Source organism: Nitrobacter winogradskyi (assembly GCF_006539545.1).
In the GTDB taxonomy this organism is placed as follows: Bacteria; Pseudomonadota; Alphaproteobacteria; order Rhizobiales; family Xanthobacteraceae; genus Nitrobacter; species Nitrobacter winogradskyi_A.
Genome location: NZ_BJNF01000059.1, coordinates 1 through 56,611, shown reverse-complemented (window position 1 = coordinate 56,611; position 56,611 = coordinate 1). Strand labels below are relative to the sequence as shown.

The 56,611-nt window shown below is 63.6% G+C and carries 54 protein-coding genes, 1 pseudogene and 2 riboswitches; of the genes and pseudogenes, 34 read left to right on the top strand and 21 right to left on the bottom strand.

The window, feature by feature from the left end; translation table 11 throughout:
* The first annotated feature begins 17 nt into the window (after positions 1-17).
* The 14 genes from NWI01_RS11380 (at position 18) to NWI01_RS11315 (ending at position 13,946) form a co-directional block, all read left to right on the top strand.
* Positions 18-1,775 carry a relaxase/mobilization nuclease domain-containing protein gene (locus NWI01_RS11380; RefSeq protein ID WP_141383958.1) on the top strand — a complete coding sequence of 586 codons (1,758 nt, stop codon included), beginning with the start codon at positions 18-20 and terminating at the stop codon, positions 1,773-1,775.
* Between the two features lie 17 nt (positions 1,776-1,792).
* Complete coding sequence (locus tag NWI01_RS11375) at positions 1,793-3,766, top strand: conjugal transfer protein TraG (protein ID WP_141383957.1); 1,974 nt, start codon at positions 1,793-1,795, stop codon at positions 3,764-3,766.
* 9 nt (positions 3,767-3,775) lie between these two features.
* Entirely contained in the window at positions 3,776-4,201 is a 426-nt protein-coding gene (locus NWI01_RS11370) for a ribbon-helix-helix domain-containing protein (RefSeq protein WP_141383956.1), read from the top strand.
* Between the two features lie 218 nt (positions 4,202-4,419).
* The gene (gene trbB / locus NWI01_RS11365; RefSeq protein WP_210242966.1) at positions 4,420-5,358 is read left to right on the top strand and encodes a P-type conjugative transfer ATPase TrbB; all 939 of its coding nucleotides are present in this window, start codon (positions 4,420-4,422) and stop codon (positions 5,356-5,358) included.
* Positions 5,355-5,687 (top strand): TrbC/VirB2 family protein, encoded by a 333-nt coding sequence (locus NWI01_RS11360; RefSeq protein ID WP_141383954.1) that lies wholly within the window; start codon positions 5,355-5,357, stop codon positions 5,685-5,687. Before trbB ends, NWI01_RS11360 begins: the two co-directional genes overlap by 4 nt.
* The gene (locus tag NWI01_RS11355) at positions 5,687-5,959 is read left to right on the top strand and encodes a VirB3 family type IV secretion system protein (RefSeq protein ID WP_141383953.1); all 273 of its coding nucleotides are present in this window, start codon (positions 5,687-5,689) and stop codon (positions 5,957-5,959) included. The genes NWI01_RS11360 and NWI01_RS11355 overlap by 1 nt, the downstream gene beginning before the upstream one ends.
* Positions 5,956-8,445 carry a conjugal transfer protein TrbE gene (gene trbE, locus NWI01_RS11350; RefSeq protein ID WP_141383952.1) on the top strand — a complete coding sequence of 830 codons (2,490 nt, stop codon included), beginning with the start codon at positions 5,956-5,958 and terminating at the stop codon, positions 8,443-8,445. The genes NWI01_RS11355 and trbE overlap by 4 nt, the downstream gene beginning before the upstream one ends.
* Positions 8,442-9,200: a P-type conjugative transfer protein TrbJ gene (gene trbJ, locus NWI01_RS11345; RefSeq protein WP_141383951.1), complete on the top strand. Its 759-nt coding sequence runs from the start codon at positions 8,442-8,444 to the stop codon at positions 9,198-9,200. The genes trbE and trbJ overlap by 4 nt, the downstream gene beginning before the upstream one ends.
* A gap of 5 nt (positions 9,201-9,205) precedes the next feature.
* A complete protein-coding gene (gene trbK-alt / locus NWI01_RS11340) occupies positions 9,206-9,508 on the top strand; it encodes a putative entry exclusion protein TrbK-alt (RefSeq protein WP_141383950.1) in 303 nt (100 codons plus the stop codon).
* Position 9,509: 1 nt separating this feature from the next.
* The gene (gene trbL / locus NWI01_RS11335; protein WP_141383949.1) at positions 9,510-10,820 is read left to right on the top strand and encodes a P-type conjugative transfer protein TrbL; all 1,311 of its coding nucleotides are present in this window, start codon (positions 9,510-9,512) and stop codon (positions 10,818-10,820) included.
* 3 nt (positions 10,821-10,823) lie between these two features.
* Positions 10,824-11,507: a conjugal transfer protein TrbF gene (gene trbF, locus NWI01_RS11330; RefSeq protein WP_141383948.1), complete on the top strand. Its 684-nt coding sequence runs from the start codon at positions 10,824-10,826 to the stop codon at positions 11,505-11,507.
* A complete protein-coding gene (gene trbG, locus NWI01_RS11325; RefSeq protein ID WP_141383947.1) occupies positions 11,504-12,511 on the top strand; it encodes a P-type conjugative transfer protein TrbG in 1,008 nt (335 codons plus the stop codon). Before trbF ends, trbG begins: the two co-directional genes overlap by 4 nt.
* A complete protein-coding gene (locus NWI01_RS11320) occupies positions 12,508-13,725 on the top strand; it encodes a TrbI/VirB10 family protein (protein WP_141383946.1) in 1,218 nt (405 codons plus the stop codon). Before trbG ends, NWI01_RS11320 begins: the two co-directional genes overlap by 4 nt.
* Positions 13,722-13,946 carry a DUF2274 domain-containing protein gene (locus NWI01_RS11315; protein ID WP_141383945.1) on the top strand — a complete coding sequence of 75 codons (225 nt, stop codon included), beginning with the start codon at positions 13,722-13,724 and terminating at the stop codon, positions 13,944-13,946. Before NWI01_RS11320 ends, NWI01_RS11315 begins: the two co-directional genes overlap by 4 nt.
* 14 nt (positions 13,947-13,960) lie before the next feature.
* Here NWI01_RS11315 and NWI01_RS11310 read toward each other — a convergent pair whose 3' ends face one another.
* The 5 genes from NWI01_RS11310 to NWI01_RS11290 all read right to left on the bottom strand — a co-directional run bounded on the left by NWI01_RS11310 (position 13,961) and on the right by NWI01_RS11290 (position 17,221).
* Positions 13,961-14,269 (bottom strand): hypothetical protein, encoded by a 309-nt coding sequence (locus NWI01_RS11310; RefSeq protein ID WP_141383944.1) that lies wholly within the window; start codon positions 14,267-14,269, stop codon positions 13,961-13,963.
* Positions 14,270-14,299: 30 nt separating this feature from the next.
* The gene (locus NWI01_RS11305; protein ID WP_141383943.1) at positions 14,300-15,226 is read right to left on the bottom strand and encodes a LysR substrate-binding domain-containing protein; all 927 of its coding nucleotides are present in this window, start codon (positions 15,224-15,226) and stop codon (positions 14,300-14,302) included.
* Entirely contained in the window at positions 15,213-15,719 is a 507-nt protein-coding gene (locus NWI01_RS11300) for a hypothetical protein (protein WP_141383974.1), read from the bottom strand. Before NWI01_RS11300 ends, NWI01_RS11305 begins: the two co-directional genes overlap by 14 nt.
* An 89-nt stretch (positions 15,720-15,808) precedes the next feature.
* Positions 15,809-16,567: a helix-turn-helix transcriptional regulator gene (locus NWI01_RS11295; RefSeq protein WP_141383942.1), complete on the bottom strand. Its 759-nt coding sequence runs from the start codon at positions 16,565-16,567 to the stop codon at positions 15,809-15,811.
* 78 nt (positions 16,568-16,645) lie between these two features.
* On the bottom strand, positions 16,646-17,221 hold the full coding sequence (locus NWI01_RS11290; RefSeq protein WP_283809247.1) for an RNA polymerase sigma factor: 576 nt from the start codon (positions 17,219-17,221) through the stop codon (positions 16,646-16,648).
* Positions 17,222-17,557: 336 nt separating this feature from the next.
* On the opposite strand from NWI01_RS11290, the gene NWI01_RS11285 reads away from it, so the two are divergent.
* On the top strand, positions 17,558-19,492 hold the full coding sequence (locus tag NWI01_RS11285) for a cytochrome c/FTR1 family iron permease (RefSeq protein WP_244613728.1): 1,935 nt from the start codon (positions 17,558-17,560) through the stop codon (positions 19,490-19,492).
* Here the strand turns inward: NWI01_RS11285 and NWI01_RS11280 are convergent.
* The 7 genes from NWI01_RS11280 to NWI01_RS11250 all read right to left on the bottom strand — a co-directional run bounded on the left by NWI01_RS11280 (position 19,478) and on the right by NWI01_RS11250 (position 26,737).
* Positions 19,478-20,020 carry an MAPEG family protein gene (locus NWI01_RS11280; RefSeq protein ID WP_141383939.1) on the bottom strand — a complete coding sequence of 181 codons (543 nt, stop codon included), beginning with the start codon at positions 20,018-20,020 and terminating at the stop codon, positions 19,478-19,480. The two genes, NWI01_RS11285 and NWI01_RS11280, sit on opposite strands and share 15 nt — an antisense overlap.
* Before the next feature lie 13 nt (positions 20,021-20,033).
* Positions 20,034-20,678 carry a class I SAM-dependent methyltransferase gene (locus NWI01_RS11275; RefSeq protein WP_141383938.1) on the bottom strand — a complete coding sequence of 215 codons (645 nt, stop codon included), beginning with the start codon at positions 20,676-20,678 and terminating at the stop codon, positions 20,034-20,036.
* Entirely contained in the window at positions 20,675-23,218 is a 2,544-nt protein-coding gene (locus tag NWI01_RS11270) for a TonB-dependent siderophore receptor (RefSeq protein WP_181410450.1), read from the bottom strand. Before NWI01_RS11270 ends, NWI01_RS11275 begins: the two co-directional genes overlap by 4 nt.
* 213 nt (positions 23,219-23,431) lie before the next feature.
* Positions 23,432-24,436 (bottom strand): FecR family protein, encoded by a 1,005-nt coding sequence (locus NWI01_RS11265; RefSeq protein WP_141383937.1) that lies wholly within the window; start codon positions 24,434-24,436, stop codon positions 23,432-23,434.
* A gap of 259 nt (positions 24,437-24,695) precedes the next feature.
* Entirely contained in the window at positions 24,696-25,214 is a 519-nt protein-coding gene (locus NWI01_RS11260) for an RNA polymerase sigma factor (RefSeq protein WP_141383936.1), read from the bottom strand.
* Between the two features lie 344 nt (positions 25,215-25,558).
* Positions 25,559-26,155, bottom strand: coding sequence for a hypothetical protein (locus NWI01_RS11255; RefSeq protein ID WP_141383935.1), 597 nt, complete (start codon positions 26,153-26,155; stop codon positions 25,559-25,561).
* 111 nt (positions 26,156-26,266) lie between these two features.
* Complete coding sequence (locus NWI01_RS11250) at positions 26,267-26,737, bottom strand: MarR family winged helix-turn-helix transcriptional regulator (RefSeq protein WP_141383934.1); 471 nt, start codon at positions 26,735-26,737, stop codon at positions 26,267-26,269.
* A gap of 115 nt (positions 26,738-26,852) precedes the next feature.
* Here NWI01_RS11250 and NWI01_RS11245 point away from each other — a divergent pair, with 115 nt between their 5' ends.
* Both NWI01_RS11245 and NWI01_RS11240 read left to right on the top strand, forming a co-directional pair.
* Positions 26,853-27,239: a VOC family protein gene (locus tag NWI01_RS11245; protein ID WP_141383933.1), complete on the top strand. Its 387-nt coding sequence runs from the start codon at positions 26,853-26,855 to the stop codon at positions 27,237-27,239.
* A gap of 34 nt (positions 27,240-27,273) precedes the next feature.
* Positions 27,274-27,720 (top strand): VOC family protein, encoded by a 447-nt coding sequence (locus NWI01_RS11240; RefSeq protein WP_141383932.1) that lies wholly within the window; start codon positions 27,274-27,276, stop codon positions 27,718-27,720.
* A 196-nt stretch (positions 27,721-27,916) separates the two neighbouring features.
* Here NWI01_RS11240 and NWI01_RS11235 read toward each other — a convergent pair whose 3' ends face one another.
* Together NWI01_RS11235 and NWI01_RS11230 are read right to left on the bottom strand one after the other, a co-directional pair.
* Positions 27,917-29,092: a ribonucleotide-diphosphate reductase subunit beta gene (locus NWI01_RS11235; protein WP_141383931.1), complete on the bottom strand. Its 1,176-nt coding sequence runs from the start codon at positions 29,090-29,092 to the stop codon at positions 27,917-27,919.
* A 156-nt stretch (positions 29,093-29,248) separates the two neighbouring features.
* Positions 29,249-32,155, bottom strand: a complete 2,907-nt coding sequence (locus tag NWI01_RS11230; protein ID WP_141383930.1) for a ribonucleoside-diphosphate reductase subunit alpha — start codon at positions 32,153-32,155, stop codon at positions 29,249-29,251.
* A 112-nt stretch (positions 32,156-32,267) separates the two neighbouring features.
* Positions 32,268-32,489: riboswitch (cobalamin riboswitch) on the bottom strand.
* Between the two features lie 201 nt (positions 32,490-32,690).
* Between NWI01_RS11230 and NWI01_RS11225 the strand changes: the two genes are divergently transcribed.
* From NWI01_RS11225 to NWI01_RS11205, 5 genes are all read left to right on the top strand, one after another.
* Entirely contained in the window at positions 32,691-33,359 is a 669-nt protein-coding gene (locus tag NWI01_RS11225; RefSeq protein ID WP_141383929.1) for an epoxyqueuosine reductase QueH, read from the top strand.
* A gap of 39 nt (positions 33,360-33,398) precedes the next feature.
* A riboswitch (cobalamin riboswitch) is annotated at positions 33,399-33,604 on the top strand.
* A 134-nt stretch (positions 33,605-33,738) separates the two neighbouring features.
* Positions 33,739-36,054, top strand: a complete 2,316-nt coding sequence (gene metE / locus NWI01_RS11220; protein ID WP_141383973.1) for a 5-methyltetrahydropteroyltriglutamate--homocysteine S-methyltransferase — start codon at positions 33,739-33,741, stop codon at positions 36,052-36,054.
* A 378-nt stretch (positions 36,055-36,432) separates the two neighbouring features.
* Positions 36,433-37,023: a L,D-transpeptidase gene (locus tag NWI01_RS11215; RefSeq protein ID WP_141383928.1), complete on the top strand. Its 591-nt coding sequence runs from the start codon at positions 36,433-36,435 to the stop codon at positions 37,021-37,023.
* A gap of 55 nt (positions 37,024-37,078) precedes the next feature.
* Positions 37,079-38,116 (top strand): amino acid ABC transporter substrate-binding protein, encoded by a 1,038-nt coding sequence (locus NWI01_RS11210; protein ID WP_141383927.1) that lies wholly within the window; start codon positions 37,079-37,081, stop codon positions 38,114-38,116.
* 132 nt (positions 38,117-38,248) lie between these two features.
* Positions 38,249-38,737 (top strand): VOC family protein, encoded by a 489-nt coding sequence (locus tag NWI01_RS11205; protein ID WP_141383926.1) that lies wholly within the window; start codon positions 38,249-38,251, stop codon positions 38,735-38,737.
* Positions 38,738-38,779: 42 nt separating this feature from the next.
* Here the strand turns inward: NWI01_RS11205 and NWI01_RS11200 are convergent, their stop codons facing one another.
* Positions 38,780-39,451, bottom strand: coding sequence for a DUF938 domain-containing protein (locus tag NWI01_RS11200; protein ID WP_141383925.1), 672 nt, complete (start codon positions 39,449-39,451; stop codon positions 38,780-38,782).
* Positions 39,452-39,820: 369 nt separating this feature from the next.
* Between NWI01_RS11200 and NWI01_RS11195 the strand changes: the two genes are divergently transcribed.
* On the top strand, positions 39,821-40,291 hold the full coding sequence (locus NWI01_RS11195) for a DsrE family protein (RefSeq protein ID WP_141383924.1): 471 nt from the start codon (positions 39,821-39,823) through the stop codon (positions 40,289-40,291).
* A gap of 292 nt (positions 40,292-40,583) precedes the next feature.
* A complete protein-coding gene (locus NWI01_RS11190; RefSeq protein WP_141383923.1) occupies positions 40,584-41,624 on the top strand; it encodes an MBL fold metallo-hydrolase in 1,041 nt (346 codons plus the stop codon).
* Between the two features lie 128 nt (positions 41,625-41,752).
* On the opposite strand, the gene NWI01_RS11185 is transcribed toward NWI01_RS11190, so the two are convergent.
* The 3 genes from NWI01_RS11185 to NWI01_RS11175 form a co-directional block, all read right to left on the bottom strand.
* Entirely contained in the window at positions 41,753-42,934 is a 1,182-nt protein-coding gene (locus NWI01_RS11185) for a GGDEF domain-containing protein (protein ID WP_141383922.1), read from the bottom strand.
* A 576-nt stretch (positions 42,935-43,510) separates the two neighbouring features.
* The gene (locus NWI01_RS11180) at positions 43,511-43,870 is read right to left on the bottom strand and encodes a PRC-barrel domain-containing protein (RefSeq protein ID WP_244613727.1); all 360 of its coding nucleotides are present in this window, start codon (positions 43,868-43,870) and stop codon (positions 43,511-43,513) included.
* A 240-nt stretch (positions 43,871-44,110) separates the two neighbouring features.
* Positions 44,111-44,524: a copper-binding protein gene (locus tag NWI01_RS11175; RefSeq protein ID WP_141383920.1), complete on the bottom strand. Its 414-nt coding sequence runs from the start codon at positions 44,522-44,524 to the stop codon at positions 44,111-44,113.
* Between the two features lie 196 nt (positions 44,525-44,720).
* Here NWI01_RS11175 and NWI01_RS11170 point away from each other — a divergent pair, with 196 nt between their 5' ends.
* From NWI01_RS11170 to NWI01_RS20310, 8 genes and pseudogenes are all read left to right on the top strand, one after another.
* Entirely contained in the window at positions 44,721-45,161 is a 441-nt protein-coding gene (locus tag NWI01_RS11170) for a four-helix bundle copper-binding protein (protein WP_141383919.1), read from the top strand.
* A gap of 413 nt (positions 45,162-45,574) precedes the next feature.
* Positions 45,575-45,943 (top strand): DUF2946 domain-containing protein, encoded by a 369-nt coding sequence (locus NWI01_RS11165; protein ID WP_141383918.1) that lies wholly within the window; start codon positions 45,575-45,577, stop codon positions 45,941-45,943.
* A 109-nt stretch (positions 45,944-46,052) separates the two neighbouring features.
* Positions 46,053-48,428: a TonB-dependent receptor family protein gene (locus tag NWI01_RS11160; RefSeq protein WP_141383917.1), complete on the top strand. Its 2,376-nt coding sequence runs from the start codon at positions 46,053-46,055 to the stop codon at positions 48,426-48,428.
* Positions 48,429-48,446: 18 nt separating this feature from the next.
* Positions 48,447-49,655 (top strand): sialidase family protein, encoded by a 1,209-nt coding sequence (locus tag NWI01_RS11155; RefSeq protein ID WP_141383916.1) that lies wholly within the window; start codon positions 48,447-48,449, stop codon positions 49,653-49,655.
* Positions 49,652-50,176: a TlpA family protein disulfide reductase gene (locus NWI01_RS11150; protein WP_141383915.1), complete on the top strand. Its 525-nt coding sequence runs from the start codon at positions 49,652-49,654 to the stop codon at positions 50,174-50,176. Before NWI01_RS11155 ends, NWI01_RS11150 begins: the two co-directional genes overlap by 4 nt.
* Positions 50,177-50,245: 69 nt before the next feature.
* The gene (locus NWI01_RS11145) at positions 50,246-50,620 is read left to right on the top strand and encodes a DUF2946 domain-containing protein (protein ID WP_141383972.1); all 375 of its coding nucleotides are present in this window, start codon (positions 50,246-50,248) and stop codon (positions 50,618-50,620) included.
* A 98-nt stretch (positions 50,621-50,718) separates the two neighbouring features.
* The gene (locus NWI01_RS11140; RefSeq protein ID WP_181410448.1) at positions 50,719-53,040 is read left to right on the top strand and encodes a TonB-dependent siderophore receptor; all 2,322 of its coding nucleotides are present in this window, start codon (positions 50,719-50,721) and stop codon (positions 53,038-53,040) included.
* Positions 53,040-53,219, top strand: a pseudogene (locus tag NWI01_RS20310) (hypothetical protein); the annotation flags it as partial. The gene NWI01_RS11140 and the pseudogene NWI01_RS20310, both read left to right, overlap by 1 nt.
* Here the strand turns inward: NWI01_RS20310 and NWI01_RS11135 are convergent.
* Together NWI01_RS11135 and NWI01_RS11130 are read right to left on the bottom strand one after the other, a co-directional pair.
* The gene (locus NWI01_RS11135) at positions 53,201-54,340 is read right to left on the bottom strand and encodes a nickel/cobalt transporter (RefSeq protein WP_141383913.1); all 1,140 of its coding nucleotides are present in this window, start codon (positions 54,338-54,340) and stop codon (positions 53,201-53,203) included. The pseudogene NWI01_RS20310 and the gene NWI01_RS11135 sit on opposite strands and share 19 nt — an antisense overlap.
* Positions 54,341-54,366: 26 nt before the next feature.
* Positions 54,367-55,011, bottom strand: a complete 645-nt coding sequence (locus NWI01_RS11130; RefSeq protein ID WP_141383912.1) for a DUF1007 family protein — start codon at positions 55,009-55,011, stop codon at positions 54,367-54,369.
* Positions 55,012-55,313: 302 nt separating this feature from the next.
* On the opposite strand from NWI01_RS11130, the gene NWI01_RS11125 reads away from it, so the two are divergent.
* Positions 55,314-55,613, top strand: a complete 300-nt coding sequence (locus NWI01_RS11125; RefSeq protein ID WP_141383911.1) for an ArsR/SmtB family transcription factor — start codon at positions 55,314-55,316, stop codon at positions 55,611-55,613.
* Between the two features lie 63 nt (positions 55,614-55,676).
* Here the strand turns inward: NWI01_RS11125 and NWI01_RS18890 are convergent, their stop codons facing one another.
* The gene (locus NWI01_RS18890) at positions 55,677-55,955 is read right to left on the bottom strand and encodes a hypothetical protein (RefSeq protein ID WP_181410447.1); all 279 of its coding nucleotides are present in this window, start codon (positions 55,953-55,955) and stop codon (positions 55,677-55,679) included.
* 200 nt (positions 55,956-56,155) lie between these two features.
* On the opposite strand from NWI01_RS18890, the gene NWI01_RS11115 reads away from it, so the two are divergent.
* Complete coding sequence (locus NWI01_RS11115) at positions 56,156-56,482, top strand: hypothetical protein (protein WP_244613726.1); 327 nt, start codon at positions 56,156-56,158, stop codon at positions 56,480-56,482.
* Positions 56,483-56,611: the final 129 nt, after the last annotated feature.

The window sequence follows — 56,611 nt, the reverse complement described above, 5'->3', positions numbered from 1 at the left end:
CCGAAAGCGGCCTGGCCGTGAGCAAGGACAGCGATTTCCGCGTCCGGCCCGGCAAGGCCAAGCGCAGCAAGGCGCAGGGCCGCAATGCGCGCGGCCTGGTGGCCGAGGTGCTACGGGTTGCCGCGATCCATAGCGGCGGGCGGCGCAGCGGCGGCGCGTCGCGCCGGGGTGGTCAGTCCAGTTTCGGCCGGGGGCGCACGGCGTTCGCGCGCAACCGCCTGTTCGGTTCTGGCCGGCGCGTCATCGTCAAGATGCTGCCCGTCGCCACCCGAGGCCGTGGCGGGCGACGTATGGCGCCGCTGTCCGCGCACATCGCCTATCTGAAGCGCGAAGGCGTCACTCGCGACGGCTCGTCCACGCGCATGTTCGATGAACATGGCGACCGTGCCGACGATCGCGGTTTCGCCGAGCGGTGCAAGGATGACCGGCATCACTTCCGGGTCATCGTGTCGCCCGAGGACGCAGCCGAGTTGACCGACCTTCGCGAATATACCCGCGACCTCGTTCGCCAGATGGAGTCGGACCTGGGGACGCGGCTGGATTGGGTCGCGGTCGATCATTGGAACACCGACAATCCGCACGTCCATCTGCTCGTGCGCGGCGTCAACGACCAGGGCGGCGACCTCGTCATCTCCCGCGATTACATCAGCCACAACCTGCGCTCGCGCGCCGAGGAGCTGGCGTTCGCCGAGCTGGGGCCGAAGCCGGAACATGAGGTGCAACGTGCGCTCGACCGCGAGGTGACGGCCGAGCGCTGGACGCGGCTCGACGGCGAGATCGGACGCGCCGCCGACGAGCTGGGCGTGATCGACCTGCGCGCCGAGCGGCCCGGCCCGGACGACCCGCGTCTTCGCCGGCTGATGGTCGGGCGGTTGCAGCATCTGGAAACGATGGGACTCGCGGCCGAAGGGGAGCCGGGACGATGGGCGGTCGCCGAAGGCGCGGCGGCGAAGCTGCGCGACCTGGGGACGCGCGGCGACATCATCCGCACGATCGGCGCGGCGCTTAAAGAGCGCGGGCAGGATCGACCGCTCGACAGCTATGCCGTCGTCAGTGGCGCTCCCGAGAAGCCGATCGCCGGCCGGCTCATCGACAAGGGATTGCACGACGAGCTGGCCGGCACCGCCTATGCCGTGATCGACGGCACGGATGGCCGCACCCACCATGTCCGCCTGCCCGGCATCGAGGCGCTCGAGCATAGCCCGAAGCTTGGTGGCATCGTCGAGCTTCGGGCGATCGGACGACCCGGCGAGGATAAGCCGACGCTGGTGCTCGCCACCCGCTCGGACCTCGACCTTGCCGCGCAGGTCAAGGCGCCTGGCGCGACCTGGCTGGACCATCGCTTGATCGAGCGCGGCGCCGGCGTGGTGGACGGCGGGTTCGGCGCCGAGGTGCGCCGCGCGATGGACGCGCGCACCGATCATCTCGTCAAGGAAGGGCTGGCGCGTCGCTATGGCGAACGCACCGTGTTCGAACGCGGGCTGCTCGACACGCTGCGCAAGCGCGAGCTGGATTCGGTCGGCGCGAAGATCGCCGGCGAGACCGGGCTTGCCTACCGCCCCGCCGCAGGCGGCGAGAAGATCATCGGCGTCGTCCGCCAGCGGCTTGCGCTCGCGTCCGGCCGTTTCGCCATGCTCGATGACGGCCTTGGTTTCCGGCTCGTGCCTTGGGCCAGCACCCTCGAACAGCAGCTCGGCCGGCAGGTATCCGGCGTCGTGCGCGCCGGTGGCGGCATCGACTGGACGCTGGGCCGCAAGCGCGACCTCGGCCTGTAACCCCGAAAGGAAAATCCATGTCCGCGACCAAGATATTGTGGGGTCAGGTCATCACCGTGTTCCTGATCGTCCTCGCCGCCGTGTGGGGTGCGACCCAATGGACGGCCGCCGCGCTCGCATACCAGCCGGAGCTTGGCCCGCCGTGGTTCATGGCCTTCGGCTACCGCATCTATCCGCCGCCCGCATTCTTCTGGTGGTGGTTCAGCTTCGATGCCTATGCGCCCGACATCTTCAAGACCGGCGCGTTCATCGCCGCCTCGGGCGGATTCGTGTCGATCGCCGTCGCCATTGGTATGTCGGTGTGGCGCGCGCGCGAACTGAAGAACGCCGAGACCTATGGCTCGGCGCGCTGGGCAACCGAGCGGGAGGTTCGCAGCGCTGGGCTGCTGGGGCCGAACGGCGTCGTTCTCGGCAAGCTCGCGCGCGACTATCTGCGCCATGATGGGCCTGAGCATGTGCTGTGCTTCGCCCCGACACGGAGCGGCAAGGGCGTCGGCTTGGTTGTGCCGTCGCTTTTGACCTGGCCCGCGTCGGCAATCGTCCACGACATCAAGGGCGAGAACTGGACGCTGACCGCGGGCTTTCGCGCCCGGCACGGCCGCGTGCTGCTGTTCGATCCGACCAACGCGGCGTCGGCCGCCTACAATCCGTTGCTCGAAGTGCGGCGCGGACAGTGGGAGGTGCGCGACGTGCAGAATGTCGCCGATGTGCTGGTCGATCCCGAAGGCTCGCTGGAGCGCCGAAACCATTGGGAGAAGACCTCCCATTCGCTGCTGGTCGGTGCGATCCTTCATGTCCTCTATGCCGAGCCGGATAAGACGCTGGCGGGCGTTGCGGGATTCCTGTCGGACCCATCGCGCACGATCGAGCAGACGCTGGCCGCGATGATGGCGACGCCGCACCTCGGCGAAGCCGGCGTCCATCCCGTTGTCGCCAGCGCCGCGCGCGAGCTGCTGAACAAGTCGGACAACGAACGATCCGGCGTGCTCAGCACCGCGATGTCGTTCCTCGGCCTCTATCGTGATCCCGTCGTGGCGCAGGTCACGCGCGCCTGTCAGTGGCGCATATCGGATCTGGTCGAGGGTGAACGGCCGGCGACGCTCTATCTGGTCGTGCCGCCCAGCGACATCTCGCGCACCAAACCGCTGATCCGGCTCATCCTCAACCAGATCGGGCGCCGGTTGACCGAGGAACTGACGCCGAACGGCAACCGCCATCGCGTGCTGCTGATGCTCGACGAGTTTCCCGCGCTCGGACGGCTGGACTTCTTCGAGTCCGCTTTGGCCTTCATGGCGGGTTACGGGTTGAAAGCGTTTTTGATCGCGCAGTCGCTCAATCAGATCGAAAAGGCTTACGGCCCGAACAACGCGATCCTCGACAATTGCCATGTGCGCGTAAGCTTCGCCACCAACGACGAGCGCACCGCCAAGCGCGTCTCCGATGCGCTCGGCACCGCGACCGAGATGCGGGCGATGAAGAACTACGCAGGCCACAGGCTTTCGCCTTGGCTCGGGCATCTGATGGTGTCGCGGTCAGAGACCGCTCGCCAACTCCTCACGCCGGGCGAGGTGATGCAGCTCCCGCCCGATGACGAGATCGTCATGGTGGCTGGCGTCCATCCGATCCGGGCGAAGAAAGCGCGCTACTACCGCGACGCACGGTTCGCCGAGCGGATCATGTCCGCGCCCACCCCGGACGCTGGCCAGGTGCGGCCCGATGACTGGACGGGCCGCGCCGTCGTCGCCGATCCCGCCGCCGTGGCGCGGATCGTCCGTTCGGCAGAGGACGCGGCCAACGGTGGATTGCGCCGCGAACCAGAACTGCCGGAGCATGTCGCCATCGCGTCGGAGACTCCGCCGCCGCCCGCGCAGGAGTTTGCTATCGTGGACGACGAACCCGAAGATGCTGCGCGGCAGGCGGCCGTGCGGCGCCGGATGCAGGGGCTCGCGCGGCAGGCGTCGCTCGACCCCGGCGACGGTATCGAGCTGTAGGCGGCGATCATGCGTGTCCGGCTCAATGTCTATTTTCCGCCCGCGCTCGCCAAGCAGGTCGACGAGCTGGCGATTCGACGTCGAATCTCACGCTCCGCAATCGTGGAGGCGGCGGTGTCGTCCTATCTATCGCCCGATGGCGCTGACCGCATGGAGGCGGCGTTCGCTCGCCGGCTCGACCGGCTGTCGCGCCAAGTGCAGCGGTTGGAGCGGAACACGGGGCTCTCGATCGAGGCGTTGGCGCTGTTCGTTCGCTTCTGGCTGTCCGTGACGCCGCCGCTGCCCGATGAGGATCAGGCCGCAGCGCAGGTGAAGGGACGCAAGCGCTACGAAGGGTTCATCGAAACGCTCGGCCGGCGCTATGCGAGCGGTAAGAGCCTGATGGACGAAATTCCCGAGGATATATGGCCGCAGAATCAAACTGATTCGGAATAGTTGGCTCCATGCACGGCGTGGTGACAATCGGCTGATCCGCCCCATGCAAGTATATACCGCCGCCTCTACTACGCCCTCAACTAACTGTTGCAGCGGCTGAATTTCTGGCTCTCTTGATGTGCTCCTGACACCGGGCGGCGGTTCGCCCGGTCCATTGCAGGGGCCATGTCTTGACCGTCCACCCGATCCGATCCGAGGCGAGATCACGCGGCGCGCGGATGCTGCGCACGGCGCTCGGGCCGTCAATCGCGGCCTGGCTCGACGATCCCGCCGTCATCGAAGTGATGCTGAACCCGGACGGCCGATTGTGGCTCGATCGGCTCGGCGAAGGAATCAGCGACACGGGTGAGCTGCTGAGCGCCGCCGATGGCGAGCGCATCGTCCGCCTGGTCGCACACCATGTCGGCGTCGAGGTTCATGCCCGTAGCCCGCGCGTGTCGGCCGAGCTGCCGGAAGGAGGCGAGCGGTTCGAGGGGCTCTTGCCCCCGGTAGTAGCCGCGCCTGCCTTCGCGATCCGCAAACCCGCCGTCGCGGTGTTCACGCTCGATGACTATTCGGTGGCCGGCATCATGTCGGCGGCCCAGGCATGGGCGCTGCGGCACGGTGTCGAAACTCGTGCTAACATCCTCGTCGCGGGCGGCACCGGGAGCGGCAAGACCACGCTGGTCAACGCGCTGTTGGCCGAAGTCGCCAAAACCGGCGACCGCATCGTCCTGATCGAAGACACGCGCGAGCTGCAATGCGCCGCGCCGAACCTCGTCGCCATGCGGACCAAGGATGGCGTCGTTTCGCTGTCCGATCTCGTCCGGTCCTCGCTGCGGCTGCGCCCCGATCGCATCCCCATCGGCGAGGTGCGCGGCGCCGAGGCGCTCGACCTCCTCAAAGCCTGGGGCACCGGACATCCCGGCGGGATCGGCACTATCCACGCCGGAACCGCGCTCGGCGCGCTGCGCCGCATGGAGCAGCTCATTCAGGAGGCCGTCGTGACGGTCCCCCGCGCGCTGCTGGCCGAGACCATCGACCTCATCGCCGTGCTGGTCCGCGACGGACACGGCCGCCGGCTCGCCGAACTGGCCCGTGTCGACGGGCTCGACCCTGCGACCGGCGACTACCGCCTCATCCCGCTTTCCCAATCCCAGCCAGGAGACCTGCCATGATCCATGCCTTCCGGCGTGGCGCACGCCGCGCCATGCTCGCCGCCACCGCCAGCGTCGTCGCGCTGACCTTCGCCGTCCCGGCCCATGCCGGCGGTTCGTCGATGCCGTGGGAAGCCCCGCTCCAGTCGATCCTCGAAAGCATCGAGGGGCCGGTGGCGAAGATCGTGGCGGTCATCATCATCATCGTGACCGGCCTAACGCTCGCGTTCGGCGACACGTCGGGCGGCTTCCGCCGGCTGATCCAGATCGTGTTCGGTCTGTCGATCGCCTTCGCCGCCAGCTCCTTCTTCCTGAGCTTCTTCAGCTTCGGCGGCGGGGCGCTGGTCTGATGCTGGACGCTGCCGAGCCGATCGCGGGCTTTTACGCCCCCGTCCACCGGGCGCTGACCGAGCCGATATTGCTCGGCGGCGCACCGCGCTCGCTCGCCATCGTCAACGGGACGCTGGCGGGCGCGATCGGCCTCGGCCTGCGCCTCTGGATCGCTGGCCTGGTCATCTGGGCGATCGGCCATGCGCTGTCCGTCTGGGCCGCTCGCCGCGACCCGCAATTCGTGGACGTGGCCCGGCGCCACCTCCGTTACCCAAGCTGGATGCGGCCATGATGAACTTGCGCGAATACCGTGGGCAAGCGGCACACCTTGCCGACTTCCTGCCCTGGGCCGCGCTGGTCGGTGAAGGCGTCGTGCTCAACAAGGACGGTTCGTTCCAGCGCACCGCCCGGTTCCGCGGCCCCGATCTTGACAGCGCGACGCCGGCCGAACTGGTGGCAACGACCTCGCGGCTCAACAATTCGCTTCGCCGGCTCGGTTCGGGCTGGGCGATCTTCGTCGAAGCGCAGCGGACGCCCGCGCTCGACTATCCTGAGGACGATTTCCCCGATCCCGTGTCGGCGCTGGTCGATATGGAACGGCGGGAACAGTTCCGCGAGGAAGGCGCGCATTTCGAGAGCGCCTATTATCTGACGCTGCTGTGGATGCCGCCCGCCGCGGAAGCCGCGCGGGCTGAAGGCTGGCTCTACGAGGGCCGCTCCACCACCGGCGTCGATCCGTGGGAGCTGCTCAAAGGCTTCACCGATCGCAGCGACCGCGTGCTGAACCTGGTCGAGGGCTTCATGCCCGAGGTCCGCTGGCTCGATGACGCCGAAACGCTGACCTACCTGCACAGCACGATTTCAACACGGCTCCAGCGCGTGCGCGTGCCGGAAACCCCGATGCACCTGGATGCCTTGCTGGCGGACGAGCCGCTCACCGGCGGGCTGGAGCCGCGCCTGGGCGACCATCATCTCCGCACGCTGACGATCATTGGATTTCCGAGCGTCACCTTTCCCGGCCTGCTCGACGAGCTGAACCGGCTCGCCTTCGAGTATCGCTGGTCCACCCGCGCGATCATGCTCGACAAGACCGACGCGACCAAGCTGCTCACGCGTATCCGCCGCCAATGGTTCGCGAAGCGCAAGTCGGTCGCGGCCATCTTGAAAGAAGTGATGACGAACGAGGCGAGCACGCTGCTCGACAGCGACGCCTCGAACAAGGCAGCCGACGCCGACACCGCCTTGCAGGAGCTGGGCGCCGACTATGCCGGCATGGCCTATGTCACCGCCAGCGTGACGGTGTGGGACCGCGATCCGGCCATCGCCGGCGAGAAGCTGCGGCTGGTCGAGAAGGTCATCCAGGGCCGCGACTTCACCGTCATTCCAGAGGGCATGAACGCGATCGAGGCATGGCTGGGGAGCCTGCCCGGCCACATCTACGCCAACGTCCGCCAGCCCCCGATTTCCACCATCAATCTCGCCCACCTGATCCCCCTGTCAGCGGTATGGGCGGGGCCGGAACGGGACGAGCATTTCGGCGCTCCCCCCTTGCTTTACGGCAAGACCGAAGGCTCGACCCCGTTCCGGTTTTCCCTTCACGTCGGCGATGTCGGCCACACGCTGATCGTCGGCCCGACCGGCGCCGGCAAATCGGTGTTGCTCGCGCTGATGGCGATGCAGTTCCGCCGCTACGAGAATGCGCAGGTTTTCGCCTTCGACTTCGGCGGCAGCATCCGCGCCGCCGCGATCGGCATGGGCGGCGACTGGCAGGATCTCGGCGGGATGCTCGCCGACGAGACCGGCGACGGCGTGCAGCTCCAGCCGCTCGCCCATATCGACGATCCGGCCGAGCGCGCCTGGGCGGCGGAATGGCTGGCGGCGATCCTTGGCAGCGAAGGCGTCGCGGTCGATCCGCAGGCGAAGGAGCATCTGTGGTCGGCGCTCGGGTCGCTGGCGTCGGCGCCGGTCGCGGAGCGGACCCTGACCGGGCTTGCCGTGCTGCTCCAGAGTCAGCAGCTCAAGCAGGCGCTCGCGCCATATTGCATCGGCGGGACGTGGGGCCGGCTGCTCGACGCCGAGGCCGAACGGATCGGCGAAGCCGACGTGCAGGCATTCGAGACCGAGGGCCTGGTCGGCGCAGGATCGGCGGCTGCGGTGCTGTCCTACCTGTTCCACCGCATCGGTGATCGGCTGGACGGCTCGCCGACTCTCATCATCATCGACGAGGGCTGGCTGGTTCTGGACAGCCCGGACTTCGCGGCCCAACTCCGCGAGTGGTTGAAGACGCTGCGCAAGAAGAACGCCAGCGTTGTCTTCGCCACGCAGAGCCTCGCCGACATCGAGACGAGCGACATCGCGCCGGCCATCATCGAGAGCTGCCCGACGCGCATCTTCCTCCCCAACGAGCGCGCGGCCGAACCGCAGATCGCCGCGATCTACGAGCGGTTCGGTCTCAATGCGCGCCAGATCGAGATACTGAGCCGGGCGACGCCGAAGCGCGACTATTACTGCCAGTCGCGGCGCGGCAACCGCCTCTTCGAGCTGGGACTTGGGGAGGTCGCGCTGGCGTTCGCCGCCGCCTCCGCCAAGACCGATCAGCTCGCCATCGCCGACATCGTCGAGGCGCGGGGCCAGTCCGGCTTTGCGGCCGAATGGCTGCGGCGCCGCGGCTGCGCCTGGGCGGTCGAGCTTCTTCCCGAACCCCAACCCTATCCGCTGGCCGGCCGCCGGGAAGATACCGGCCAGCTTCCCCTAGCCTTGAAGGACATCGAACCATGAAGCCCTCCATCCTGCGCCGCGCCGTGCTGGCCGGCGCCATCGCCACGTCGAGCACGATCGGCATCACCGCCGCGACACCGGCGCACGCCCAATTCGGCGGGATCGTCTATGACCCGACCAACTACGCGCAGAACGTGCTGACGGCGGCCCGGTCGCTCCAGCAGATCAACAACCAAATTCAGCAAATCCAGCAAGCAGCGACGAGCCTCACCAACGAGGCGCGCAATCTCGCCTCGCTGCCTTTCAGTTCGCTCCAGCAGCTCCAACAGCAGGTGCAGCGCACACAGCAGCTTCTCGGCGAGGCGCAGCGGATCGCCTACGACGTGCAGAACGTCCAGCAGGCGTTCAACGGCCGCTACAGGGGCGCCGCGCTCACCGGCACCCACGCGCAGATGGTCGCCAACGCCAATGCGCGCTGGGAAGATAGCGTCGGCGCGTTCGAGGACGCGCTGCGCGTTCAGGCCGGCGTCGTCGGCAATATCGACGGCACGCGCACGGCGATGAACGGCCTCGTTTCGTCGAGCCAGTCCGCGACCGGCGCCCTTCAGGCCGCGCAGGCCGGCAACCAGCTTCTCGCCCTGCAATCGCAGCAGATCGCCGATCTCACGGCCTTGGTCGCGGCGCAGGGCCGCGCGCAGGCGCTGAATGCGGCTCGCCATACGGCGGCGGAGGAGGAAGGGCGTGAGCGGCGTCGGCGCTTCCTGACGCCATCCACCGGCTATCAGCCGGGCAACGCCCGCATGTTCCGCGACTGACGCCCGTGGACAGCAAGCTCCTCGCTCGGATCGGTGCAATCGTGTTCGTCGCCATCGCAATCACGATGACCGCGATCGAAATGGCGCGCGCACCCGAGCCGATGCCCGAGGCGCCGGGGTCCGTCGCCGAAACCCCGGCGACGGACCCGCTGCTGATCGAACTGCGCCGTTGCCAGTCACTCGGACAGGCCGGCGCGAGCGATCCCGATTGCCTCCGCGCATGGGCGGAAAATCGCCGCCGCTTCCTCGCGCCTGGTGCGCGTCCCGCCGCCCGCATCGCCGATGGGGCGAACCCGCAGGAGAACTGACATGGGCGGCACCGGCGTCGTCGATCGCTTTCTGGATGTCTTCACCCGCTACATTGACAGCGGGTTCGGTCTGCTCGGCGGCGAGGTGGCGTTCATCGCCACGACGCTGATCGTCATCGACGTGACGCTTGCCGCGCTGTTTTGGACGCGGGGCGAGGGCGACGACATCCTTGCGAGGCTTATCAAAAAGACCCTGTTCGTCGGCGTCTTCGCCTACATCATCGGCAACTGGAACAGCCTGGCGCGGATCGTCTTCGAGAGCTTCGCCGGCCTTGGATTGAAAGCGTCCGGCACCGGCTTCACGGCCGCCGAGCTGCTCCAGCCGGGCCGCGTCGCTCAGGTCGGCCTTGAGGCGGGTCAGCCCATCCTCGAATCCATCTCCGACCTGATGGGTTGGATCGCCTTCTTCGAGAATTTCATCCAGATCGCGTGCCTGCTGTTCGCTTGGGTGCTGGTCATCCTCGCCTTCTTCATCCTGGCTATCCAGCTTTTCATCACGCTGATCGAGTTCAAGCTGGCGACGCTGGCCGGCTTCGTGCTGATCCCGTTCGGCCTATTCGGCAAGACCGCCTTCATGGCCGAGCGCGTGCTGGGGCTGGTCATCTCGTCGGGCGTCAAGGTGCTGGTGCTCGCCGTCATCGTCGGCATCGGCTCCACCCTGTTCGACGAGTTCCGCGCCGGCTTTGGCGGCGCGCAGCCGACCATCGAGGATGCGATGGCGGTCGCGCTTGCCTCGCTCTGTCTGCTCGGCCTTGGCATCTTCGGCCCGTCGATCGCCAACGGCATCGTCTCAGGCGGTCCCGCACTTGGCGCTGGCGCCGCGGCCGGGACCGCACTCGCCGCCGGGGGCGCGCTGGTCGGTGGCGCTGCCGCCGCTCGCCTCGGTGCCGGCGCAGTCGCCGGTGCGGTTGGCGGCGCGGCCCGTGGCGCGGCGTTCACCTCCGGCGCAGCAAACAGCGCCTACGCGCTCGGCTCTGCCGGAAAGACCGGCGCAGCCGCCGCAGCGGGTGGCGCGGCCGGCGTCGGGCGGGCGGCCGTAGGCGCCGCGCTTTCGCCGCTCAGAAAAGCCGCCGGGTCACTCAAGGACAGCTACCGCTCCGGCGGACTCGCCGCCGTCACCGCCACGGGCGGCACGATTTCTGGCGGCGGCGCAGCGCCCGCGCCGGAGGCGTCCGGTGGCCCGCCGACCTGGGCCACCGCCATGAAGCGCCGCCAAACTATGACCCACGGCGCGACGGTCGCCGCCCATACGCTGCGCTCCGGCGACGGCGGCGGCGGCGGCGCGTCGGTTGATGTCAGCCAGAAGGATTGATCCATGTTCAAACGCCCCACCCTCCGCTACGGCCAGACGCCGGAACCGACGACCCCTTACCAGCGCGCCGCGCAAGCCTGGGACGACCGGATCGGATCGTCCCGCGTGCAGGCGAAGAACTGGCGCGTCGCCTTCTTCGGCGCATTGGCGCTTTCTGGCGGCCTGACCGCCGGCCTCATCTGGCAATCGGCGCGCGGCCATATCGTCCCCTGGGTCGTGCAGGTCGATCGGCTCGGTGAAGCGCAGGCGGTCGCGCCGGCCGAGGCCGGCTATCGCCCGACCGATCCACAAATCGCGTTCCACCTCGCGCGCCTCATCGAGCAGGTTCGCTCGATTCCCGCCGACCCCGTGATCGTCCGTCAGAACTGGCTCCGCGCTTATGACTTCACCACCGATCGCGGCGCGGTGGCGCTCAACGACTATGCGCGCGCCAACGATCCCTTCGCCAATGTCGGAAGGGTGCAGGTCGCGGTGGACGTGTCGAGCGTCATCCGGGCTTCGCCCGACAGCTTCCGCGTCGCCTGGACCGAGCGCCGCTATCAGGACGGCAGCCTCACCACGACCGAGCGCTGGTCCGCGATCCTTACCGTCGTCGTGCAGCCCCCGCGCACGCCCGACGCCCTGCGCAAGAATCCGCTCGGCGTCTTCGTCAATGCCCTCAACTGGTCAAAGGAGCTGTCGCAATGACCGTCAGTCCATATCGCCGTGCCGCATCGGCGGCGCTGCTCGTTTCCGCCACCGCGCTCGCCGGATGCGCCACCACATCGGCGCGGTCTCCAGCCATCACCTATGACGATCCCCCGGCCGAGATCGCTGCGACGCTCGCCCCGGAAGCGCCCCGCGCCGTCGAAGTGGTGACGATCCCCGAACCGCTGCCGCTTCCGGGCCAGTTGATGCCCCTGCCCGACACACGCCGCCCGCCGGAGCCGACCGATCCTCGCCAGCGCGTCGGCGCGGCGAACGCAGCCGCCCGCGTCCAGCCGGTGCGCGACGGCTTCCTTAACGCCATCCAGCAATATCCGTGGACCGACGGCGCGCTCTATCAGGTCTATACCGCGCCGGGTCAGGTGACGGACATCGCTTTGCAGGAAGGCGAGCAACTCGTAGGGCCAGGGCCGGTCGCGGCCGGTGATACCGTGCGCTGGATCATCGGCGACACCATCAGCGGCAGCGGTCCCACCGCGCGCGTCCACATCCTCGTCAAGCCAACTCGGCCTGATCTCACCACCAATCTCGTCATCAACACCGATCGGCGCACCTATCATCTGGAACTGCGCGCCACGTCCTCGACCTACATGGCGTCGGTGAGCTGGACCTATCCACAGGACGCACTGATCGCCTTGCAGGGCCGCAACGCAGCGGCCGCGCCTGTGGCGAGCGGCATCGACCTGTCCACGCTCAATTTCCGCTATCGCATCGACGGTGATCGCGCGCCGTGGCGACCGGCGCGCGCGTTCGACGATGGACGGCAGGTGTTCATTGAATTTCCGGCCGGGATCTCGCAGGGCGAGATGCCGCCGCTGTTCGTAAGTGGCGCATCTGGCGAAGCCGAGCTGGTCAATTACCGGGTGCAGGGCCGCTACATGGTCGTGGACCGCCTGTTCGCCGCCGCCGAACTGCGGCTGGGCGACCGGCGCAGCGCGCAGCGTGTCCAGATCGTGCGCACCGATGGACGGCGGGGGCGGCCGTGAGCGAGCCCGTAGACACCCCGGCCGCCGCGCCCGCCGCGCCGCGCTCCGATCCGCAGGCCTTCCAGCTTCGCGGAGACCCACCACGCGTCATGCGCCTGTCGCGCAAAGCGCTCGCCGTCGTTGGCGTCGCCGCCGGCCTCGGGATCGGCGGCTCGCTGATTTATGCGCTGCGGCCGCCCGGCGAGAAGACCGCGCAGGAACTCTACAACACCGACAGTAGGACCACGGCCGAGACTATCACCTCCGGGCCGAGCGACTATGCGCAGGCGCCCCGGCTCGGCCCGCCGCTCCCCGGCGACTTGGGCGGCCCTATTGTCTCCGCGCAGCAGCGCGGCGAGAATGTCCCCGTGCCGCCGGTCGGCGCGCAGCCAGGTCAACCCGATCCCCGCGCTCAGGCCGCCGAGGCCGCCCGCCAGCGCGCGCAACAAGAGCGCGACGCGGCGCGGACCAGTTCGGTCTTCCTCGGCAGCAGCGGCGGCGCGGCGTCATCAACGGCCCCGGCTTCCCTCGGCCTCGCAGCGCCGAACCCGGCACCTCCAGCGACAGCCGATGCAGCGGCGGAAAGCGACCAGGCCGCCAAACGCGCCTTCATGGCGCAGGCACCCAACCAGCGCACGGTCAGCGTCGAGCGGCTGACGGCACCGGCATCGCCCAACATCGTGCAGGCCGGCAGCATCATCCCGGCTGCGCTCATCACCGGCATCCGCTCAGACCTGCCCGGCCAGATCACCGCCCAGGTGACGGCCAACGTCTATGACAGCCCGACCGGGCGCATCCTCGTCATTCCGCAGGGCGCACGGCTGATCGGCGAGTATGACAGCGAGATCGCCGCCGGGCAGACCCGCGTGCTGCTCGCATGGGACCGCCTTATCATGCCGGACGGGCGCTCGATCGTTCTCGAGCGCCAGCCCGGCGCCGACGGAGCTGGGTTCGCGGGGCTACAGGACCGCGTGAACCAGCATTGGGGTAATCTCCTCAAGGCGGCAGCCGTCTCGACGCTCCTCGGCGTCGGCGCCGAGCTGGGCGCGGACAGCGAGGACGACCTGACCCGCGCCCTCCGGCGCGGCTCGCAGGACACGATCAACCAGACCGGCCAGCAGATCGTGCGTCGCCAGCTCAATGTGCAGCCGACGCTGACAATCCGGCCAGGCCATCCGCTGCGCGTGGTCATCACCCGCGACCTCGTGCTCGAACCGATCGGAGCAACGCGATGACGAAGTTGAAGCTGGGGCCGCTCGCTGACGACCGGCCGGTGAAGCTCACCGTGGAGCTGCCCGCCGCCGTCCACCGCGATCTTGCAGCCTACGCGGCTGCGCTGGCAGCGGAGACCGGCGGCGACGCTGTGACGCCGGAGAAGCTGGTTGCGCCGATGCTCGCGCGGTTCATGGCGAGCGACCGTGGCTTTGCGCGCGGACGGCGTAGCGCGAACGGCTGAGCGCCGCGCGAGGATCAGTTGCCGAGGAAGCGCCTGCGGCGTTCAGCGGCATCGACCTTGATGATCGCTTCTTCGGCCGTGGCGCATTCGCCACCACGCACCGAACCATCACGGCATCCGGCCACGACCTGACGGGCCTCGTCGATATTCGCCATGAAATACTGCGTCCCACGCGCCTCGCTCGATACAGGGGCCGCGGGCGGAACGGCAGCGGCTAGGGCGGCTTGCTGCGCTGGCGCGATCACCGGCCGCAACAAAAATCCGCATGAGAACCCGATGACCAAGGTGACGAGCATGATAATGATTGTCTTGCCTTGACCCATGACAGTCACTCCAAGAACAGGCAGTTTAATTTACTGAAATATCTGGGCGAAATCAAAGGAGAGCGCGTAGCGTGCTTTGATGAATTCAAGGAAACGCCGCAGCGCCGGGTTGTCGTTGTCAGCGCGCCAGCAACCGGAATGGCCCGTTAAGGCCGGCCCCTGTTCGCCGTGTATCGCTCGATAGACGATATCGGGATAGCGCGCTCCGGTGGAGCCTTCGCAAACGATGCTGATGCCGGAGCTCCCACCGAGAACGCTCAGCACTGTCTCGCGGCTCGCCTGGAGCATTCGGATGTCAGGCTTTACGCTCGAAACCGCCAAACGGCCCAGCAACATATCCCGTATCTCCGGGCCGGGATCAGCGGCCGGAAGCAGAAACCGCTCGCCGCGAAGATCCGTCCAGTGAACCACGTCGCGTTCCGCGAGCGGATGCGAGAGTGGAAGCGCGGCCAACATCCGCTCGCTCCAAAGCGGCTCGCAGCGGAATCCGTTATGGCTGGCGGCACCCATGAGGATCGCAATGTCGATCTCCCCTGTATCAAGGCCGGCGAGCAGGATGCTGCGGTCCGCTTCGACGCATCCGACTTCGACGTCGGGGTGCGCGTCGCACCAACTCATCATTGTTGCACGTAAATTGCCGGCGGAAACCGAGCTGTTAAGCCCCAGCACGAGACCACCCGCGCGGCCCTGGCCGGCTGCCCGCATCATCGCCACGAGCTTGTCGGCCGTTGCCACCATTGGTTTCGCGCCGCGAATGAAAGCGTTTCCGGCCAGCGTCGTCGTTACGCCGGCGCGCGAGCGCTCAAAGATCGGCATTCCGATCGAGCGCTCCAGCTTCAGGATAGCCCGACTGAGCGTCGATTGCTCGACATCGAGCGTACGCGCCGCTCGATAGAAGCTGCCGTGATCGGCGGCAGCGATTGCGTAGCGTAGTTGGCGGATGTCAAACGACATCATCCCGCTCGCTACTCTTGAATCGCGGCAACGGAGCGTCACGCGAGGCCTTGAACAGCACAATGCCCGCTTCGAGCCGGTCCAGAATGAAATGATCTTTGCTGGCTTTGGCGGATTTGATGTCCGCCTTGGAAAACACAGACAGGGACACCGCGCAGCGGTTTCCCAATTCACGAGCGATGATCGCCTTCGCACGGCACCACCGCGTTTCGTCAGCATAGAGCGTATGATTGACGACAACCCAGAATTCGTAATCCGAGAAATAGAGGGAGGCTTTGTCCTCGTACCAAGTGCGCCGGGCATAGGGACCAATAAGGACGATCTTCAGGATTTTGCCGGAGACCGGAGCCGCCACGCCCTCGAAGGAAGCGGCCGCGCGCAGGATGCGCGTGATACGTTCGATTTCTTGTTGCTTTCTCCGGATGAGGTGCCCGACGCGGGCCATGACCACCTCGCGCGCATAGACATCCTCGATAAACTGGTCCTCTCCGTGCACGTGCGCCCTCAATTGCCGGTTCACGATTTCCGGAAATAGACGGCACAAGGCGATTTCGGGCAATCCCGCTGAACAGAGGGGTGTTCTGATCAAGTCAGATAATTGAGGCTGACATAACCGTCCCGAGCGGCAGCAAGCACGAGCTGACTTCGGGTCTTCACGCCATAACGCCGGCGGGCGGCCTCAACGTATTCATGGATCGTGCTGGGGCTAAGACCGAGGATTTTACCCATTTCCCACTCAGTTTTTCCGGCGGCAATCAGCCGAAGACAGTCAATTTGGCGCGGGGTGAGGGGCGCGCCATGAGCTTTGACCGCGCGGCCTTTGACCAGTGCGCGTCCCGTCTCAAACGCTATTCCGCCAATCAGCTGTGCCGCAATTGCTTCGGAGTAGGTAAAAGGCCGATCTTTTGGGCGGGCTATGCTGAAGAAGGCGCCACGCTCCCCAGGAATGCGAAAGGGTACCGTGTAACCCGTGGTCAGACCATGAGCTCGGCCGCGCTCAAGAACCGACAGCTGCGCCCGCGTAGGGGCGATCACCTCGGGAATGCGTTCCCAACAGAGGCCGGTGGGACTTCGGATGCTGGCGGCATGAACCGGATCATCCCTATACAGTCGCGCGCTGATGACCTCGTCTACCCAAGATGACGGGTAGTTGGTCAACATCATGCAGCCCGAACGGTGCTTGTACAGGTCGCCGTCATCGACGAGGGCAAACCAACGAAAACCAAATTGCTGGATTGCCTCGTCGATCACTTCAGAGAGTCGCGCACTATTCTCGGCCGCTTTACACGCCTTGTGGACTTCCTCGAAGTCTCTAAGCTGTGCCGAGTCCAAAGCGTTGGTCATAGATAATCTCACACGATAATGCGCTGTCCTTCAGCTGCAGCGCCTGTCTGATCGTGCCAGCCGGCTCTTGGCTACGCATCAGCCGTGCCTCAGCACGCGGTCAATATGGGCGATGGCTTTCGACATACGCTGCTCGACCGCTTTTACACTCAGACCAGTTTGGTTGGCGATATCCTTGTAGGTCATCCCGTCGCGACGATGGGCAAGAAAGATCGATCGGGTCTTTGGAGACAAACGGGCCAGCGAGGCTTGGAGCCGTTCGATTTGATCGCGCGCCTCAAGCGCGGCAATCGGATCGTGTCCTGCAAGCGGAATCTCGTCGATCGGAATATGCCGGGCCAGCGACCGACTTAGAGCGATCCTGGCCCTGTCCCGCAGCAGGTTGGAGGCGATCGTGCTGAGATAGGCTTCTGGCCGTTCGATCGCCGCGCCCCGTTTGGCCCGTGCGCCGGCGAGCCGGGCGAAACTCTCCTGAACGAGATCAGCGGCGTCCTGCCGTGCGCCGTGGCGCGCGAAAAAGCGATGCAATCGCCCACAATGGATGCGATGAAGTTCTGCAAGCTCGATCGGCGGGGTCGTCGGCCTATTCCCACTCGAAAATGAGCGAGCGTCATCACCGGGCGACGAAGCCGGCTGGCTGAGAGTGGGGACCATCATCACGCTCCAATCGCACCGCGGCGACGTCCGGCGGCAATTTGGCCGAATTAGAAGCGGTGGTAGTGGCGCGGGCAATCCCTCCGAAAGGAGGGATCGGCGCCAGGCTCGTGTATGGAGCTTCATACTGTGGCTTCGAAGTGGACGACCTGCCGATGTACGGCTGCTAGCGGTCGCACTTTCTCTCAATCCAACCGCCACGCCTGCAAATCGCGCTTGACCCTCTAGCGGGTAGAGGGTGCAAACCGCGAACGATTCTTAACAAGAGACTCGTCGATGCGCTCCGGCCACCCTGCTGCCCCTATCACTGCACCTGTCGTTCGCCGACTTTTCTCCGTGGCCTGGATCGCGCTTGCGTTCGCGATCCTGATGCTTGCGCTGCCCGCACGAGCCCAGCCCAGCGACGCCGAAGTGCAGACCACCTGGCGCCTGCTCGATTATATCGCGGTCGACTATTCGGGCGCGGTCTCGGACGGACGGGTCATCAGCGACGCCGAATATGCCGAGATGACCGAATTCGCCGGGCAGGTCGAGACGCGGGTCCAGGCGCTCCCTCCCACTCCGGCCAAGCCGGACCTGTCGCGCCGGACGAAGGCACTGCGCAACGCGATCGCCGCCAAGGTGCCGGCCGAAACGGTCGCGGAGCGGTCCCGGGCGCTCGCTTCCGCGCTGCTCGCCGCCTATCCAGTGCCGCTGGCGCCCAGCGCACCGCCGGACCTGACCCGCGCTCCCGCGCTCTATACCCAGAACTGCGCCAGCTGCCATGGCGCGAACGGCGATGGCCACGGCCCCGAGGCGGCTAGGCTCGACCCACCGCCGATCGCCTTCACCGACAAGGCCCGTGCCGACCAGCGCAGCCTGTTCGCGCTCTATCAGGTGATCAGCCAAGGCCTCGACGGCACCGGAATGCAGAGCTTCGGATCGCTCCCCGAGGCGGATCGCTGGGCACTGGCCTTTTACGTCGGCCAACACGCCTATCCCGAAGCGGCGGCGCGCGAGGGCGAGCGGCTGTGGCGCGAGGATGCGGTGGTCCGCGCCAGATATCCCAACCTCGCCGCGCTGGTCGGGGCAACGCCTGCTACGCTCGCGGCCGATGTCGGTCCCGAAAAAGCGGCCGCGCTCACCGCCTATCTGCGCCGTCATCCCGACGCGGTCACCGCACGCCCCGACGGCTCGCTCGCGCTGACCCGCGAGCGCCTCGACGAGAGCCTCGCCGCCTATCGTGCCGGCGACCGCAAAGGCGCGGCAGACCTCGCGCTCTCTGCCTATCTCGACGGCTTCGAGCCAGTCGAGCCGGTACTCGCGGCCCGAGATTCGGCGCTGATGGCGCGGATCGAGCGCGCGATGGCGGAACTGCGCGCCGCCATCGGCGAAGGGCGTCCGATCGGCGAGGTCGAAGCCGCCAACCGTTCGCTCGCGAACCTGTTCGTCGAGGCCGAAGCCGCGCTGGCACCCGAGCGCGCGAGCGGCCTGTCGAGTTTCCTGGGCGCGTTCGGCGTGCTGCTGCGCGAGGGCCTGGAGGCTCTGCTGATCGTCATCGCGATGATCGCGTTCCTCAAGAAGACAGAGCGTAGCGAGGTGCTCGGCTTCGTCCATGGCGGCTGGATCGCGGCGCTGGTAGCCGGCGTCGCCACCTGGTTCGTCGCGACCTATTTCATCGGCGTGAGCGGCGCTTCGCGCGAGCTCACCGAAGGCTTCGGGTCGCTGCTCGCGGCCATCATCCTGCTCACCGTCGGCATCTGGATGCACGGCAAGAGCAACGCGGAGGCCTGGCAGCGCTATGTGAAGGAGAAGGTCAGCGCCGCGCTGTCGCGCCGGTCGGGCTGGTTCCTGTTCCTGCTGTCCTTCGTGGTGGTCTATCGCGAGGTGTTCGAGACGATCCTCTTCTATGCCGCGCTTTGGGCGGAGGGGAACGGTGTAGCCATGCTCGCCGGATCCGGCGTCGCGGCCGGCCTGCTCGCACTGATCGCATGGATCATGCTGCGCTACAGCACCCGGCTGCCGATCAACCAGTTCTTCTCGTGGAGCGCGATCCTGATCGCCGTTCTTGCGGTCGTGCTCGCCGGCAAGGGGATCGCGGGCCTGCAGGAGGCGGGCATACTGGGCGTGCGGCCGCTCTACAGCGTGCCCCGCGTCGAGATTCTCGGCCTGTTTCCGACCGTCCAGACCGTGCTCGCGCAGGTCGCCGCGATCGTGATCCTGGCCGCGGGCTTCTGGTTCAGCGGCCGCAGCGCTGCCGCGGCGCGCTCGCCGGCATCACCCGCCGAATAGGCTGCTGATGAACAAGGCGAGCGCGGCGACATAGCAGGTGAGCGAGGCGAGCGCGGTGGTCGCCATCCCGAAGGCGCGGGCGCCCGCGCCGTCGGGATAGCGGCGATAGAAGCTGAAGCGCCCGATCGCGAACAGGATTGCGGAGGCGACCAGCAGCGCCAGCCAGCGGCCGCCCGCGATCGAGGCCAGCGCCAGATGCGCGCCGACGCCCAGGAACGCCTGCTCGAGCGTGTTCTGCAGGAAGGCGGCCTTGACCGCGAGCGCGGGGCTCGGCGGCCCCTTTGCCGACCCGCCGATATCGGCGGCCGAGCGATAGCGTCCGCTCGACACCAGGCGGATCGCCAGCAAAAGGACGATGAAATGGACGACGCTGGTCTGGATCGCGAACGCCAGCCGCGCGCCGATCTCCGACGGGAGCGCGATCCAGCGGGGAAGCAGGAGTATGCTCGCCGCGAACACTGCGGCACAGAGCAGAAAGGCCAGCGCGGACTGCTTCCTGACCTGCCTTTGCTCGGCTTTGAGGTCCATCGTGCCCTCCCTGTCAGTGGGGCCGCTCCGCGACGATCAGCGCGATCGTACCGGTTATCGTGTGGATGCGTGCCGCTTCCCGGACGTTCCTGAATCCGGCGGCCGCGACGAGCCCTGGAAGCACTCCGTCGGCGTTGGGTTGGGTGTCGGTGACGCCGTCGAGCCGCTGGATCGTCAGGCGGAACAGCAGGCGCATCAGCCCGCGCTGGCGGCCATAGTCGGCGATCACGAGCCTGCCGCCGGGACGAAGCGCGGCATGCACCGCCGCCAGCCCCGCCTGCTTCTCGGCCATCGGAACCTGGTGGAACATCAGGCTCGACACCACTGCGTCGGCGGATCGGGCGCCGAGGTCGCGCGCGAAACCGCGCTCCCAGCCGATGGCGAGACCGGCGGCGACCGCCTTGGCGCGCGCGATCGCCAGCGCCTCTTCATCGGGATCAATGCCCACCACCTCGACGCCCGGCTCGGCAGCCTTGAGCATCACCGCGAAGCTTCCGGTGCCGCACCCCACGTCGACGATCGTCTCTCCCGCACGCGGCGCGAGCGCATCGATCATCGCGCGGCGCCAGCGCATCTCGCGCGTCCAGTGCCGGATCTCGCGGTCGTAGTCCGCGGTGTCGCCGGTCCCAAGCGGCGGGGTATAGGCCATATCGCTCATGCCGCCGCACCGCGACGGTGCTCGGCCAGCTCCTTCCGCGCATCGCGGATGATGTCGTAGGCGGAATGCAGGAAGAGCAGCGCGATCACGGCTGCGACTACGAGATCGGGCCAAGCGCTCCCGGTCCAGGCGACAAGCCCGGCAGCGACGATGACCGCTACGTTCGCCAGCGCGTCGTTGCGCGAGAACAGCCAGATCGCCCGGGCATTGGCGTCGCCGCTCCCTCTGAACCGGGCGAGGACCAACGCTGCGGTCACGTTCACGATCAGCGCGACCACGCCGATGCCGCCCATCAGATCGGCCTCCGGCGGAACGGCGTTGAATGCCCGCCATCCGGCCGACGCGATCACGCCGATCCCGAGTGCCGCCAGGAAGCAGCCTTGCGTCAGGGCTGTGCGGCTGCGGGCGGCTGCCGACCAGGAGAGCGCCAGCAGCCCGACGAGCGTGATCGAGCCATCGCCGATGAAATCCAGCGAATCCGCCTTCAATGCCTGCGATCCGGCAACGAACCCGCCGACGAGCTCGCAGACGCCGAACCCGAGGTTCAGCACCACGACGATCCAAAGGGCGCGACGGTAGGCCGGGTCGACGCCGGCCCGCTTGGTATTCATGTCCTTCGGCTGGTACTTGATGCCTCCCTCATACTGCACGCCTGTCTCCGGCGTGAGCGGCGATCCGTCGAAGGTCCTGCCGGAAAGGGGTGTAAAGGATTCGGCGTAGCTGACGTAGGGGACAACTCCGGTGTCGAACTCGTAGCCAAGCCCGGCCCGCTTGGTGAAGGCGCGGTCATTCTGATCGGTAACCGAGCCGCTAATGACATTGACCGTGCTGGCGTCCGCCCAATCGTGGCGTCCGCCGAGAGTCAGGATCCAGCGATCGAGCTTGATCTGATCCTGAACGTAGATGCCGGTGAAATTATGAGTTTGCCGAAATCGAAAATCGGCAGCAGCCGGTATAAAGACAGTCTGACCATAGACAGGGACAAAAACATCGATCGGACCAACGACACCGCTCCATGTACCTATATCATTGTATCGAACCGATCGATGGTCCACACCGAACAGTACGGTATGCTGCAGAACGCCGGTCGTGGCTCTCAATTCGGCATGGTTGTCGACCGCAAACGTCTTCCGATCAGTGTGGATTGCCTCCGCATAACGATCGAGCGTGCGCAAATCAGCCTGTAGACCGATCGGACCGATGTGACGATAGTCCAACATCTCTTGTGAGTACTGAAGGTTCTGCCTGAAGGTCAGGCTGTCGGTGGCGTGGTGTTGGAGGTTGTACCCTGCGACGGTCAGTTCCGTGTCGGTGCGATCAAAATCGGGCTCGCCGATGAAGCGCGTGAGTGGGATTCGTCCGTTCGGATTCGGCAATACCGTGCCCTGAGCGGGAAGGCCGTAATTCCATCTGCCTTTGCTTTTTTGGTACAGGCTGTACGCTGTGATTTCCGTTGCGGCCGTCGGGCGCCAGGTCAGCGCGCCCGAGAGAAACGCGCGCCCGTCATTTGAGAAGTCGATGCCGTTGCCGCCTTCGCGCAGCAGGCCAGTAAAGCGATAGAGCAGCGTCCTGTCTTCCGTCATCGGGCCGCCGAAGTCGAAGGCACCGCTCCTCTGTTCGAAGCTGCCGCCCTGAAGCTGCACTTCATGAGAGGGTTTCTCGGACGGACGCTTGGTGACAAGGCCGATCACGCCGCTGGGCTGACCCTGGCCATAAAGAACCGAGGCCGGCCCGCGCATCACCTCGACACGCTCCAGCCCGTAGGGCTCGATATCGGACCATGTCGTTGAGCTGCGCAGCCCGTTCAGATAGATCCCTCCCGATCCCCCATTAGCGATATCGAAGCCTCGTATCTGAAACCTCGGTACGAATTGCTGCTGGCCGCTAGCCCCGGCCAAAACACCCGGCGTGTATTGCAGCGTCTCGTTCAGAGTCAGGTTTCTCCGCGTCTCGATCTGGTCACGCGTCACCACCGAGATCGACTGCGGCACTTCGAGGATCGGCGTGTCGGTCTTGGTGGCGGTGGCAGTGCGGCTGGCGACAAAACCGTTCACCGGACCCCACGCGGTCTCGCCCTGCACGTCGATGGTGTCGAGCGCGATCGCGCCTGATGGAGCCGCGCCGCCAGCCGCAACGGAGTTTGGCGCGACAAGAGTAGCCGTGTTGGCCCCGGTCAAACTGACATTGATTCCGGTGCCGGCGAGCAACATTCGCAGCGCTTGCGCAGGCGGCATAGCGCCGTTCACAGCAGTCGAGCGATGGCCGTCGGTGATGCGGGTGGAATAACCGACCTGCCAACCGCTCGCGCGAATGAAGGCATCGAGCGCAGCGGGCAACGGCTGCGCCGGAATCGAGAACTGAACGGCCCGGCTTTGCGCCGGGGCCGAAGCCGATTGTTGCGCCAATGTCGGAGACGACAAGCCTGCGCCTGCGCAGCACAGGATCGTTGAAGCCAGCAACCATGAGGTCATGCGGCGGAGACTTCCAGCCGTAAAGGGAATCCCCTGCCTGCTCTTTACCGCCTCCAGTCGAAATTCCATCTGCCGCGCCCCGTTCAGTCCTGGAGTCTTCACCGTTTCATGGAAACGGTGAAAGCCTCTGTCTTTATGTTTTGACGCGCTTTCTTCACGCGAACCGGATTCCGCTTCGCTCGAAAACGCTATGGGGTCCACGCGCCCGCTGAATACGAACGTCGCGCCCTATCACTGAGGACTGAGGAGGATCGCCAATCTCACAAAAAAAGTTTGCGCGGGTCAGCGCAGCACGACGATCCCGCCTGGCAACACCGTCACGGTCGCGCCGGCGGCTTCCGCCAGCGACTGGATCACCAGAAGCGGTTGATCCAACCGGTAATTTCCGCTCACCGAGACCCGCTCGATCGCGCCAGTCATGACGAAGACACGACCGGGATAATAACGGCGCAGATCGTTCAGAACTTCTCCAAACGGCCGGTCATCGAAACGAATGCGGCCTTCCAGCCACGCGAGCGAACGCTCCGCATCGATTTTCCTGACCGGCGAGATCGAGGTCGCCGTCACGCTGACCGTTTCGCCGGGTGAGAGCAAAGCGTGCTCGCGCGGCTGCGCGCGGTTCGCGACCTCCACAACGCCGCGGCTGAGAACCACGTTGTCCTCGACGTCATCCAGTTTCACGGAGAAAGTCGTGCCCTTGACTTCGACATCTCCGAATCGGCCGGCGACCCGGAACGGAATCGGCAAGCCGGCGCGCACGTCGAAATAAGCCTCTCCCTTCAGTACCCTGACATCACGCTGTCCGTTCGCGAAGTCGAGAGCAACCGCGCTCCCGGTATTCAATGTCAGGCGCGATCCGTCAGGCAGCGAAACCACCCGCTGTTCGCCCGCGGCGGTGACGTAGTCCGCTTGCAGCCGCAGCGACAGGTCGGGCCCTTTCGCCAGTGCAAACGCGACGATCACGGCCGATGCGACGGCGGCCGCCTTCTTGGCGAGAGAGCGCCGCCGCGTTTTCTGCCGTGGAGCAGCAAACCCCGTGGCGTCGGCGACATTTCTGGTGGCCTGCAAGAATTCCGGTGCGCCCCAGACTTCCGTGACCTTCTCGAACGCCGCCGCCCGACGCGGATCGCCGTCGAGCCAGGCCCTGAAAGCGCGGCTGGTCGCGGGATCGCCGCTCTGCCCTTGCAGGCGCACGAACCAGTCGAGCGCCTCGGCGGTGAACGGATCGTCCGCGCCGGACTTTGAAGAACCGCCCGCTTCAGGATCGGCAGGTTTGTCCCGTGTCACTCAGATCGCCCGCGTTGCTGCCTGGAGGTCTCATAAGATATGACTCCATGCATGATCCGATCTCACAAAAAAAGAGCCCGGCGGAATCCAGAAAAAGTCCCCGTCAGGACGGGCGCGGGAGAGGCAGGTCTTGGCTGTAGCGTTTTCAAGCGAAGCATGCCCTCGGGCCTGACCCGAGGACGGATGACCTGTTCGCGTGAAGAAAACGCGTCAGATCAAAAACATGGAGCCCGCTTCTGATTGGATCAGAAGCGAAAATCTAGCCGCGCTTTGGCCGCTCCATGGCGGTCATGCAATGCCCCATCGCCAGCCGCACGTCATTATAGACCGTATTCGGAGAGACACCGAGGTGCTGGGCAATGGCGGGATAGGACCAGCCTTCGATCCGCCTCAGGAGAAGCACCTTTCTCGGCCTTTCGGGAAGTCCGATCAGCGCCTGCTCGAAGAGATGGAGCCGCTCCTTGTCGATCAGCGCCACTTCCGGGGACGGCGTGTCGCAGGGAATATTGAGAACGGCCTTCTCATCGGTGATCGGACATTCGACCTGGGCGCGACGCAGTTGCAGACGCTCCTGGTCGACGGCGATATTGCGCGCGGTCCGGAACAGATAGGCTTGCGGGTTCTCGATCAGGCTGCGCTGCGCCGACGCCAGCAGCCGCAGGAAGGTTTCCTGAGTCGCGTCCGCGGCATCCGCCCGATTGCGGAACCGGCGCAGGAAAAACCGGCGAAGCCGTCCCTCCTCCGTCTGTTGCAACTCCTGAACCAACGTCCCGAGCATATCGGGGTCTCCTGTTCAACATCACGGCGGGCGTCGTTCCAAATGCTAAGCCGCCCAAACGGAAAACCACCTACATGACCCAACCGAACGACCCGGTCGCATGGTCCAGCCAGATGCCAGGATGAACCGGCCGCATCGAGTTTCTTAGCGTGACCGGATTTCCCTCACAAACACAATTATTTAGAATGAGTTTAAGAAGGCCGGCCAGAAAATGAGGTTGAACCACTCACCATCCATCGCATTGAAATCTCGATCCATTACTGGACTTCATCCGAAGCTGGGATGCCTCGTGATCTATTCGGTCAGCGGATGGGCATACTTACCGTCAGGATCAATCACTGAGCCTACTCGGCCGCTATGGACTTATGCAGGTCCGCGCAGGCGTCATCCGCGGCACGATCGAGAATGAAAGTGCTGTCCGCTGGTCCGAAAGCAACGTACTCACCCGGTCCTTCCGTGACGCGCGCCTCCGTTCGCATGGTGATGTCGTCATCAATATAGATCTTCAGCTTGTTGTCGACGGACTCGATCATGAAGATGCCGCCTTCCGCATCGAGATTCTCGCCGGTCATGTGGCAGGCGATGCCATCCGCGCGCGCGTAGTTTGATACGATCGCCCGCCCGTCGGCGCGGTTTGCCTGCTGGTCGAACGCGCATTGCCCGATGGCCCGCCACGGCCGGGTGTCGTTGCGGCGCATGATCTCCAGTCGGGCGAAAGTCAGGAGCGGCGTATCGACGCTGTCGGGATAGGTTTCACGCCGCAGCGCGAACCTCATGGAGGTCGTCTTCTGATTTGGTTTCTTCGCCAGATGAGCGGCATCGTAATTGCGGGTGAAGCAGGCCTGAGAGCCGGCTGCGTCATCAATAAGATCAGGCGCAGCGTGGACGTCGGCGGCCGCAACCGATATCGCGGCAAGAATAAAGAGCGCTCGTTTGTTCATCCTCGCCTGCATTTCCGTCTGCCCCTTTAAAAGGATGGGAGTATACCGAAGAGATGGGTGAGGAGGCAGCGGTTATTTAACTGCAAGCATCCGGGGTGGATGACTTTTATTTCAGCCGGCGACGCTGCCGCGCTGGTCGGATCTCGACAGCATGCTGAGTTCGCTGCGCAGACGATCGGGGTCCGACAGCTCCTTTTCGATTTCCGCATGAAGATGCCGCCAGATCGGCGTCGCTTCCGCCAGAACGGCCCGGCCAGCGGGCGTCAGCCGCAGCAGTCGGGCACGCGCGTCCTTTGGGTCAGCCTTCGTCTCGACAAGACGCCGGCGTTCCAGCGGCTTGAGATTGGCGGTCAGGGTTGTCCTGTCCATGGCCAGCAGCGCCGCCACGCTGCCGAGGTTCGGTGGCTGCGGCCGGTTGAGCGACATGAGCAGGGAGAACTGCCCGCTGGTAATGCCGACCGGCTTCAGCGCGTCATCGAACCGGCGCGCGAGCGCGCGCGCCGCCCTCTGGGTGTGCAGGCACAGGCAGGTGTCACGCACCAGAATCGTGGTTTCGAAGGTCGGACTCGAAAATGTACGCATCAGGGAGCTTGACTCCGCGGCCGCATTACGTTGATATCAACTTATAGGGAAGATCGTCAATCGCGCGGCGCCTCTCCCGAGCGATTAGGCATGGAAGGAGTGGCCGTTGTCCACGATGCGATCATTCCTGATGTTCCAGGGTGGCGATGCCGAAAAGGCGATGAACCTTTATGTCTCGCTGTTCGACGACGGTGAGATTCTTGATGTCATACGTTGGCAAAAAGGCGAGCAAGGCGCGGAGGGCAGCATCAAGCTGGCGCGCTTCAGGGCCGCCGGTCAGTGCGTGCTGGCAAGCGACAGCCCGATCAGGCACACCTTTGATTTCACCCCGTCGTGGTCCTTTTTCGTCGATTGCGCGTCGGGTGAGGAGCAGGAGCGGCTCTTCGCTGAACTGTCGGCGGGCGGCGAAACGCTGATGCCGTTGGACGATTACGGCTTCAGTAAGCGCTTCGCCTGGATCTCAGACCGCTTCCGCGTGTCTTGGCAGCTCAATCTTTCCTGATGCGACTCATCACCCCTGTCAAAAAGGAGCCAACATGAAGATCGTGACCAGCCTCAGCTTCCGGGGCCAGTGCCGCGAGGCATTCGAATTCTACGCCAAAGTCCTCGGCGGGACGATCAATGCGGCCATACCCTATGGCGATGCGCCTCCGGGCATGCCGATCACGGACGAGAAGTACAAGACGTGGCTGATGCATTGCTGGCTCGATGCCGGCGATCAATCGCTGATGGGCGCCGACATGGATGTCGGATGGTCGCCCAACATCGACAAGCCCAAGAACGGTTTCGACGTCACCCTGCACACCCAGGACATGTCCGAGGCGCGGCGCTGGTTCGATCAGCTCTCCGAAGGCGGGAAGGCGGGCATGCCGTTCTCGGAAACCTTCTGGTCGCCCGGCTTCGGCACGTTAACTGACAAGTTCGGCATCCCCTGGATGATCAACGTCATTCCGTCCGCTGACTGGAAGCCGTCACAGGGCTGATCGCGTGTCTGGAGCGGGATGAGGTTTGAGTGAAAAGTCATGCCCGGCTTTATGCCGGGCATCCACGTTTTGAAACGCGAGCTGGTATCCATCCTCAGGTCAAGCCCGAGGACATGCTGGGCTTGAAAACGTTACAGGCAGGGAATGCGACCGGATGCCGGCTCCGATGGCGCTGGCGCATTCTTTGCGGTCGCGTTCAATCCCACGCAAGCGCGCCGCCGTTCTGATATTCGATGACGCGCGTCTCGAAGAAGTTCTTCTCCTTCTTGAGGTCCATCGCCTCGCTCATCCACGGAAAGGGATTGTCGGCCTCGGGAAACACCGGCGCGAGCCCGAGCTGGGCGCAGCGCCGGTTGGCGATGACATGCATGTAGGTCTCGCACAGCGCCGCATTGAGGCCGAGAAACCCGCGCGGCATGGTGTCCCGCCCATAGGCGGCTTCAAGCTCGGCGGCGTTCTTCAGCATGGCGCGCACCTCTTCCTGGAACGGCCTGGTCCAGAGATGAGGGTTCTCGATCTTGATCTGGTTGATGATGTCGATGCCGAAGTTCAGATGGATCGACTCGTCGCGCAGGATGTATTGATACTGCTCGGCGATGCCGACCATCTTGTTGCGCCGGCCGAGCGAGAGGATCTGGACGAATCCGGTATAGAACCACATTCCCTCGAACACGACGTAGAACGCGACGAGGTCGCGCAGAAACGCCTGATCCGCCTCCGGCGTACCGGTCTTGAAGCCGGGGTCGTCGAGATGCCGCGTGTACTTCAGCGCCCAGGCCGCCTTGTCGGTGATCGAGGGCACCTCCCGATACATGTTGAACAACTCGCCCTCGTCGAGGCCGAGGCTTTCGACGATGTACTGGAAGGTGTGGGTATGAACGGCTTCCTCGAAAGCCTGGCGAAGCAGATACTGCCGGCATTCGGGGTTGGTGAGATGACGGTAGATCGCCAGAACGATGTTGTTGGCGACCAGCGATTCCGACGCCGCGAAGAAGCCGAGGTTGCGCTTGACCATGCGCCGCTCGTCGTCGGTCAGGCCGTCCTTCGATTTCCATAGCGCGATGTCGGCCTGCATCGAGACCTCCGTCGGCATCCAGTGATTGTTGCATCCGGAGAGATACTTCTCCCAGGCCCATCGGTATTTGAGCGGCAGAAGCTGATTGACGTCGGCGCGGGCGTTGATCATCCGCTTGTCATCGACGCGCACCCGCGCGCCGCCGCGATCGATGTCGCCGAGGCCGGCGGCGTCGGTGGGCGCGTCGGTCAGCGTCCCGCAAGGCGATGGATCAGACGCCACGTCGTGATGCGCAAGCGTCCGCGGCGGAACAAGTCGTACCGGCGTGGAAGGAGAGGTGTCGGACCAATCGAGCATGGAAAATCCCTGATATTCAAAGTGGTGATGATGGCTCCCTCTCCCCGTTCTGACGGGAAAGGCTGAGGCAAGGGGTAAATCTCCATTGTGAGAGGCCCCTCATCCGCCGCGCTTTGCGCGTCGACCTCTCCCCGCACGCGGGGAGAGGGGAGCGGACTACTGACACGCCTCGCAGGTCGGATCGTCGATGCGGCAGGATTTCCATCCTTCGCTCGCGGGAGCGGCGGCATGACCATTCAACGGCGCGGCCGATACCGACGCAGCGACCGCGTTGAGCTTGCCGTCCGTACCCTTGAGGGTTGATTTCTCGACATGCGTCGCCGACCGCGAGCGCAGGTAATAGGTCGTCTTCAGGCCGCGCTTCCAGGCGTGGCGATAAAGCGCATCGAGCTTCTTGCCGCTCGGATTGGCGATGTAGAGATTGAGTGACTGCGCCTGGTCGATCCACTTCTGCCGCCGCGCGGCCGCATCGATCAGCCAAGCCGAGTCGATCTCGAAGGCGGTGGCGTAGAGCGCCTTGAGATCATCGGGAACGCGGTCGATCTCGCCGACGCTGCCGTCGAAATATTTGAGGTCCGAGATCATCACTTCGTCCCACAGGCCGCGCGCCTTGAGATCGCGCACGAGGTGCGCGTTCACCACCGTGAAGTCGCCGGACATGTTGGATTTGACGTAGAGGTTCTGATAGGCGGGCTCGATCGACTGCGACACGCCGCAGATGTTGGAGATCGTCGCGGTCGGCGCGATCGCCATGCAGTTCGAATTGCGCATCCCGATGGTCATGACGCGCTGGCGCAGCGAATCCCAGTCAAGACGGCTCGAACGGTCGATATCGACCGCCACACCGCGCGCTTCATCGACGAGCGCAAGCGAATCCAGCGGCAGGATACCCCTCGACCACAGCGAGTCCTGATAGGAGGGGTAGCGGCCGCGCTCGGCGGCGAGATCGACCGAACCGGAGATCGCGTGATAGGCGATCGCCTCCATGCTCTCGTCGGCGAAGGAAACGGCTTCGTCCGAGGCATAGGGCAGGCGCAGGATGTTGAGCGCATCCTGAAAGCCCATGATGCCGAGCCCGACCGGCCGGTGCCGCAGGTTCGAGGTCCGCGCTTCCGGAATGGTGTAGAAATTCACGTCCAGCACGTTGTCGAGCATGCGCATCGCGAGCCTGACGGTACGTGCGAGGTGCTCGTGGTCGAGTTTGCCGTCCTTGATGTGGTTGACGAGATTAACCGAGCCGAGGTTGCAGACCGCGACCTCCGTGGTCGAGGTGTTGAGCGTGATCTCGGTGCAGAGGTTCGAGGAATGCACGACGCCGCAATGCTGTTGCGGCGAGCGCAGGTTGCACGGGTCCTTGAAGGTGATCCAGGGATGCCCGGTCTCGAACAGCATGGTCAGCATGCGCCGCCACAAATCGACGGCGCGGACCTGCTTCGTCACCCGCAGCTCGCCGCGCGCGGCTTTCTCTTCATAGAAGGCATAGCGTTCGGCGAATGCTCTGCCCGTGAGATCGTGCAGGTCCGGCGTCTCGTCGGGTGAGAACAGCGTCCACACGCCATCCTCATCGACGCGCTGCATGAAGAGGTCCGGCACCCAGTTCGCCGTGTTCATGTCATGGGTGCGGCGGCGGTCGTCGCCGGTGTTTTTTCGCAGATCGAGAAATTCCTCAATGTCGATATGCCAGGTTTCAAGATAGGCGCACACCGCGCCCTTGCGCTTGCCGCCCTGGTTGACGGCGATCGCGGTGTCGTTCGCGACCTTCAGAAACGGCACCACGCCCTGGCTTTCGCCGTTGGTGCCCTTGATGTGGGCGCCGAGCCCGCGCACGCGCGTCCAGTCGTTGCCGAGCCCGCCGGCATATTTGGAAAGCAACGCATTGTCCTTGATCGCCTTGAAGATGCCGTCGAGGTCGTCGGCGACGGTCGTCAGAAAGCAGGACGAGAGCTGCGGGCGCAGCGTGCCGGCATTGAACAGCGTCGGCGTCGAGGCCATGAAGTCGAACGACGACAGCACGTCGTAGAACGCGATCGCCTTCTCCTCGCGGTCGATCTCACGCAGCGCCAAGCCGCAGGCGACCCGCATGAAGAACGCCTGCGGGAGTTCGAAACGCACGCTTCGGACGTGCAGGAAGTAGCGGTCATAGAGGGTCTGGAGTCCGAGATAGTCGAATCGCAGATCGCGTTCGGGCTGCAGCGCGGCCGCGAGCCGGTCTAGATCAAAACGGCCGATCTCCGGATCGAGCAGTTCATGGTCGATGCCCGCTCGCACATAGCTAAGGAAGTAGTCCGCATAGTGCTCCGCCATCTCGGCCTGCGTGGCCTGCTCGGGCCGCCCCGCGACAAAGCTCAGGGCCTCGCGGCGCATCTTGTCGAGCAGCAGCCGGGCGCTGACCTTGGCGTAATCGGGATCGGTCTCGACCAGCGTGCGGGCGGCCAGAATCGGCGCCAGCGCCAGCTCATCCACGCTGATGCCGTCATAGAGGTTGCGATGGGTTTCCGTCAGAATGGCGGAAGCGGAGACATCTCCAAGTCCCGCGCAGGCCTCCTCCACCACAGCAGTGAGGCGCCGGGTGTCGAGAGCGATCAGCGATCCATCGGCCGACTTCATCCGCAGCGCCGCTTTCGCCGCCGCCGCGCCGCCCTTCTTCGCCTTCGATTCCTGCGCCTTCGCCCGTTCGCGGGCGCGCTCCTCGCGATAGAGCACATAGGCGCGCGCGACCTTGTGGTGCTCGCTCCGCATCAGCGCGAGTTCGACCTGATCCTGAATGTCCTCGATGTGGAAGGTGCGGCCGGCGTCGGAGCGACGCGTCAGGCTGGCGACGATCTGATCGGTCAACCCTGTGACGATGTCGTGGACCCGGCGCGAGGCGGCGGCGCTATTGCCCTCGACCGCCAGAAACGCCTTGGTGAGCGCGACCGCGATTTTGGCGGAATCGAACGGCGACACCGAGCCGTTGCGCCGGATGACCTGACAGGCCGGTTCGCTTGACGGCGCCGTGGCCGTGGCAGACAGGGACGGACGCACGATACGCGCAGCAGGTACAGTTTCAGTTGCAGCAGACATCGCTCACCCCGGTCTGGTTGCGAGCCGGGGTCGTGCGGGGACGCGCGCGGAAAAACGCCACGGCGAATGCCGCGTTTCCTGGCGTGCGGCCCGCCGGGACACCCCGCCCAGGGACGTTCTTTTTGCCAGGGCAGGTCTACTGACTTGCGGGTCTCAGCGTCCGTCCGGCCTTCCCGGAACCCTGCGGTTCCAGTGACACTCGATTGGACTCGGCTCGCCGCTTACAGTTGCGGGGGCAGCGCCGGCCTTGCCTCGGATCATAGACCGAGGCGCACCGGCTTCCCTCTTAGCTCTCGGTGTTGCGACTCGAGAGACCTTGGCCACTATATTTAGTAGCTACAGCACATTCGGAGTCAATGAATCGTTTTCGAATCCGGACACCAATGCTCGCAATCCACAAGCGGGGCGGAACATCGACCTGACGAAACTTCCACCCATCGATCTGTCCGGCCCTTGACGCTTCGGCCGTTCAGACCATTATCCCGGCGGACAGGCTGCGGCGTTATTTCCCGCGCCTCAACCGTTGAGACTGACCGTGACCGAATTCGTCCGACTGAATCTGACGCCCCCGAACGGGCAGAAGAAAGTGCTTCTGCACTCCTGTTGCGCGCCGTGTTCAGGCGAGGTGATGGAGGCGATGCTCGCATCGGGGATCGATTACACGATCTTCTTTTACAATCCGAACATCCACCCCCTGAAAGAGTATCTGCTGCGCAAGGACGAGAACGTCCGTTTCGCGGAAAAGCATGGCGTGCCGTTCGTCGACGCCGATTACGACAAGGACAACTGGTTCGCCCGCGCCAGGGGGATGGAGTGGGAACCCGAGCGCGGCGCGCGCTGCACCATGTGTTTCGACATGCGATTCGAACGCACCGCGCTCTATGCGCATGAACATGGTTTTCCGGTGATGACGTCCTGCCTCGGCATCTCCCGATGGAAGAACATGGCGCAGATCAACGACTGCGGCCATCGCGCGGCCGGACGTTATGACGGCCTGTCCTATTGGGACTTCAACTGGCGCAAGGGCGGCGGCGCGCAGCGGATGATCGAGATCAGCAAACGCGAGCAATTCTATCAGCAGGAGTATTGCGGCTGCGTCTATTCGCTGCGCGACACCAATCAACACCGCCGGAATCATGGCCGGGCGCCGATCGTGATCGGGACGCAATTCTACCGGCAAGGCGAGGAACCGGACGCGACATAAGATTCGTCCGTACAGGTTGACGGCCCGTGGACGCTGGCCCATAGGATGGGGGGTCGAGGTTCTCCGGGACGATTCACGCCCGGAGCTAAGAGGGAAGCCGGTGTGTCTTCGGATAAAGCCGGCGCTGCCCCCGCAACTGTAAGCGGTGAGCCGTGGTCCATCATGCCACTGGGAGCGATCCCGGGAAGGCCGGACCAAAGCTGAGACCCGCGAGCCAGGAGACCTGCCCCGGCAACATAGTCGTCCTCGGGCGGGGTGTCCCGGTGGTGCGCTTGCGGTCTCGATGGCGGCGCGCCCGCCAGGATTCCCATGCCGCGTCGCTAAGGCCCAGCCCCCAACACATGGGGTAAAGCCAGTGTCTGTTTCCTCTCCTCTTCCCGTGGCTTCGCTCGGCACGCCGCGCATCGGTCCGCGCCGCGAACTGAAAATCGCGCTCGAAAGCTACTGGTCGGGCAAGTCCGACGAATCCGCCTTGCTTGAAGCAGCGGCCGGATTGCGCGCCGCGAACTGGGCGCGCCAGAAATCGCTCGGCGTCACCGTCATCCCGTCGAACGATTTCACCTTCTATGATCATGTGCTCGACACCAGCGTCATGGTCGGCGCGATCCCGGACGTCTATGGATGGAAAAGCGGACCCGTGCCGCTCGCCACCTATTTCGCGATGGCGCGAGGCGCCCAGGGCGGGAATGACGATGCGGCCTGCGCGCATGGTCATCAGGGCGATGGTCACGCCCATGGCGCGCCGGCGCAGGAAATGACCAAGTGGTTCGACACCAACTACCACTACATGGTCCCTGAATTCACCAGCGGCCAACGCTTTCAGCTCTCGTCGCTCAAAGCCATCGATGAATATCGCGAGGCCAAGGCGCTCGGCTATCAGACCCGGCCGGTGCTGCTCGGTCCCATCACCTATCTGAAGCTCGGCAAGAGCAAGGACGCGAATCTCGATCCGCTGTCGCTGCTTCCTGACTTGCTTCCGGTCTATATCGATGTGCTCAAGCGCCTTGCGGCGGAGGGCGCCGAGTGGGTGCAGATCGACGAGCCCTGTCTCGTTCTCGATCTCGACGACGCGACCCGCAAGGTGTTGCGCACGACTTATGAACAGCTCGCTGACGCGCTGCCGAAGATCAAGATCATGCTGACCACTTATTTCGGTGGGCTCGGCGATAACCTGGATGCCGCATTGTCGCTGCCGGTCACGGGACTTCACATTGATCTCGCTCGCGCGCCGGACCAGCTCGAGGCGGTCGCGGCAAAGGCGCCGCACGATCTGATCCTGTCCCTCGGCGTGATCGACGGCCGCAATATCTGGCGCGCCAATCTTCCCGCATTGCTTGACCGCCTGGAGCCCATCGTCTCCGAACGCGGTGCCGATCGTGTGCAGGTCGCGCCCTCCTGCTCGCTTCTGCACGTGCCAATCGACGTATCGCTGGAAACCGATCTCGACGCGGAGTTGAAGAGCTGGCTCGCGTTCTCGGTGCAGAAGATGGGTGAGCTGGCGACGCTCGGCGAGGCGCTCGCCAAGGGCCGAGCCTCGGTCGCCGACGCCCTGAAAGCATCGGCGGACGCGGCCGCTGCGCGCAAGGCGTCGCCGAAGGTTCACGACGCCAAAGTCGAAGGCCGTATCGCGGCCGTCACCGCCGACATGGCGCGGCGAAAGAGCGCGTTCGCAGACCGCGCGAAATTGCAGCGCGAGCGCTTCGGCCTGCCGCCTTTCCCGACCACCACGATCGGCTCATTCCCCCAGACCGCCGAGGTTCGAAAGGCGCGTTCGGCCCACGCCAAGGGCGCATTGAGCGACGCCGACTACGAGAAGTTCCTGCAGGAGGAGACGGCGCGAACCATCCGCTGGCAGGAAGACATCGGCCTCGACGTGCTCGTGCATGGCGAGTTCGAGCGGAACGACATGGTGCAGTACTTCGGCGAGCAGTTGTCCGGATTCGCGTTCACCCGGCACGGCTGGGTGCAGAGCTACGGCTCGCGCTGCGTCCGCCCGCCGGTCCTGTTCGGCGACGTGTCCCGGCCCCGGCCGATGACCGTCGGCTGGTGGAAATACGCGCAATCCCTGACCGCGAAGCCGATGAAAGGCATGCTCACCGGCCCCGTCACCATACTCAACTGGTCCTTCGTGCGTGATGACGTGCCGCGCAGCCTCGCTTGCCGGCAGATCGCGCTTGCGATCCGCGACGAGGTCTCGGACCTGGAGCAAGCCGGCGCGACCATGATCCAGATCGACGAGGCCGCGCTGCGCGAAGGGTTGCCGCTGCGCCGGTCCGAATGGAAAACGTATCTCGACTGGGCTGTCGAATGCTTCCGTCTGTGCGCCAGCGGCGTCGCCGACGCCACGCAGATCCATACTCACATGTGCTATTCGGAGTTCAACGACATCATCGACGCGATCGCGTCGATGGACGCCGACGTCATCTCCATCGAGACCTCGCGCTCCAAGATGGAACTGCTCGACGCCTTCAAGACCTACAAGTACCCGAACGAGATCGGCCCCGGCGTCTACGACATCCACTCTCCGCGGGTGCCGGCGGTTGATGAGATGACCGGGCTGCTCAAACTTGCACGCGAGCGCCTTTCCGACAGGCAGATCTGGATCAACCCGGATTGCGGGCTGAAGACCCGCAAGTGGGAAGAGGTCAGGCCGGCACTCGTCAACATGGTGGAGGCGGCGAAACTGATGCGTTAACGGCAGCTGAAGCATCAGCACCACCGTCGTCATGGCCGGGCATAGCCGTTCGAAGAACAGCGTCACTTCGCACGCCTATCATCCCGGCCATCGACGGTTTTGATCTGGCTGAACCTATCGCGCGCTCACCGATCGCGCTCTATGGTAGATAACAGGCCCCTTGCCGCGCCTCGTCAGTTTGAGTCTGATTGGGGTCCGGCCGGCTCGAGACGTCAAATCCGCAGGCAGGAGCAGATCCCGAAAGCTTTACGCTTTTCCGGGCCGGCGCCGTGCGATCGCTTGCCATCACGCCGTGGCTGCGATTTTATGCCATAGGTGTGATTTGACGAGAACGCAGGCGGGAGAGCATCTGCCGTGCGGCAAGCGAGGAGACAAGCGATGACCGCGTTTCGGCCCCTGATCCTGGCGGTTATTGCTATGGGAAGCCTGATGCTCTCGGCCACGCCCGGCTTTTCGCAGCGGTTCGACGGCGATCAGCCTGGTCTCGTTGCCGATGATTCGTTCCAGCTCGACCCGGAATACCGCAAGCAGGTCGTGCTCTACCGGACGACCGAGCCGCCCGGCACCATCATCATCCAGACCGCGGAACGTCATCTTTATCTCATTCAGGCCAACGGCCGCGCGATCCGCTACGGCATCGGCGTCGGCCGCGCAGGCTTTCAATGGCAGGGCATTCTCAATATCACGCGCAAGGCGGAATGGCCGGACTGGACCCCGCCCCCGGAAATGATCGCGCGCCAGCCTTACCTGCCACGCTTCATGGCGGGCGGCCCCGGTAATCCGATGGGAGCCCGCGCGATGTATCTCGGCACAACGGTCTACCGCATCCATGGCACCAACCAGCCCGATACCATCGGAACCGCGATTTCCTCGGGCTGCTTCCGCCTGGTCAACGCCGACGTTATCGATCTCTATGAGCGCATTCCGGTCGGCACGCGCGTGATCGTGCGGCAAAAACCCAAGCTTTAATTCATCGTCACATCATTCGCGCCGATACTTTCCGACATTGCGAGAGGGGCTATCCATGCGGACATTTCGAGGCGGTCTCCTGATAGGCCTCGCCATCGCCACCGCCATCGCGGCGATGGCGATCACCTATGAGCGCTATGATACCAAGACCCTGAAACGAACACTCCGCCGCGACGCGGTGCTATGCGGCGTCAACACCGGCCTGCCCGGTTTTTCGAGTTCGGACGAGAAGGGCAACTGGTCCGGCTTCGACGTGGATTTCTGCCGCGCCGTCGCGGCCGCGATCTTCGATGATCCCTCGAAGGTGAAGTTCGTTCCCCTCGCCGCCGACGAACGGTTCAAGGAATTGCAGAGCCGCAAGGTCGACATCCTCGCGCGCAACTCGACCTGGAGCATGTCGCGGGAAACCAATTTCAATCTCTACTTCCCGGCGGTCGCCTATTATGACGGCGAAGGCTTCATGGTCCGCACCTCGCGCAAGGCCGATTCCGCGCTCGATCTCGGCGACACCAGGATCTGTGTCCAGTCCGCCACCACGACCCAGCTCAACCTTGCTGATTATTTCAGGGCCAATAACCTGAAGTACGAGGAGATCAGGTTCGAGAAGCTGGAGGATGTGCTGAAAGCCTATGACGAGGCCAAATGCGATGTGGTGACCGCCGACGTTTCGCAACTCTACGCACTGCGGCTGCGGCTGACCAAACCCAACGAGAGCTTCATCCTGCCCGATGTGATCTCGAAGGAGCCTCTGGCGCCTGTTGTCCGCCAGCGCGATGACGACTGGATGATGATCATCAAATGGACGCTCTACGCGATGATCAATGCCGAGGAACTCGGCGTCACCTCGAAGAACATCGACGAGGCGATGAAATCGACCAAGCCTGACGTGATGCGGCTCGTCGGCACCGAAGGGCAATATGGCGAGGCCCTCGGACTGACGAAGGACTGGGCGGCGCGCATCATCCGCCACGTCGGCAACTATGGCGAGGTCTACGACCGCAATATCGGCGCCGATTCGCGTCTGAAGATTCCGCGCGGCCTGAACCAGCCCTGGAACGCCGGCGGCATCATGTACGCTCCGCCGCTGCGGTAATTTCCTGTCGCGAGCGGAATGGGACCATGGGTGACAGGCTTGCCCCCTGTCGATCCCCGCCCCAAGTTAAATAACGGTCCTGGTCGGGATACCCGATCAGGCTCGGAGTGAAGATCGTTTACGGGGGCGCGCATGTCCGACCCATCGATTCCCGCCGGAACCCGGATCGGACACGTCCATCTCAAGGTCGCCGACCTCGAACGCGCGCTCGGTTTCTATTGCGGCGCACTCGGATTCGAATTGACGCAACGCTTTGGCGATCAGGCCGCATTCGTTTCCGCCGGCGGGTATCATCACCACATCGGACTGAACACCTGGGAGAGCAAGGGCGGCTCGCCGCCGCCGCCGGGAACGACCGGGCTGTTCCACACCGCGATCCTCTATCCGACGCGCGCGGCGCTTGCCGATGCGCTGCGCCGGGTACGCGGCGCGGGCATTCAGCTCGATGCGGCCAGCGATCACGGCGTCAGTGAAGCGCTGTACTTGCGCGATCCTGACCAGAACGGGGTCGAACTCTATTGGGATCGGCCGCCGGAGGAATGGCCGCGCACTGCCGACGGCGGCCTCGCCATGTTCACGCGCCGGCTTGATCTCGACGATCTGCTTCGCCAGCGAAGCTGAACCTGCCTCGCTCGTCCCTCTATAACCATAGCATCGTGCCGGTCATTCCGATCTGCGTTCAAACGTCAGGATGAGATTGTTGGCGGGCATATCGGTGATCTCCGCGAGCGTCAGACCATTGTGCTGCGCCAGCGCCGCCACCTCGTCAACATCGCGCACGCCCCACTCGGGATTGGTGTTGCGAAGACCGGCGTCGAACGCCTCGTTGCTCGGCGCGGTATGCCGCCCGTCCCGCTTGAACGGTCCATAGAGAAACAGCCGTCCATCCGGGCGCAGACAGTGCGCGGCGCCCGCGAACAGGCCCTCGGCGACACGCCACGGCGCGATATGGATCACATTGGCGCAGAACACCGCGAGCAGCGCGCCGGACCCCTCGTTCATTTCCGCCAATTGCCCTGGATTCGACAGGTCGATCCGCCGGGGTGGCCGGACGTTGGCGAGGTTCTCATGAGCGGTCCATGCTGCGATGCTGCGGAGATGATGGTCGTTGAGATCGGTCGGCCACCAGGTGATGCCGGGCGAGTGCCGCGCGAAGAAAGCGACGTGCTGCCCGGTGCCGCTGCCGGCCTCAAGCACATCGCCTGTCTTGCCGCGCAGGAATTTCTCCAGAACCGTCCAGATCGCGACATGGTTGCGGTGAAACGCCGCCGCGTCGAGGCGGTCATCGGCTGTCCACGGCCGGCGGTCGTTGCCAATGTCACGGTCGTCGGCCATGAGGCGTTGCCTTTCATTCCGGCGCGATTCCCGCACGATCACCGGTCCACGCGCGGGACGCTGCCTACTACGCCGGCGAGGTCGCGGCAACGCCAAGCGAAGCAGATCCAGAATGCGGACCGCGAAGACGGAGATCAAGCCCGAATCACAACTCCGCAGTCTCGCGCTACTGCCCTTGGAGGGACGGCTGGAGAAACTCCTCGAATCCTCGACCAGAAGCTTGCCAAAGGCAAGGCGCGCGACGTACGCTATCATTACCGGTGTTCTCCGAACTGCTCGGGCGATCCTGCGATGGGATATGTCCGGGAATCTGCACGCGCCTGAGCAGCAATGCGTGCGACAGGATCGCGACGACCACAGGAGGTATTTATGCGTCATATCATTGCCGCGGCGGGACTGCTGATTGCATTCACCTCGCAAGGCTTCGCCACCGAGTCGCAACCCGTCGACACGCAACCTCCCGAACCGCAACATCGCCTTGTGATCCAGGTCGACCACAACGATCGGCACACCATGGACTTCGCGCTGACCAACGCCACCGACGTGATCGAATACTATCGCGGCCTTGATCAGACCGTGGCCGTCGAAATCATGGCGTGCGGCCCGGGCCTCCATATGCTCCGAATAGACACCTCGCCTGTGAAGGAGCGCATCAAGCGTATCCGGGAAAGCGCATCCCCCAGCAGGATCCAGTTCTCCGCCTGCAACAACACCAAGGAGAACATGGAGAAAAAGGAAGGCCGTCCGCTCGAAATGCTGCCGGGAACGATGATCGTGCCTTTGGGCGTGGTGCGGCTGTTGGAGTTGCAGGAGAAGGGTTGGAGCTACGTGCGGCCGTGACCAGCCGCTGACGGTGATGTCCCGAAGCGCTCCCTAGAGCCTTTCTGCTTCTGATAGAATCAGAATCAGGCTCTATGATTTTGATTTGACGCGTTTTCTTCACACGAACCGGATTCCATCCCTAGGGCTCAAGCCCGAGGACATGCTTCGCTCGAAAACGCTCGAGGTGATTGCGCGCCAGACTGTGCCCGGTTGCAATCGCCTGCGTGCAGCATAGATTTGCTGGAGCCGTCACGGGCAAGAAAGAACCGCACGGGGGACAGAGTTGTAACAGGGGACAGGTCGTACGATCATGATCTTTCGCCAGTTGTTCGACAGCATCTCCGGAACCTACAGCTACCTGATGGCGAGCCGGGCTGGAGGCGAGGCCCTGATCATTGATCCGGTGCTGGAGAAGGTCGACCGTTACTGCCAGTTGCTGCGCGAACTCGACCTCAGGCTCGTGAAGGCCATCGACACGCATCTTCATGCCGACCATGTCACCGGGCTCGGCGAGTTGCGGGATCGCACCCAGTGCGTGACCGTGATGGGCGAGCAGACCAAGGCCGACGTGGTGTCGATGCGAGTCAGTGACGGCGACAAGGTCAACATCGAGGGCATCGGTCTCGACGTCATGTATACGCCGGGCCACACCGACGATTCCTACAGTTACCTGATGGGTGACCGCGTCTTCACCGGCGATACGCTGCTGATCCGCGGCACCGGCCGCACCGATTTCCAGAACGGCAGCGCACGCGCGCAATATGATTCGATCTTCAACCGGCTCCTGAAGCTGCCCGACGAGACCATGGTGTTTCCCGCGCACGACTACAAAGGCGACACGGTCTCCACCATCGGCGAGGAGCGGCGCCACAACCCGCGGCTTCAGGTGCGTTCGATAGACGAATACGTCGAACTGATGGACAATCTGAACCTGCCGAATCCGAAGCTGATGGACGTGGTGATCCCCGCCAACATGCATGTCGGCCTCAGGCAGGACGATCTGGCGAAGCAAGGGCTGGCGCTGACGCCGCGCGAGGCGATCGCCCGGCTCGGCCAGCCCGACATCCTGCCGGTCGATCTTCGCGAAGCTCACGAGCGTGCCAGGCACGGCACGCTGGCCGGCGCGCTGCATGCGCCCTACCCCGGCATCGCCGACAGCCTGAAGCCCGGCGGCATGCTGCGCGAGGTGGCCGCCGCAACCGGACGCCGCATCGTGTTCTTCTGCGCTTTCGGCGAACGCTCGGCCATGGCCGTCACCGCGGCCAAGGACGCCGGCCTGACCAACGCGGTGCATATCGAGGGTGGCATCGACGCCTGGAAAAGAGCCGGCGGACCGGTGGTCGCGGGCTGAATCAGCGGGATCCTCGACTTCCGCGCCGTTCAATATCGCCCATCATGGTGCCTCGTTCGCTTCAGGATGGACGGCCGCATGACGGATGGCTCACCGCGGAAGCGCGATAACGACATCGGCGCCATCGCTCACGCCATAGGGTGTGCGGATTGCGATTGTGACCGCGAACTTTCGTACCAATCATCCATGCGGAGCGCGCTTCTCAACAGCGAGTCATCATACTCCACGCCGGAGTCGGTGTTCTTGGCTATGTAGAGAGCCTGGTCCGCAAGGCCGAGGAGTTCATCGAGATCGGCCGCTTCACAATAACACAGCGCGTAGCCGACGCAGGTCGTCACACTGATCTCATGCCCATTGACCAGCAATGGTTCAGCGATGACGGCACGCAATCGCTCCGCCTGCGCGGCAGCTTCATCGGGATCGCGAAGGTCGCGCTGGATGACGGCAAACTCATCGCCCCCCAGGCGCGCAACGATATCGCCGGGCGGGAGCGCCTGCATGAGGCGCATGGCGACCGCCTTGAGTAAGCCATCACCGACGGGATGGCCGAACACATCATTCACGGGCTTGAAGTTATCGAGATCGAGGCAATGCACCGCGAGGAGCCGCTGACCGGAACCGACCGCGATATGGCTGTCGAACCATTCGCGCAATGCGAGCCGGTTAGGAAGCGTCGTAAGGACGTCCCGCCGTGCCAGCACTTCGAATGTCAACCGCCTCGCGATCTCGGTACTGGTGACGCGCCAGCGGGCGAGCAGGCTCTGGCAGCCGCCGGCGAGCAACGCCGACGTCATTGCCGCGGTAATCCAATAGATCGGCTCATGGTGCCACGCAGCGACCAAAATGGTGGGGACGATCGCAACCAGCATACTTGCAATCGCGATCCGCGGTCGCAGCCCCACGCCCGTCGCCGCACCGGCGCCATAGCCGACCAACAGGCATATCATCAGCATATGGAACCGCGCGGGGTCGAGCGTGAAGACGTAGGCGGCGGACACGCCCAGCACGACGGCGAACTGATAATAAGCGAGCTCAAAGCGCTTCTCCAGCGCGCGCGCTCGGGTGATCTCGAGGTCAGACGCCGCGGCCTCTGCGCCGCCCCATATCAGAATCCAGATCCGCGCGGCATTGGACAGCAGGCCGATGAACGAAAAGGCGGCGAGCACCCGATCACCAGCTTCGAAGGCCATGACGCTCAGCGACAAAACATAGCCGATCGACATGATCGTCGTTGGTATCAGCGTGGTGTAGAGGCTCCGGACGAGCTCAACATAGACGCCGTTCCGCACTGTCTCGGTTCGAAATGGCATCCCGTTCCGTCGCCTTCCTCATGTCTCGCCACCCATACTACGGGCTACGGGCCAGTTGATTAACACCATTAATTAGATGTCATCCGGCGTGAGATTGCGGTTCACGCACACCTAAGGGATCTCTTCAAATTGTGAACACTCGGCCCGAAAACGTGAAGCCGGATTCCCCAGGAAGGACATCGGGGAGGACTGTGTCGGTGCTTGCGACTATTCCCCTGTTCTGGGTTCCCTTATCCATCCGTCATCGGCCCAGTGGCCATTTCGGAGGTACACCGCCGCCGGTGGGGTTCCCAAGCGGCGATGTCCGGGGACGGCATCATTCCCATCAAGCATCACTCACAATCGTCCTTCAGGACAATCGCATGTTCAAATCGCGAGGATAAGGAGGAATGACGCTAACGGAGGTATCTTGGGAAGGTATCTTGGGGAGGTATCCTGGGAAAACCGCCGAGGCGTTGGTAAGCACCTCAGCGGTCGTCGCCAGCGCCAAAGGGACGAGTAAAATGGCGCTGGTTGCGGTCAATCATATCAGACCGAATGGAATCGCGAGTGCAACTCCGCGTGATTCATTCCGGATCAGTACTTGAACTCCGGAGTCGATTTGAGCTGATCCTTGGTGACGTTCAGGACCGCACGATCCGGAAACCACTCCCGTTTCGTGTCGGAGGTCTGCCCCGTACTTGCCTTGTCCGCCTTGTTCGCAAACTTCAGACTGTCCATCGCGACCAGAACGTAGTGCGTTCCCATTCCGAGGAAGCCGCCCGCCTCGATAACAACGCCTCTGACCTGGCCCTGGGCGTTGATGATGACGTCGGAAATCTCGCCGACCTTCTCATTCGCCTCGTTATAGATGTTCACGCCCGACATCTTGGACGCGCTCCAATCTCCGGTGGCGGCGATCGGGGCAGCCGCCTGGGAGGGCGTCTTTGCGGTCATTTCTGCGAATGATGCTGTGGGAAGAAAGAGAAGTGCCGCAGCGATGCTAAGTGCTTTCAAGTGAACCTCCTTGGTTTTGAAACTTGAAAACACCCGGCGACCGCCTTCGTTCCTATGTCCAGAACGTAACACAGCAGCCGTTGTCCAAGCGTCCCGTGATTGGGAAACGCGACATGAGCGGTTCTGCTACTGGAAGGCCTTGCGACCGTCGGCGGCGAATCCGATTGACTCCGATCGAAATCATTCGGTGTGTTCGAGCACTTTGAGCTCCCGAATTTTATATGTCTTGCCCTCGATGCGAAACTCGACCTTGTCGCCCGGCTTGACGCCCTCGCTCAACGTAGGCCGCTCGACCTGAAACACCATTTCCATCGGCGGCATAAGGCCCACGATCTCTTCGTGATTGATGGTCAGCGATCCTGTCGCCGGATTGATTGCGGTCACAAAGCCGACTCCCTGAAACAGGGCATTGGACTGATCCTGGGACCGATCCTGGGTCTGGTCTCCGGCCTTGTGAAGCTGGGCCAGCAGAAACTCCGTGCGCGACGCTCGGGCGACGACCGCGCCATCCCCGGAGGAGAAGGCGTGAGCCTCGCCGAGGTCGAGGTTTACCGCTGTTGCGGCGATGATCCATACGAAAATGCAACGTCTCATGGCATGTCCCGAACTGGCAGGCACGGCTTTCCGCAATGAGCGGACCGCGCGGATTAGCTTTACCTGAACCGCGCCGGTTCAGGGAAGCGATGAGCCGGGCCGCGCCCTTTGCCTGATATGAAGCGATAGAAAATCGTGCTATCCTGCATCGCCAAATCAGCATCGATTGACGTCAGTTCAATCCCGGGAGAAAGCAATGCATCGTCGTGAATTCGTGACCGCCATCGGAACCGCGGCAGCCGTCGTTTCAGCGGCTCAAGCCTTCGCCGTCACGGCGGATGCCGCAACCAGCGAATCGATGCACCCGGCAAAATACAAAGCCCTGGAGGAAGCCATCGCTCATTGCATCTCGGCAGGCGACGCCTGCATGCGGCATTGTCTCGGCATGTTAAGCATGAAAGACACGAGCATGGCCGGTTGCACAAACGCGACCTATCAGGTGATTGCCGGCTGCACTGCATTGCGAACGCTGGCAGCGGTCAACTCGCACCACGTTCCAGCCCTGGGCAAGGTCGTCGCGCAGATGTGCACGGATTGCCAGAAGGAATGCGAGAAGTTCCCGGATGTGGCGGAGTGCAAGTCGTGCGGCGATGCGTGCAAAACCTGCGCCGAAGAATGTCGCAAGGTGGCGGCATAAGGCGGCTCCGCCCGCCCGCTCAGGAAAGAATCTGAAAGGCAACAACGACTGGCGGCAGAACCCGGGCGTTCACGCCAGCATGTGCGCTTTGAGAACGCTAGAGCGGCGGCCGGTCAAATGGAATCAGCGCCGCCGCTCCAGTTAATTGATTGAGCATCGGATTTATCCCGAAACCGGTTCCCACTTTCGGGTCCGATGCTCTAGAGCATGATCAGTTCAAGTTGAATCGGACCATGCTCTAGAAATGGTTGTCTGGTCGCATTTTCTTGCGGCGAACCGGTATCCACTTCGCCGGAAAATGCTCTACGGTGAAAACGCGGTCGCCAGCCATAATGGAGCGCGAACCGGCCAAGGCGTCTTCTCGACAAACAAACCCCGCCATGGTAGTTCCCTGCGCGAAAGGCTAAGGGATCATGCGCCGGCGGCTGGGAAGATTTCTTCCGATCGTCATGTTTGCGATGCTGGTGCAGATATTCGCGCCCGTCGCCGCCTGTCTGGCGTTCAACCCGGCCACGGCCGATCCACTGGTGGGCGCGATATGCTCGCACGCGTCCGATCCGAGCTCTCAGCAAGACCGTGAGAACGATCCGCAGCAGATGCACGGCACCTGTGCGTTGTGTTGCGTCATCCAGGCAGCAGTTCCGCCCACCGATCCGCAAGCCTTCGCGGTCGGCATCGAGCGAGACGCAACCGCCGTCATCTGGCGCGGCACGGTGTTCGGGCCGCCGCTCTTCCCCGTTGACGCCAACGCGCAGGCGCGCGCGCCCCCTTCCATTTCCTGACTGACCAAATCTGCGATCACCGCGACTGCATCGTCGCGGCGAGGCCTGTTTGATTGAATGCCTTGTTTGATTGAATGCCTTGGGCGATCGCCCGCATCAGGAATATGCCATGTTTCGTTCTTGCCTCCTTTCGAGCGCCAGCGCGCTCGCGTTACTCGCTGTTTGCGACGGGGCCGCGGCGCAGACGGCCGCCTCGACACTGCCAGCCATCACGGTCGACGCTCCGCGCCAGGCCCAGGCCGGTCCGCGCAAAAAAAGAGCTGTCGCTCACCGCGGCACTCCGAGATCATTCCGGCCGCAGCCGGCCGTAGCGGTAATACCATCGCCGGTGCCGACAGAGTCGCTGCTCGCGACCCTTCATCAGGCGCCGATCGGACAGCCCCAGACCACCATCGGCCGCGATCAATTCGACAACAGGCCGTCATTCTCCGTGGCCGACGTACTGCGTGACAGTCCCGGTATCTCCGTCAAGCAGGGGAATGGCCCCCGCGACTTCGGTATTTCGATCCGCGGGTCAAACGCACGCAACGGCTTTGGCATTCGCAACCTGGTGATCTTCGACGATGGATTCCCGGTCACCCAGCCCGACGGACTGTCCCGCAGCGACCTGATCGATCCCCATGCCTACGGGGCCATCGACGTCATCCGGGGGCCGTCGTCCGCGCTTTACGGCAATTACGCGACCGGCGGCGCGCTGAATTTCAGAACCCGGCGCGGCGCGGCGATCAACGGCTTCGAGTACGGTTCCGATGCGGGAAGCTACGGATACTTCAACAACTATCTGACGGTCGGCCAGAAGACCGGAAACTTCGAAGCCTCGCTGTTCGCAAGCGACACCCGCAGCGACGGCTACACGGGTAACACCTGGTTCAACACCCAGACCGTGAACTTCCTCGGGACGCTTCAGGCGACGCCGGACGATCGCCTCACCTTCAAGCTGATCAACAATACGCTCGACGCGCGCCTGGCGATCCGGTCCTCGCTCAATCAGTTCGACGCCAACCCCTTCCAGCGCGGCTGCGCAACGGCCGCGACCGCCGCTCCCGGCTGCGGCACGGTCAGCCTGTTCAACAACGGCTTCAACACAGTCGCCGGAACCACTCCTACAACGGCCGAGCAGGCCGGCTTTGGCCGCACCGATCGCCGGACGATCGTCGGCGGCCGCTGGGAACATGATTTTGATAATCAGACCACCTGGCGCAACCAGTTCGTGTTCGACGACCGCAACATCAGCCAGCCGACCGGCGCCACGGGCGCGATCGGCGACTATCCGTCCTATAACCTCATGAGCGATATCGTCAGGCGAAGTCAGATCTTCGGGATGGACGCCACCGGTTATCTCGGCGTGTTCTACAACACCCTCAGTTGGTCCGGCGACACGTATCGCGTGATGCCCGGCGGCAACGCCTCGCGCGGCTGGCTGGTGTCCAATCTCACAGGCATGCACACCAATTACGGCGCGCGCGCGCGCGGAGAAATCCAGATCAATGAATCATGGTCCGCCGTCGCCGGCATCGGATGGGAGACGACGCATCTCAAGGGCGTCAATACCGCCTACACCTATGCGGGACCAACCGGAATCCCGACCACGACGATCAACAGCGTGGATCGCCAGCTTCAGAACACCGCGCCGGAGTTCGCGCTGCAATACCGCGCCGACAAGGACTGGCTCTTCCGCGCGCGGGTCGCGACCGGTTACGGGACGCCACAGGTCGGCAACCTGTTCGTGCTGCCGAACGGCCAGAACGGCAACAACACGCAGCTCAATCCGCAAAGGAATCTCGGTTACGATCTCGGCTTCGACTGGACGCCGGATCCAACGCTCAGGATCAGCGCGACAGGATTCTACGAGTTCTTCCGCGACGAACTGGTCACACAGGCAGCCCCCCTCGGCGCGCCTAATGCGAGCTATACGTTCAATGCGCCGAAATCCGAGCACCGGGGCGTCGAACTATTGGCGCAATGGCGCTTCCTGCCAAGCTGGCGTGTGACCGCCGCCTACACCTATCTCGATCAGATCTACACGAGCTACACCGAGAATATCAACAATGGCGCCACTTTCAGCTTCAATCGGGCCGGCAACAAAATTCCCGGCATCTCACCGAATGAACTGACAGCGCGGCTTTCCTACGACCAGCTCTCGGGCGCCCTGCAAGGGGTTGGCGCGTTCGTCGAGCTTCAATGGAAGGACGCATTCTATATGGACAACGCCAATCTCCTGAAAGCGCCCGGCTACGAACTCGTCAATCTCAACGTGCACTACGACAAGCCCCTGCAATCGGAGTATCTCAAGTCGTTTCATCTTTATTTCGAAGTGAGGAACGTCTTCGACAAGACATTCGTGGCGTCCGCCAACAACATCGCCAATACCGTCACCGCCGCGGGCCTTCAAAACCCCGCAAGCGTTCTGGCCAATACCGGCGGGTCGATCTATGCCGGACAGCCACGCATGTTCATCGCCGGAATGAGGCTTGCGTTTCGATAGCAAAGGGAAAGCCTGACCATGATCAGAACAGCTGCCGTCGCTGCGATCGCGCTCTTCCTGCAAGGCGCTGCAAACGCGCAAATGAGTCACCATCACGCCTCCGAGGCCGCCTGCGATACCACTGAGCTGCGCTGCGCGACCAAGGTCACGCCGGCATTCGCGCCTGACGGAACCTTGTGGCTGGCGTGGATGGCGGGTGGACGCATTTCGGTGGCGCGCTCCAGGGATCACGGAAAGACGTTTTCAACGCCCGTCGCGGTCTTTGATCAACCGCTCAAGCTCGATTGGGGACCCGATGCCCGCCCGAGCATGATCGTTGACCGGCAAAACCGCATCGCCATCGCCTTCTCGATTTTCAGGGACAAGAACTTCAATGGCGAGGTGCTGTACACGCACTCCGTCGATGAAGGCCGCAGCTTTAACAAGCCGGCACCCATTACACCGGGCACGGAAAGCCAACGCTTCGTGCAACTCGCGCTGGACGGCGACGGTTCGGTCTTCGCGGCCTGGATCGACAAGCGCAACCGCGTCCGGGCAAGCGCTGACAATCAAAGCTATAATGGAGCGGCGTTGTTCTTTGCATGGTCGAAGGACGGCGGCGGCACCTATTCCGAAACGCGGCTTGTGAAAGACAACACCTGCGAGTGCTGCCGGATCGCCGTCGCCTTCGCAGGCTCCGGCAGGCCCGCCGTTCTGTTTCGCAATATCTTTCCGGGCAGCGTTCGGGACCACGCGATCGTCACCTTCGGGGATCCGACGGCGCCGGGGGAGATCCATCGCGTCAGCCACGACGGCTGGAAGACCGACGCATGCCCGCATCAGGGGCCAAGCCTCGCCATCTCGCCGAAGGGAACCTATCACGCGGTCTGGTTCACCAGCGGCGAAGCCCGAAGGGGTTTGTTCCATGCGCGCTCGACCGACGGCGGACAGACCTTTTCCGAGCCCATGGCGATCGGCAGGCCCGACCGGAATGCGTCACGCCCCTACGTATTGGCGAACGGCTCGGGCGCCACGATCGTCTGGAAGGAATTCGACGGCGAGAAGACCACCGTGAAGCTGATCAGGTCCGGCGATGACGGAAAAAGCTGGTCGCAACCGCGAGACATCGCCGCGACGACGGACGCGTCGGATCATCCTCTGCTTGTGGGGAATGGATCCGAGGTCTTCCTGTCATGGATGACGAAAGCTGACGGCTACCACATCACGCAGATCAAGGACGCGCCATGAGGCGTCTATCGTTAGTGGCGTTCGTGCTTGTGTGCGCATTCCTTCCCCAGGGTCTGGCGGCGCAGGATCCCTTGCGCGCGTTTCAGCGAGGAAGCTGGCAGGCCATCCTCAATGCACACGCCGGCCGTCCGATGATGGTCAATTTCTGGGGGGTTACCTGCGGCCCTTGCAAGGTCGAACTGCCGCTCCTCGGAAAGTTCGTCACGGACAATCCCGGCGTCGATGTCGTGACGGTCAATGCCGATCTTGTTCCGAACGCGCGTGAAGCGGCTCTGTCGATGCTGCGGAAGGCCGGACTATCTTCGACCGAGAACTGGACCTTCAGCGACGGTTTCGTCGAACGGCTGCGCTATGAGATCGATCCCGCCTGGCAGGGCGATATCCCGCGCACGATGCTGATCGCGCGCGATGGGAAAATCACAACCATTGAAGGCATCGTCGAGCTTTCCAAGGTCAGGGAATGGTTCGCAAGCCAGGCGATCGAAACAAGCCCGGAAAGCACGCTTCAAACACACGATTGATGCGAACCGGTCGGTGGCTTTGTCTCGATATTTGAATCCGTGACTTCCGTCGCGAAAAGCTGGGGGATCATGCGTCGGCGGCTGGGAAGATTTCTTCCGATCGTCATGCTTGCGATGCTGGTGCAGATATTCGCACCCGTGGCCGCGTGCCTGGCGTTCAGCGCAACTGCGGCCGATCCGCTGGCAGGCGCGATATGCTCGCACGCGCCCGATGCGACTCCTGCTGAAGACCGTGAGACCGACCCGCAGCAGATGCACGGCGCTTGTTGCGCCCTGTGTTGCGTCGTCCATCACGCCACGGCGCCGCCTCCGGATCCGCTGGCGGTTGCTGTCAGCATCGAGCGTAACGCCACCGCCGTCGTCTGGCGCGGCCTGACCTTTGGTTTGCCGCCATTCGCCATTGACGCCAACGCACAGGCGCGCGCGCCTCCTTCCATATCCTGATTCAACAAATCCGCACGATGGCCGCGACTGGTCGCGACCATCGAACCCGTTTGATTGAACGCCGAGGGCGAGCCCCGGCATCAGGATACGTATGCATCATGTCTATTCGTGCATTTGCGCGCTGCTGTGCGGCGTGCGCGACGTCGGCTGTCGCGATTTCATTCATGGTCAATAGCGCTTCGTCGCAGGAACGGCCCGGTCCGCGAGGTGATGGCGTCACCCTTCCGCCTATCACGGTGGAAACGAGTCAGGCTCCCAAGCGCAAGCCGAAGCGCGCCGCTGCCAGACCGGCCGCGCGCGCGGCCGCGACGTCCAGCCAACCCGCTCGCGTCAATGCTCCGGCCGCGCCGGTCATCGAGCGAGGCACCGGTTTCGGCACCCGAGCTGACAGCACCGGCATGGGTTACGCGATGCCCAACGCGACGACCGGCACCAAGACTGATACGCCGCTGATGGAAACTCCAGTATCTGTTCAGGTCATCCCGCAAGATGTGCTGCGCGACCAGCAGGTCATTGGTTTGGACCAGGCGCTACGCAATGTCAGCGGTATCACCTCAGGGCGCGGGATGGAGCAGGAGTTTCTGATCCGGGGGTTCGAATTCCAGAATTACTATCGCAACGGACTGCCCTTCCGTGTGGACTACGCCCACACACAAGACCTCGTCAATGTCGATCGTATCGAAGTGCTCAAGGGCCCGGCCTCCGTCCTTTACGGGCGGGCGGAGCCGGGCGGCATCATCAACTTCGTGACCAAGCAGCCTCAAAGAACCCCGTACTATAGCGTCAGGCAGCGGCTCGGCAGCTACAATCTGCGCCGCACCGAACTCGACGCCACGGGGTCGGTGGGCGACGGACCGTTCAGCTACCGGGTGGTCGCCGCACACCAGCGCAACGGGACCTGGCTCGATCATTACAACGAGGAGCGCAACTCCATCGCTCCCTCCCTCAGCCTGGATATCAGCGAGCGAACGCGCACCACGCTGCAGATAGAATATAGCGATATCAACTACAGGGGCACGGGCGGTCCGATTTACGCGATGATTCCCAGTATCAACAACCGTCCTCCCGACATCCGCAGAAGCACGAACCTGAACGATCCATGGTCGATGCAGAACCAGAAATACCTGCTGATGACGCTAAACACCGAACACAGTTTCAACGACAACTGGAGCATCCGCCACAACCTGAGCTACAGCAGGTTTGTCAGCACGTCTTCGAGGCTTTACACGAGGCCCTTCGCCGCAAGTAACGGTGATGCGAATCGAAACTTCTTTTCAGATAACGTCTATGATGACGATTCTCTCAAAAACCTGTTCAGCTCCCTCCAACTGACGGGGAAATTCGATACCTGGAACGTCAGCCACACGCTTCTGGCCGGCGCCGACTATTCGTCACGATATGAGAGAACGACCTGGGGCGACTTGTATTCTCCACCCGCCGGGATCAGTTGGAGCACCAATGTCTTCAATCCGGTATATACGGCTGCGCCGCCAATCGTTACGGACGCGGACGTATTTCACGTCAATACCAGTACTCCCTGGTACGGCTTTTATCTGCAGGACCAGATGCAACTGCCTTACGACGTGTTCGTGCTGGCCGGGCTGCGCTACGATCACGCCTCGCGTTCGGGCATCACCGGTACCACAAATAATCTCAGCCCGATTAGCTCAAGCTCAGACTCGAAGGTTACTCCCCGCTTCGGCGTGTTGTGGCGACCCATCTCTCAACTCTCGATCTATGGCAGCTATACCGAGAATTTCGGCGCCTCCAATGGAGTTGATCCGTCCGGCCAGCCGCTGCCGCCGCAGACCGCGCAGCAGTTCGAGGCCGGGATCAAAACCGAGCTGGCGGGCGGCCGCCTGATCGGCACGCTGGCGCTGTTCGATCTTACCAAGCAGAACGTCGCGGTGCCGGATCCGGCACTTCGCAGCCGTTTGATCGCGGTCGGGGAAGCGCGAAGCCGCGGCGTCGAAGTAGACGTATCGGGCGAGATCCTGCCGGGCTGGAACATCAAGGCCGGCTACGCCTACATGCCCTTCGCGAAGATCACGCGCGACACCAACGGCTGGGAAGGTAACAGACTGCACAACACGCCGGTGCATTCGGGCAGCCTGTGGAGCACCTATACGTTTGCTGGCGGCGATCTGGACGGACTGAAACTGGGCCTCGGCGTGCAGGGAATGGGTCTTACCGAGGCCGCGCGCAACTACAGCGGCGACTACCGTCCGCAACGGCCGGGCTACGCCATCGTCAACGCCATGGCCAGCTACCGCTGGAAGGTGGACAAATCGGTGATGACCGCGCAGCTCAACATCGAGAACCTGACCGACGAGGCCTGGTGGAGCGGCAGTAACGGGTATGGGCAATACTACATCGGCAGGCCGCGCACGTTCATGCTTTCGCTGGGAGTCGAGTACTGATGAACCCTGCGTTTCACGCCGCTGGGTGGACGCAGCGCCGCGGCTCCTGGGTGGCTGTTCACCTTTACTTTGACCTTGCCACGGCGATATTCATCGCCGTGGCGGCCTTGACCGGCAGCATCCTGGCATTCAGGGCGGAACTGAAGGCATGGATCATCCACTATGCGCTGAACATCCAGAGCTGCTCGCTCGCCATGAACCCTGTCAGCAGGAACAGGCCGACGACGATGATCATGGCCGCGGCGCCAACTTCGACACCCTTCATGACAAGCGTCCCCCTGCCCGATCGAGAGTCCGTCATACGACCGGCAAGATTGCGTGCGTAGACGGCGAGCGTGGCGATCGCAGCAATCGTGATCGCCGTACCCGCTCCCATCATCAGGGCCGAACCTATTCCGGTCCAGAACATATCCTGAGACAATGCGAAGACCAGGATGATGATCGCACCCGAGCAGGGTCGCACGCCCACCGCCAGAACGGCAGCGAAACCCCTTCTCCAGCCGCCAGGGCCTGCGAGACCCTCCGGTTCTGGGCCGTGCGCGTGCCCGCACGCGGATGCATGGTCATGATTGCAAGCGGGATCACAATCCTTGTGAGCGGAATGATCATGCCGGAAGTGATCGTGGGATTGTCCATGATGGTGATGGCAACCACAACCGGCTTCCGCTTCGGGAAAGCCCGGAGCGCGCCGCTCGGTGGCGGCCGCAGCGCCAAGGCTTCTTGCCCGCCTGATATCACGGCAGGACCGCAGGAAGCCGCGTCCTTTCACCCAGAGCAAGCGAACGCCGATCAATACAACCAGACCATAGCTGACGATCTCGATCACGCGGACCGTGTCACCCATGGCCTTTGCGGTCACTTCAAGAACGATCGCCCCGATGGCGACGATCGCAATCGCGACCATCGCCTGAAGCATCGCCGACGCGAACGAAAGCGTCACGCCGCGCTTCCAGGTTTCATTATTCGCGACGAGATAGGAGGAGATCACGGCCTTGCCATGGCCAGGACCGGCGGCGTGGAAAACGCCGTAAAGAAACGAGAAGCCGAGCAGACCCCATATAGCGGTGCCATCGGTCTTGCTGGCACGGATAAGGGCGGAAAGCGATCGGTAGAATGCGGCCTGCTGACTGAAGATCCAGCCGAAGAAACTTGCGGACGACGACGCCGCCGGCTGCCGGGAGCCGAACGACAGGCTCTGCGCAAGGGCCGCATCCATCAGGCCCGCAACGAGAAGCAGCGCGCAGATAAAGATCGCCGCCTTCGTCGCATATGAGCATCGATCCCCGTGACGATCAGCCATTGCATCCTTCTCGGTTCACGACGTCGTCATGGACACTTGATGCGGATCTTGTTGGAAAAACCCTGTCCGAAAGTATCAAGGGAATCGAGCGGGCTTTGATCGAGCTGGCTCATCCGAAGCTGCTCGTCGGCGGTCGGCGTACGAGGGCTATCGACGATCAGCTGGCAGCTTGCGGGCGCTCCGGCCAAAGCGACAGCCTGATCCTTCGCAAGCCCGAAATCGACGAAGATCGTCGGATCATACACCTCGATCAGCATCGCCTTGGCGGCAACCGGTGTCTTCAGCGGCAGCGTAAAATGCAGGATCAAAGCCGAATCCTTGTATTCAAGCCAGTAATCAACGGGATCGGAAAACGCCGCTTTCCTGCCATCGGCCTTCGCGTAGGTGAAATAGTCATTCTCCTTGAGGGATGTCACGTTCACCTCCGCGAGGGCGTTCAGTTCCTCGCGCGTATATTGCCCCTTCGTCGCATGATGGATGCCCTGCAGAGCATAGGCGGAGAACATATCGTCGAACGTCCATGCGTGACGGATTCCGCTCATCAGACCGTCCGGCGTATAGAGAACTTCGCTGCGGATGGTGACCCAGACATGCGGATGGGCGCTGGCGGGCATCGACGTGCCCGCAAGGAAAAGAAGCGCAAGACAAATGATTGACCTGATCCGGCTCATGGCCCTGAGAGCGATAAGGACAAGTGCGGCGGAATAGCGGCGGCGATCGGAATCGCAGGGGATCTGCGCCGTCGCCGACCAGACTCATCACGATCCAACCTCACGCGCCAGCGTGGCGACGACGGCTCCCGCAATCCGGATCATTCCGCGAATGATCCGATCGCGAAGCTGCCGCGACTCTCCGGGTCGAAAGTCCACTACCCATGTCGCGCGGCCGATCCGGCAGGTTCTCATGAATGTGCGGCTTGACGAACATCCTCCGATATTCTATAGTTCATTGGAATATTAGATTTGTTGGTGAGATGGTTTCCGATCCTCAATGGCGTCAGCTTGAGCTGGCCGCTGAAATGCTCAAGGCGCTGGCTGACCCACACCGGCTCGGTATCCTCTTGCGATTATCAAAACGCGAACTGAGCGTTGGAGAACTCGCCGAGATCGAACAGGAGAAGGTCACTACGATGTCCGCCCGTTTGAAGGTTCTGCTGACAGCGCATCTCGTCAAACGGCGACGCAAGGGCCAGAGCGTCCTTTATTCGTTAGCCGATACGCACGTTCTCAACCTCGTGGACAATGCGATCGAGCACGCTTGTGAAGGCCACTAAACCCCAGCCAGGAAAGGAAATTACATGACGACTCATGCTGATCATCCGCACAAGCACGGGCCTTCATGCGGCCACGTCGCGGTCAAACACGGCGATCATGTCGACTATCTGCATGACGGCCATCTGCACCATCAGGCCGGCGACGCCGTTGAGGAGCATGCCATCAACGTCAGCGCCGAAAATCCCGACCGTTGCACGCCGGAGTTTGGTCATGTGGGCCACGACGCCGGCCATGTTCATGGTCCCGACTGCGGGCATCAGGCCGTTCCACACGGCGATCACGTCGATTACCTCGTGAATGGCCGGCTTCATCATCCTCATGGTGATCATTGCGATGACCACGGAGCGATCGAGGTCGTCGCTAGCTGAGAACTGTCGTCCCTGACGATGGGAAAAGCGAGTTCTCCGGGCGCGGCATTCGACCTCGAGGGTTGGGCCGCGTTCCGCTTCTTGCCATCAGAAAACGGCTTGCCCTTCATTGCCAAATGATGCCAAAGCCGTATGCTTGGCGGATTGAAGGCCGGCCGGCACGGAGTCGAGGCATGAGGATACTGACCGTCGCGTTCGCTCTCGGCTCGGCCCTGGCGCTGTGTTGCTCGGGAGCATTCATTGCACCCGCCCACGCGAAGCCCAGGCGGGTCATCATCGTTACGCCTCCAACCCCGCAACCCTACTGGGACTCCTATATCGTTCCGCGATACCAGTATCGTCCCGAGGACGATCGGGTGGACCCATGCGGCGGACCGGTCGTGCCGGTGATCCGATACGGAGCTCAAGAGGCAACGATCCCCTTCTGGCTCGCGAATGATCTGGGGCTTGGCCTTGTGCATGGCCGGGACTGGCCATGTCGGGGGCGACGCTATCGTTAGGCAAAAGGCAGGCCCGAGGATGAAGCGCGCGGCTCGGGCTGCAGAGCGGGCGAAACGACGGCCTTTCCGCTTCTGATCAATCAGAAACGGAGCGTCTCGGTTGATGTTCTGACGCGCTCTCTTTAGAGC

Coding starts and splice junctions, on each gene's coding strand:
- NWI01_RS11375 (WP_141383957.1), top strand. CDS start 1,793: ATGTCCGCGACCAAGATATTGTGGGGTCAGGTCATCACCGTGTTCCTG.
- NWI01_RS11370 (WP_141383956.1), top strand. CDS start 3,776: ATGCGTGTCCGGCTCAATGTCTATTTTCCGCCCGCGCTCGCCAAGCAG.
- trbB (WP_210242966.1), top strand. CDS start 4,420: ATGCTGCGCACGGCGCTCGGGCCGTCAATCGCGGCCTGGCTCGACGAT.
- NWI01_RS11360 (WP_141383954.1), top strand. CDS start 5,355: ATGATCCATGCCTTCCGGCGTGGCGCACGCCGCGCCATGCTCGCCGCC.
- NWI01_RS11355 (WP_141383953.1), top strand. CDS start 5,687: ATGCTGGACGCTGCCGAGCCGATCGCGGGCTTTTACGCCCCCGTCCAC.
- trbE (WP_141383952.1), top strand. CDS start 5,956: ATGATGAACTTGCGCGAATACCGTGGGCAAGCGGCACACCTTGCCGAC.
- trbJ (WP_141383951.1), top strand. CDS start 8,442: ATGAAGCCCTCCATCCTGCGCCGCGCCGTGCTGGCCGGCGCCATCGCC.
- trbL (WP_141383949.1), top strand. CDS start 9,510: ATGGGCGGCACCGGCGTCGTCGATCGCTTTCTGGATGTCTTCACCCGC.
- trbF (WP_141383948.1), top strand. CDS start 10,824: ATGTTCAAACGCCCCACCCTCCGCTACGGCCAGACGCCGGAACCGACG.
- trbG (WP_141383947.1), top strand. CDS start 11,504: ATGACCGTCAGTCCATATCGCCGTGCCGCATCGGCGGCGCTGCTCGTT.
- NWI01_RS11315 (WP_141383945.1), top strand. CDS start 13,722: ATGACGAAGTTGAAGCTGGGGCCGCTCGCTGACGACCGGCCGGTGAAG.
- NWI01_RS11310 (WP_141383944.1), bottom strand. CDS start 14,269: ATGGGTCAAGGCAAGACAATCATTATCATGCTCGTCACCTTGGTCATC.
- NWI01_RS11305 (WP_141383943.1), bottom strand. CDS start 15,226: ATGATGTCGTTTGACATCCGCCAACTACGCTACGCAATCGCTGCCGCC.
- NWI01_RS11295 (WP_141383942.1), bottom strand. CDS start 16,567: ATGACCAACGCTTTGGACTCGGCACAGCTTAGAGACTTCGAGGAAGTC.
- NWI01_RS11290 (WP_283809247.1), bottom strand. CDS start 17,221: ATGGTCCCCACTCTCAGCCAGCCGGCTTCGTCGCCCGGTGATGACGCT.
- NWI01_RS11280 (WP_141383939.1), bottom strand. CDS start 20,020: ATGGACCTCAAAGCCGAGCAAAGGCAGGTCAGGAAGCAGTCCGCGCTG.
- NWI01_RS11275 (WP_141383938.1), bottom strand. CDS start 20,678: ATGAGCGATATGGCCTATACCCCGCCGCTTGGGACCGGCGACACCGCG.
- NWI01_RS11270 (WP_181410450.1), bottom strand. CDS start 23,218: ATGGAATTTCGACTGGAGGCGGTAAAGAGCAGGCAGGGGATTCCCTTT.
- NWI01_RS11260 (WP_141383936.1), bottom strand. CDS start 25,214: ATGCTCGGGACGTTGGTTCAGGAGTTGCAACAGACGGAGGAGGGACGG.
- NWI01_RS11255 (WP_141383935.1), bottom strand. CDS start 26,155: ATGAACAAACGAGCGCTCTTTATTCTTGCCGCGATATCGGTTGCGGCC.
- NWI01_RS11250 (WP_141383934.1), bottom strand. CDS start 26,737: ATGCGTACATTTTCGAGTCCGACCTTCGAAACCACGATTCTGGTGCGT.
- NWI01_RS11245 (WP_141383933.1), top strand. CDS start 26,853: ATGCGATCATTCCTGATGTTCCAGGGTGGCGATGCCGAAAAGGCGATG.
- NWI01_RS11240 (WP_141383932.1), top strand. CDS start 27,274: ATGAAGATCGTGACCAGCCTCAGCTTCCGGGGCCAGTGCCGCGAGGCA.
- NWI01_RS11235 (WP_141383931.1), bottom strand. CDS start 29,092: ATGCTCGATTGGTCCGACACCTCTCCTTCCACGCCGGTACGACTTGTT.
- NWI01_RS11230 (WP_141383930.1), bottom strand. CDS start 32,155: ATGTCTGCTGCAACTGAAACTGTACCTGCTGCGCGTATCGTGCGTCCG.
- NWI01_RS11215 (WP_141383928.1), top strand. CDS start 36,433: ATGACCGCGTTTCGGCCCCTGATCCTGGCGGTTATTGCTATGGGAAGC.
- NWI01_RS11210 (WP_141383927.1), top strand. CDS start 37,079: ATGCGGACATTTCGAGGCGGTCTCCTGATAGGCCTCGCCATCGCCACC.
- NWI01_RS11205 (WP_141383926.1), top strand. CDS start 38,249: ATGTCCGACCCATCGATTCCCGCCGGAACCCGGATCGGACACGTCCAT.
- NWI01_RS11200 (WP_141383925.1), bottom strand. CDS start 39,451: ATGGCCGACGACCGTGACATTGGCAACGACCGCCGGCCGTGGACAGCC.
- NWI01_RS11195 (WP_141383924.1), top strand. CDS start 39,821: ATGCGTCATATCATTGCCGCGGCGGGACTGCTGATTGCATTCACCTCG.
- NWI01_RS11190 (WP_141383923.1), top strand. CDS start 40,584: ATGATCTTTCGCCAGTTGTTCGACAGCATCTCCGGAACCTACAGCTAC.
- NWI01_RS11185 (WP_141383922.1), bottom strand. CDS start 42,934: ATGCCATTTCGAACCGAGACAGTGCGGAACGGCGTCTATGTTGAGCTC.
- NWI01_RS11180 (WP_244613727.1), bottom strand. CDS start 43,870: ATGACCGCAAAGACGCCCTCCCAGGCGGCTGCCCCGATCGCCGCCACC.
- NWI01_RS11175 (WP_141383920.1), bottom strand. CDS start 44,524: ATGAGACGTTGCATTTTCGTATGGATCATCGCCGCAACAGCGGTAAAC.
- NWI01_RS11170 (WP_141383919.1), top strand. CDS start 44,721: ATGCATCGTCGTGAATTCGTGACCGCCATCGGAACCGCGGCAGCCGTC.
- NWI01_RS11165 (WP_141383918.1), top strand. CDS start 45,575: ATGCGCCGGCGGCTGGGAAGATTTCTTCCGATCGTCATGTTTGCGATG.
- NWI01_RS11160 (WP_141383917.1), top strand. CDS start 46,053: ATGTTTCGTTCTTGCCTCCTTTCGAGCGCCAGCGCGCTCGCGTTACTC.
- NWI01_RS11155 (WP_141383916.1), top strand. CDS start 48,447: ATGATCAGAACAGCTGCCGTCGCTGCGATCGCGCTCTTCCTGCAAGGC.
- NWI01_RS11150 (WP_141383915.1), top strand. CDS start 49,652: ATGAGGCGTCTATCGTTAGTGGCGTTCGTGCTTGTGTGCGCATTCCTT.
- NWI01_RS11145 (WP_141383972.1), top strand. CDS start 50,246: ATGCGTCGGCGGCTGGGAAGATTTCTTCCGATCGTCATGCTTGCGATG.
- NWI01_RS11140 (WP_181410448.1), top strand. CDS start 50,719: ATGTCTATTCGTGCATTTGCGCGCTGCTGTGCGGCGTGCGCGACGTCG.
- NWI01_RS11135 (WP_141383913.1), bottom strand. CDS start 54,340: ATGGCTGATCGTCACGGGGATCGATGCTCATATGCGACGAAGGCGGCG.
- NWI01_RS11130 (WP_141383912.1), bottom strand. CDS start 55,011: ATGAGCCGGATCAGGTCAATCATTTGTCTTGCGCTTCTTTTCCTTGCG.
- NWI01_RS11125 (WP_141383911.1), top strand. CDS start 55,314: ATGGTTTCCGATCCTCAATGGCGTCAGCTTGAGCTGGCCGCTGAAATG.
- NWI01_RS11115 (WP_244613726.1), top strand. CDS start 56,156: ATGAGGATACTGACCGTCGCGTTCGCTCTCGGCTCGGCCCTGGCGCTG.